Below are 57671 nucleotides of genomic sequence, written 5' to 3' on the forward strand. Positions count from 1 at the left end.
GCGAAGATGTGTCCAAGTACCTTCGATGACAGACAGACCATTCGAGGCTACGTTTGTTTGTTGGTTCATCTGCAAATATTAAACTGATAAATAGCATAAGAAAGCCCACTCGACGTCACTTTAAAACCACGTAATAATCACCTCATTGAAATAGTTTATTGATGGACTACTAAATGAGTTGTCGATGGTCGTCCCAGTGGTTTGATACTACAGCAGATAAGTGCAAGCTGAACTTAGTCTGTCTGCCTCAGGCGGGAGGCGATACGAGCTTATATAACCGATGGAAAGCACCGCTAGGTGATCAGGTAAATGTGATGCCTGCTAAATTTCCAGGGCGAGGAACCCGGTTAAAAGAACCAGCAATCAATGCGATGGAAAGGGTTGTATCGCAGCTAGCGCTAGAGATTGAGAAGTTCGGCGGTGCGCCTTTTGCAATTTTGGGGTCAAGTATGGGGGGGTGGATTGCTTACGAGTTGGCACTCCATCTTTTCAAGCAAAGCGGGCTGAAGCCAACGGCTCTTTTTATGCTGGCATCGGCGTCTCCTTTTGCTCCAAGAACTCTACCGTTTCTTGATGGGTGTACTCGCGAGGAGATGGTTGATGAGCTCATCTCGTTTAATCCCGAGTTTGCTCAGATTGCACAACATGACGATCTTGTAGACTTGCTTTTACCTGCGATTATAGGTGACTTTGAACTCTGTGAGACTTACAGGCCGCGAGTTCCCTGGCAAATCGCGTCACCAATCTTTGCCTACGCAGGAACTAAGGATCAGATTGTGGAACCACATAAAGTGAAGGGATGGACGAAGTTGAGCTCTGAAACCGTTGCCGTTGATGAAGTCGAAGGCGGGCATTTTTTCATTGAACATTCTCCAGCTAAAGTCCTTAATCAGATAAAAGACCATGCTGCAAACGTTGTTGGTCAGTTGCACCAGCCTTCATCCATAGAGCTCGCTTAAGATTTCATGCCTGTTTCATTTTCCGTCTTTGATGCTCAGCATTGGCTTTTGGCTGTGAAAGAGCAATGGCAACGTTGCTGTGAGCCAGGCAAAGTGATGCTTGTTTTGTTGCCATTGGAGTATCCATTTCCAATGGACCAAGCGTTAACCGCTGAAGAGAAAACAAGAGGCGCCCGGTTCAGGTTCTTGCGAGACCGGCGCGCGTTTGCCTTGGGTCGCTGGGTAGTTAGAATCATTCTGGGAGTGGATCAGCCGCCAATACCCTTTCTGCTGCAAGATGGTGGTAAGCCATACCTTTCAGGATGCCCGACATTCAATGTGAGTCATTCAGGCGGTTTGGTTGCAGTCGCTTTGGCTCGTAATGCACCATTAGGTGTCGATATTGAACTCATGCGGCGAGGCAGCCAAATGACTGATTTGATACCGGTTGTATGTCATCCGATGGAGCGTTTACACATTGAAGCGAGGTGTCTAAAGGATCGCTCAGCCATGTTTTATCGCTGTTGGACTCGGAAAGAAGCCATCTTAAAGGCAACAGGTGAGGGGCTGCGTGATGACCTCAGCTCACTTGACGTGAAGTTAGAGCAACAGCACCCCTGGATCACTTCAGAACCACTTCCTTTGAAACTGCTGGATATTGAGGTCGGATGGGAAGGTTACAGCTGTAGCCTCGCAGTGGACCCCGGTATCACTAGTTTAGACATCCACTCCCCCTTCCAATTACGCCAACTCGAGTGTTTTGACCAAACCAGCAGCAGCCAATACGTGATCTAACGTTTCTCCCATGAGTATTGAATAGTGATCTGTTTCTACAATCTGCCAGTTTTGTAAATCTGGCAGTAGTTTAACCCAGATCTCACGGGAGTTTGCTGTTGTATTTTGGGTTCCGTTCAACCCTTTGGCAGTTTCAGATGCCAAGAATACACTCGCCTGCCAAAAAGGCGTCGGACTCATTGTATGGTGTGCCATCGCTTCCAGATTGGCTTTCGTACAGCGAACAAGTGCTTCTTGATAGGCCTGTCGTTCATGACTGTTCTCAACAAGGGTTCTTTTATCTGGCCATTTCGCCTTCAGCTCCTTTAAGAAGATGATTTCGACTTCTTGCTCACTCATTTGCTTCAGGTTTTCGCCAGAGTTTGGTGCAGGCGGATCAATGAGCGTTAAGTTGCCGGGAGCTCTTTGTTGCTTCGAGAAGCAGAGTGCCATTTCTTGAGCAACCCATGAGCCGAATGACCAGCCGACTAAATGAATCCGCTTATTTGCAAACCTTTCCGCTATGGCTTCAGCGTAAACCGCAGCTCTTTCTTTTAAACTGATTTTTGGTAGATCGGGATTTGTGAGGGCAGGATCGGCAATCACGGTGATCCCAATGTTGTCCGGGAGTTTTCCTGCCAGTTCTCGGTATGCTTCAACATCACCTCCGATTGGATGTATGAGAACAACAACTTCATCACCCTCACCAGAATGCCATTGGTGCGGGGCAACTGCATCTGCCCAAGTGCTGTTTGGAGAAGAGGGGTTTGCCTTGTGCTGTTGTTCAACCAGATTCATAATCAGGTCTAAGGAAGTGTTCTTTGGGATTTGGGAGAGTAACACCTGAATGTCATAGTTTTCTAAGAGGCTAACGACGTCCAGAAGAGTAAGTGAATCCATACCTAAGTCATAGAGGCATTCATCAGGGACAAGCTGATCAAGTCCAAGCTGTTGCAGAAGAAGGGTTTCTATCTGATCGCGAATGAGTTTTAGTTTGTGTGTCTTGCTCGTTCGCGCATCAGATTTGATCTCGTTCCTGACCAGTGATCGATAGAAGTATCGAGCCTTTTCAACACCACAAGTGCTAACCAGCACTTGTGGTACAGTTGTATGAAATGCTCGAGAGAATGTGCGCAAGCCTTCTTTGTTGGATAGGCCAAGCGTCAGGTGTTTTTGATGTAGTTCATCTTGCGTATTGGAGTCGGTCGCCATCCCACTTTCGCTCCAGATATCCCAGTTGATGGTGGTTCTGATTGTGTCAGGGATCACCGGATTGCTGTAATGCGCAAAGCTATCCAATAAGGCGTTGGAGGAAGCGTAGTCCAGTTGGCCAGCTCCCCCTAAAACAGCTGACATTGACGAGCAGTAGATAGCCCTCGTTGGCTTGAATACTTCAATGAAACGCTCAACAAAAATGCTTCCCTCATACTTTGCTAGCATCTTGTTGTAGACTTCTATCGGGTCACGGAAAGAAATCAGATTTCCTTCTCCAACTCCGGAGGCATGTACAACGCCTGCAACGGACATGTCTAATCTGGCGACACTCTCAAACGTTACAGGCCACGTGGCTGGCTTTCCTATGTCAGCCTGTATCAGGTGTATTCTTGCGCCGAACTGCAGAAGTTCTTCTGGAATGCGCGGATTGCGGGAGATAATTGCGACATGAGCATGAGGATCAGCCAGCAGGCTCGTGCAAACTTGAGTTCCAATCGCACCGCTGCCACCCGTCACCACGAAGAGAGCTGGCGCATCCAGTTCAATCGGTTCGGTAGTTGGGCGATTTTGAGAAAGAGGTAAGATCCTGCATTCCCAAACAAAACCATTACGCAAGGCAAGGCGTTGTGCCTTCATTTCTTCAAGTGAGAGTACAAACGCAACCTCGGGCCAAATGAAACCTTGTTTTGTATCTTCTAAATCCAGCCAGAGTGTCTGGATGTCAAACTCCTGAGGGATCACAGAAAGCGGACCAGCGAGTAGCCCGTGTAGCGGCTGAGCGACTGTACCATTCACCGGTGCAGCCTCGTAAGAGAGCAGGCATATTCTGGAGATCGTAAGCCCATATCTAGAGTGAGCCTGAAGCACATAAGTCAGGCTATCCAGACAAACCTTTTTTGCTTCCTGAAGGCTATCCAACTCATTTTGCTCGCCTTTGCAAGACAATGGAAGTGCATGAAGCCAGTCCAACTCTCCAAGGTTCATAAATGACAGGTGGCTCAGAAGGTCTTCAACGGAGTCCGTAGAAAACGGATCTACCGACAACTTGTCTGAATGAGCACCAGAAATACGTCCGTCATAACAAACAGGCACAACACGATGGTAGACGGCATCAAGTGCGGCAAAGTCATCAGAGACGTTGTTCGGGTCATATAGGACAACCGCTGTTTTTAATCTCTGCCCTGTTTGACAACTTCCAACGCGGCAGACTGGTTGCCAAACCATCTGGCTTAGCCATTGTTCCTCTGGCAGGCGTTTTGGAAGGTTTTCACTCGCCTTACTCTTGGCTGCTGGAAGCTCTAACACGTTGTATTGTTGAAGATTAAAGCAATAACCCGGCAAATCCCAAGGCGGCGGAGTACCTGCACTTTGTGTCTCAATCTCTTTGCCTGCCAGCCAATCAGCAGCGGTTAGGCTGGCGGGATCGCAAACTCCTTTATTCTCATCACAGTAATGCGGGACGAATGATCCCAGAGCTTCAATTGTTTCTTCGACTTCATCACAATCGATAGCAAAACGCCATGGGTGTGCTCGCCTGCTTGATTGCAAATGTGAGAGAACCTGCTGAAATGAAGTTGGGTTATGTTCAAGATAATTCTTGATCTTTTCTGCCAAAGAAAAAAGCGCAGCCTTGGTATGTGCTGATAGAGCAAGGCATTTTGCAGCAGTGAATTGCTGAAGCCCATCTTCTGGAGCTTCTCCAATTACAACATGTGCGTTTGTGCCGCCAATTCCGAAACTGCTGACGCCTGCATAACGTGGACGTGTATCTTCCCATTTTTTGCTGTTGGTCGGGATATAGAACCCTTTTTGATCCAATCCAAGCTCTTGATTTGGCTGCTTAAATCCAAGGTTAGGGGGTACATAGCCGTGATAGATCGACAGTGCTGCGCGAATTAGTCCAAGGACGCCAGCCCCGGCACCTAAGTGGCCGATCTGGCTTTTGACAGATGAGAGTGCGCAGGATGCGTTGGGGAGATTGCCGTATGCAGATGAAAGGGCTTGTACTTCAATAGGATCACCCAGTTGTGTCCCTGTTCCGTGTGCTTCCACATATCCGACTTGATCACCCCTTACTCCTGCATTCGTAAGGGCTTGACGAATAACGCTTTCCTGCCCGGAAACTGAAGGTGAGGTATAACTCATTTTGGACCGACCATCGTTATTGATGGCTGATCCTTCGATAACAGCATAGATGCGATCACCGTCTGCTCGGGCGCGATCCAATGACTTCAACACCACCACCCCAACACCACTGGCGCCGATGGTGCCGCTGGCGTCTTTGCTGAACGGTGAGCAGTTGCCATCCTTGGAAAAGATGTGCTGGGACTGATACTTATAGCCCTCAGTCATATCGGGATCTACAAGCACGCCTCCTGCTAGCATGACATCACATTCGCCATTTCGGAGCATGCCTGCGGCTGTATGAATGCCAATCAGCGAGCTTCCACAGGCGGCTTGTAGTGTACTGGCAGGGCCTTTGAGGTCCAGCTGAAAGGCAACCTTGGTGGCGAGGAAGTCTTTCTCATGGTGTAAGGCCATTTGGAACTTATCGGGAAGGGTGGTTGGAGGAGGGGAGCGAAGGGCTGCGTGATAGTAGGTTGTTTCACCACAGCTTGCGATAACACCGATGTTTTGGTCGGTGTTCAGTGGAGGAATGCCAGCATTTTCAAGAGCATGTACACAGCTCATCAGGAAATGCCGCTGCTGCGGATCCATGAGCGCTGCTTCCCGCGGGCTGATACCGAAGTACGCAGGATCGAACGACATCATTTCGCTCATCTGGCTTCGCGCACCAACGAAATCAGGATTCTCCGGAGTGAAATGTTCAATTCCGCTTCGATTTTCACGAACCATTGACCAGAACCCGGCCAGGTCGTCTGCGCCTGGAACACGGAGTGCCATACCGATAATAGCGACTTTATCCGCGCTCTGAGTTTTCTTTGCTTTGCTAGTCCGAGGTTCTGATTCCGCTTTTCCTTCAAGATGTTCTGCCAGATCTGAAGGTGTCACATAACGAAACAGATCTGCGATACTGACTTTTTCTTCCATTGCTTTATTGAGATGCATTTGATAGCGCATCAATTGCAGGGAAGAGCATCCAGCCTCGAAAAATGTTTGATCCGCAGTGATGGAAGCACCAGTGACATGTTCAAAAGCAGCAATGAGTTCCTTAGTGCGTTGAATTGCGTTATTTGCGTTTATTTTGCGTTTTTTACGTTCAATCTTGCGCCAATTGCAGCCGACCAATGCTCTTTGATTTATCTTTCCACTTGGAGTGCGGGGCCATTCGTCGACCTGTCTGAATTCGTCAACCCGGATGTAGTCAGGAAGCTGCGTTGAAAGATAGTGATCAAGCTCATCTGCGTTGATGGTGTCTTCTCGCAGGCTGACATAGGCATGGAGTTTTTTATGCTGGTCATCAAAGTCAACAGACGCCTGTTCGATGGCACCGTGATTTATCAAAGAGGCTTCCAACTGGCCGAGTTCAACGCGGTGACCTGAGATCTTCACCTGCTGGTCGTGACGCCCCTCATAGTTTACCTGTCCAAATTCATCCAGAAAGCCCATGTCGCCAGTTTTGTAATAGAGTTTTGAACCGCCAGTGCCATGATCTGACTGGAGTATGACAAAGCGTTCTGCGTTCAGTTCTGCATTGTCCAGATAACAAAGGTGAACCAGATTGCCGCCTATGAGGAGTTGGCCGCGTTCACCGGATGGAACTGGATGGAAGCTGTCATCCACGATGAGAATATCGGTGTTGTGAACAGGAGCGCCAATCGGTGGGCGGGTCGGCCAGTTTGCTGCTGGTCCGTGCAAAGAGTGGGCGCAAACCACATGCGTTTCAGTTGGACCATAGTGGTTGTGCAAGGAGGCTTGGCGTAACTGCGTGAAAAACGCTCGGAGGGCTTTGGTGCAATACAACTGCTCGCCGGCCGTGATCACATTCTTCAAAGCACCGGGGAAGATGTTGAATGTTTGAGCAGCTTCGCAAAACAATTCCAGCGCTACAAAAGGCATAAAGATGCGTTGCAGATTATTGTCATGCATGTAGTTCAATAAGCACTGCATGTCCTGTCGCCAAAGAGGATCAATGACATGGAAGCACCCACCCGAACAGAGCGTTGAAAAGATCTCCTGAAACGAAACATCGAAGGCTAACTTGGAGAACTGCATGGTGTGTTCTCCGGCGGGCAACCCTCCCTGTTGCTGTTGCCAGTGCAACAAATTGCAAAGTGTCTGGTTGTAGACATCAACCCCTTTGGGTTGACCAGTGGAGCCGGAGGTAAACAGGGTATACAAGGGCCTTTCGCGACCTGAAAATTTCAGAGGATGCTGATGATCGCGTGAATTTCTGAGTTCTTGCAAATCTACCGGGAGCGCGCGTAAGTCCTGGCGTTCAAGTGCAGAAGGTAAGGATGCCTGCACTGCATGGAGGACCCCAACTGGTTGGGCTTGCGAAATCACATCCTCCAGCAGCTTTTGAGGATAGCTCAGGTCCAACGGAACAGCTGTTACGCCCAGTTTTGTCACTGCCAGAAGCGAGACTACGTAGTCTGGGGAGGCATCCATATAGAGTGCGACGCGCACAGCTCCTACAGGTTCTGTTGACCCAAAAATAGTGGACTGCATGTTAGCAGCCAAAGCATCGGATAACTCGTCCAACTCATGATAGGTGAGAGTTTTGCCGCGCCATGCGAGGGCAGGTGCATGTGGTGATAGTGAGACTTGTTTCTGAAACCAGCTTGCGACCGTTGTGTATGGCAATGACTGGCTTGTACCAGTTACATGCGAAATGCGTTGTTGTGTGTTGAGTTGGAAGACGTTCGCTGCAACCTCTTCAGTTTCCATATGATCCAAACCAGTGAACATGTTTTGTTCCAGCAGGGTGATAGCATCATTGTCGAAGTAACTGAGATCATACTCCCAGTAGAACTGGTAGGTACCAGCTTCATCAAGAACAGACAGGTAGAGCGGGCATTTGGGGGCGACATCTTCAGGGTAAGATAGCTGCGCGCATTCTCCATTGAGCTTTAGCGTTTCGTAACGGGTGTTTTCGGTCGCAAACATAAACTCAAACGGAATGCCCGAAACACGCTTCCTTTTCTGGAGATGATCAACCACATGTTCGAAGGCAATATCCTGACAGGCAAGGACTTGTTTTGAAGCCCTGGTGAGGGTGCTTGTATTTTGTTGAATGGAGGCAGTTGGGTCGATTTTAACCGGAACCAACGCTGTGTTGGCGAACATTCCAACTGTTGCTTCAAATTCTGTTGTAAGCCGGTTCGCTACAGGGCTTGCAATTGTGAAACTCGTTCTCCCCGTGTGCACATAAAGTGCATGGGCAAACAGCGCGTGAAAGACCTGATGAGGTGTTAGTGAAAGACGCTTTGCAATGGTCAACAAATTTGCTCTGGTGGCTGCATCAAGACGTGTCAAACGTGTTTGCCCTGCTGAAACACCTTGCATCCCTTGACCGTGTTTCAGCACGGGCTTCCAGCATTCCTCCATCTCCGGCGCGTCGTATAGCTTGAAGAGAGCATCCTTTTGCTTGTTGTAATGTTCCGTTTCCCATAGATGCGACTGCCATTTTGCAAAGTCTAATGTCGTTAGCCCAATTGGCTTTTGGTCCTGTCCTGTCTCGTCTGTTTCTGCCTGGAATGAACGGGAAAGATCTTCAAACAAGATGTTGAGTGACCAGCCATCCAGAATGATGTGGTGCGCATGAAACAGAAGGACACTGGTGCCATTTGGTTGGTGGACCAGATGAAGTTGAAACAGGCATGGGCGCTCAAGATCAAATGGTTGAGTGAGGAGTTTGGTTTGCAGCTGTGAAATTGCTTCTTCTTCTAAGGTTCCGTGGAAGTGAAGCGCCTCTGGATTGCTTTCAGCGACCTGCTGCTGCACCCCATCATCGGTGAGATGGAAGCTGGTGCGCAGTGCCGGGTGTTTTTTGACCAGCTCATATGTTGCGTGACCCAAATTTTCGGCACTCAGATGACCTGAAAACCGAAAAATGAACGGTGTATTGTAGGATATGTCAGCAGGGTTCTTTTGTTGCTGTAGCCATAACCGCATTTGCTCCGAGGTTGCCTGCTCTTTTGCCAAACCTGATGGAGCAGGTGCAGGCGGTAAACTGTTGGCTTGCTCATTGTGCTCGCTAACAATCTCAGAGAGTTCAGCAAATGTCAGGTTTAGAAGCTGTGACGGCGCAACGCGGCAACCAAATACTGTGTTGAGTTGGTTAGATAAGCTGATTGCTTTGAGTGAATCGCCACCTGCGGTAAGCAGCGTCTCTACACGGCTTAACTGCGCCACACTCAAAACCATCTCTGCAGTTTGCAGAATGCTGCTCAGAACGGCACTCTCCGAGGCATCACAGGAGGAAACACGACGGAATGGAGTAGTCTCCATTTCTTGAAGGGCTTTTTGGTCGATCTTCCCGTTTGCATTCAGAGGCAACGAGCCAAGACAAAAGACTTTATGAGGACGCATATAATCTGGCAGGTAAGCAGAAAAGTGGGCATCAAGCTCTTCATAATCAAGCTGCTCTTCACTCGCTAAGTAAGCATGCAACTCAAGCGGTTTGCCTTGTTCCTGAGCTGCTAAAACACAAGCCTGCTGTATCTTCGGATATTGCTGGATGCGCTGTTCGATTTCTTCAGGTTCTACGCGAAACCCGCGTACTTTGATCTGTCTGTCAACGCGGCCCACATACTCGACCAGACCTTGCTGATTGAGGCGGACCAGATCGCCAGTGCTATACCATTTTCCAGAGTTTGGAAGCTCTACAAACCTGCGCTGTGTTTCCTCTGTTCTATTCAGATAGCCATGAGCGACGCCTGCACCGCCAAGATAGAGTTCCCCAGTTTCACCAGTATTGGTGATCTCGCCGTTTGATGACCTTAGCTGGCAATCTGTACTGGCAATGGGGCTGCCAATGGGAATGATATCTGCATCAAAGTCCCGAGGAATTGCAAAGCACAAGGCAAAGGTTGCACACTCTGTCGGGCCATAGATATTGTATATCTGACAGGCGCTTTCAGGGTTTGCAGCATACCATTTCTCGACAGTTTTGGGGTTCAGCTGCTCGCCGCCAATGAGCAGATGCCCAAGCGATCCAAAGCAGTCAGTCCCGTGATTGACCATCGCATTGAACAGAGAGACTGTCATGAACATGGTTGAGATCGATTGCTGCTCCAACTGCCGGGCAAAGCCTGCAAAATCGGTGAGTTCGTCACTGGAGAACACGACACTACACCCACCAGTTAAAAGCGGCACCCAAACATCAAAGCTGAGTGCATCAAACGCAGGGTTGGAAATGTGCGCGTAGCGATCTCCGATATGCATTGGGACAAAGCGGGGTTGATGGGTAAGCCTCTCTATTGCTGAGAGAGGCACTTGAACGCCTTTGGGCGTACCCGTTGTTCCTGAAGTGTAAAACAAAAACGCAGTTTTCGCCAAAGGATGACGCGGAAGATCGCCGCTATTCTCATGCAGGCTTTGCATGAGCAACTGGTCAGCATGAAGGATCTGATGCGCTTGTCGGGAAAATGGCGTGGATGCACTCGCCTCTGGCACGATAAGAAAACGTGTTTGGCTATCAGTTAAGATTGCTGTTTGCCGGTCTGGCGGGCTGGCGGCATCTAATGGGACAACCGTTGCTCCCGCTTTCAGTATCGCGAGCATGACAACTACGAGCTCTTGAGAGCGAGGCAAACAGACGGCAACTACATCGCCGTTTTTTACGCCGTGGCCTCTCACTGCTGAGGCTACTTGTGAGGAGCGTTCGTTGAGCTCTTGGTAGCTGAGGATACGATCATGATCCTGCACCGCGGCCAGTTCAGGAAAATGGTCCGCATAAAAGCTGATACTGTCTAGTAACGAAGATTGGACGGGCCCCTGATCTCCAATTTCCAAATCATAAGAGGTCGAGGCTAAATATTCATGAGAAGTGTTGATAGTCATGTAAGCCTCTAAGCGTCTATCTGCATAGGAACAGCAGGAGAGGTGGTTTGCCGCTCAAATAATTGAAACTCATAGGAAATCACTTTTTTGACGCGCTGTATTTCTTCTGATTCCAGCAGTTCCCAGTGGTCCCCCCGAACCAGCCTCGTCATGAAGCCACCTGAGGCTCTTTCAATCCAAAACTGACGCAGTTGATGCAGGAAGTCTTTGTTGAGCGAGCCAAGTGCCTGAATGAACACAACTCGCGCGTCCAATGGCTGGCAGTCATAATCCGGCACACAGGCCCGATTGTGATTGTAAACCTGATGGTAGCGCTTTATTTGCTCGTCATCGATGCCCGGATACATCCCATTGAACTTCACCAGCTTGTCTCGAAATTCTGCAAGATCAACTGGTGCAAGGCTCTGGCGCTCATGCTCCTCAAACCCCTGAGTATCCAGAAGAATGACGCTGACATTGTGGTTACCACGGGCTTTCAGAAGTCGGGCCATCTCATAGGCAACGTAGCCCCCAAACGACAGGCCGGTGAGGACAATCTTTTCATGCGCGATGTGTTCGATACGTTCCAGATAGGCGCTGGCCATGGCCATTATGGAGGGGAGAGGTTCCTCTCCCGCGTTGAGGCCGGGCGATTGCAGGCCATAAATGCCCATGTCATCAGCCAGGATCTTTGCCAGAGACAGATAGCAAAAGGCTGTCCCACCAGCAGGATGAACGCACACGACATGCTCGCCGTTTTGGCTTTCGCGGAACGTAATGAGGTTGTCGCGGGAGTTCTCTTCCGCAGCTCCGTTTCGTATCCAACTGGCAAGCGCCTCTACTGTCGGATTTAAAATGAACGTTTTGGGCGGGACTTGAATTTTGAACGCCTCACCAACCCGATGGGCCACTTTGATCGCTGCGATGGAAGAACCGCCGACATGGAAGAAACTATCGCTGATCCCAATGGATGGATGGAGGAGCACTTCCTTCCAGATGTTATAGATCTGGAGCTCGATATGATCGCGTGGGCTTTCCTGATTGACCTTAAACACGGCCTCATGGGCCAGCACAGATGCCTTGAGGCTGGAATAATCAATCTTGCCGTTATTGGTGAGGGGGAGAGTTTCCAGAGGCAGCAGAATATGAGGAAGCATGTAGTCCGGAAGCGCTTCTGCCAGATGACGACGAAGGTCGCTTTCTACGAGGGGAGAACCGTCTGATGTGGTGTAGCAAAGTGCCAGTTGAGCAGTACCACCCACTTGCTGAACCACGAGTGCGGCACAGCTGCGGCATTCGGGATGCTGTCGGAGGACAGCTTCAATCTCTGACAGCTCGATGCGAAAGCCATTCAGCTTGATCTGGTTGTCTTTGCGGCCTGCAAAAACCAGCTGACCTTGTTCATCATAATAGGCAAGATCGCCGGTACGGTAGAGCTGTTCACTTGAGTTGAATGGGCTGGAAACGAACGCTGATGCTTGTTGCTGCGGGGCGTTAAGATAGCCAGAGGACAGGCCGGTACCGCTAATATAAAGCTCGCCAACCAGTCCGATCGGGACAATCGACATGCTCTCATCAAGCAGGTAAGTCCTTGCATTCGATATGGGTTTGCCGATGGGGGCTGAAGGTTTGTCCAGATCTTCCGGCTTCACACTATGCCAGGTGCTGTCTACGGTGCATTCAGTCGGGCCGTAAACATTGTGCAGTGTTGCCCACGGCAGCTTGCTGGAGAACTTGCGCATAAGTGCGCCGCTCAACTCACCGCCACCGCAAAACACATTGCGCAGTCGGGTGCATTGGGCAGTCTCCGGTTCGTCAAGAAACAGATCCAGCATTGCGGGAACGAACTGGATACTGGTGATACCATGAGATGCACAGCTCTTTGCCAGCTCTGCAGGAGAGGTGTGAGCATGAGGCGGAGCCAGTACCAGTGATGCACCAGAGCATAATGGCCAGAAGAATTCCCAGATCGCCGCATCAAATCCCATCGGTGTCTTCTGCAAAAGAGCGTCACCGGACTTGCCTGGAAATGCGCGATTGCTCCACTCTACGAGGTTCACCAAGCCCTTGTGTGTGAGATTGGTGCCTTTTGGAACGCCGGTGGTTCCTGACGTGTAGATGATATAGGCAAGATCCTCGGTGCTTATACCGTTAGCTGGCAAATTATCAGCGCCGAAGGATTGAGTGATTTTGGCTAGTTGCTCTGTATCCAGTGATAAGACTTTTACGTCACAATGGCCCTTGAGTCTGGTGACCGCTTCCGATGCCTCTGAGTGGGTGAGGATCAGTTTGGGCTGGCTGTCTTGCACCATAAACTCAAGACGCTTGATTGGCAGTCCGGGCTCCAACGGAATGAAGTGACCACCCGCCTTGAGCACGGCAAGCATGGCTATCACCAACTCGCTGGACCGTTCAAAAAGCAGGCCCACTGGACTTCCCTCAGTAACACCAAGTTCCTTCAGGTGGCGGGCAAGCTGATTTGCTTTGGTATTGAGGCTGGCGTAGCTCCACACGTCTTCGCCGCACACGAGTGCAGGTGCTTCGGGTGAATGCTCACATTGAGCCTCAAATGCTTTGTGAATGCACGTGGAACTTGACGCGTGCAGCGCTCCGTGAGGCCATACTTGTGTTAACAGATGTCTTTCTTCGGGGGGGATGAAATCAATCGCACCGAGATCCACTTCTGGTGCTTCGACGGCGTTTGAGAGGAAGCAGGTGAGGTGACTGGCCATTCGTGCAATGCGGGAATGCGTAAACAGATCTTTGTTGTACTCAAAGCCAAGGCTAAACGTGGAGCCTCGTTCAAACACTTCCAGCGTGATATCGAACTTTGCAGTTTGGCTATCTGTTGCCAGTGTTTCGATTTCAACACCATCCATTTGAGCCGATCCCCCCGGCAGGTTCTGATAAATCAGCATGACCTGAAACAGAGGCGAGTGAGCTGGTGAGCGTTCCGGATTTACAGCTTCGACCACTTTCTCAAAAGGCAAATCCTGATTGTCCAGCGCTTCCAGAATGGCCGTTTGCGACTGCGTTACCAGCTCAGCAAAGGTGCTTGTGGCCGTGACATGCGTTTTGAGTGCGAGCGTGTTGATGAAGTGCCCGATCAGAGGCTCCAGCTCTGCCAGATGGCGGTTGGCAAAAGAGGTGCCAATGCAGATGCCTTCCTGTTTGCTGTAGCGCCATAAGAGGGCGGCAAATCCGGCCAGATAGAGCGCAAATGGCGTGATTGAGCGTCTTTTGCAGAAAAGTCGCAAGCGTTCACTCAAGTTGTCATCAAGCGTGAGTTCAAAGTGAGCACCGTTATGTGTCTGTTCTGCCGGGCGAGGCAAATCCGTGGGTAGCTCAAGTAAGTCTGGCAGGTCTTCAAGCTTGTCAGTCCAGTACTGGATCTGTTGCTGCTCTCTGGACGAATTGCGCTCGGTGTTATGATGCGTCACATAATCGGCGTACTGCATGGACAAAGGGGGAAGGTCGGGCGAGGTGCCCTTTTGATAAGCGTTGTAATGAGCGGTAACTTCGTTGAAAAACAAACCGATTGACCAGCCATCAGCGGCAATGTGGTGCAGGTTTACGAGCCATACGTGTTCTTCATCTGCAAGCTTGATGTAACTTGAGCGCACGAGCGGGCCGCGCTCCAAATCAAACGGTTGGCTGGCCTCATGCTGGACACGTTCGTTGAGCGCCTCCGCCTGTTTTTCGTCATTCAGATAGCAAAGGTTCAAGAGGTCAAAGGGCAGGTCAGCAGGTTCTGGAAAAGTTTGTGTAGGCGTTCCGTTGCTTGTGCTGAACCTCGCTCGGAGCATGTTGTGACGCGCAACAACAGCATTTACAGCGTGGTGCAGAGGTTCCAACTCGAGTATCCCGGAAACTTTGAGCGCAACGGGGTTATTGTAAAACGGACTTTCTGGCTCCAATTGATGCAAGAACCACAAATGGCGTTGTGATGGTGAAAGAGGGACACCTTCAGCCTGCCTTTCTGATGCATGTTGTTGCAGCAGATGAATCAGCTCTGACTTTTCTGCTTTCAGAACGGCGGCAAGATCAGCTCCCAGAAACCCCTTTGGAGCTTTGAAACGCAGCTTTTCTCCATCAGTCTGGAGGCTCACATTGTGCTGGGCAAAATAATCGAGCAGTTGTTGAGCTTTCATATTTCAAACTCCTCCATTTCATCTTCATCCATTGAGGAGGCAAGCGCAGTCCCGAAGGTCTCTATGGTGTGTTGCCGGTTTTGCTCAGTGGTGGGTGTGCCGCCGATCATGGAATAGATGAGCTTATGAGTAGGCCCCAACCGGAACAGCTCCGTCAAAACCGTCTCATCTATGGAGCCGATGCCGCACAGGCCTAACCCTGCTTCATGGGCACGCATGGTCAACAGCTGTGCCATTGCACCTGTTTCGATCAACCAGAATTGCTCGCTCATTTCGCCATAAAGGGGCTCGATTGCCTGCCGCTCGGCGATGAAGAAAAGCGCGAAGGCAGCCTCTTCAAAAACTGGCCGGTTCACGAAATAATCATAGGCATCCGGGGTCAGTGCCTTGCCATCTGCTGTCGAAATCAGAGCGTGTTTTTCAGGATCGTAATAATAGGCCCCACCTTCCAGGCCCAACACACGACCGGGTTTGATGTAAATGTAGGTTTGCACCGGATAGAGCCCCCCGGCGCTTGCAAACAAGTGCTTTGGTGCCTCTTGGTTCTGATTACGCCGTAATGCAGAGAGGAGGGCCTCTAATCGGGTTTTGGGGACAGGATCCAAATTGAACTGACGCACCGACCGGTAGGCGTCAAATTCGTCGAACTCAGGAGAGCTGGAGTTTTCCAACTGATGCACGCCATGTTGCTGATCAAACTTGCGCAACCCAACATTACGGTCTTTGAAAGACTGTCGCTGCAGCGGGTCTTCAAGGGTGGCAATTGCGGAATTTGTTGCGTCAGGTTGCGCTTCTTCCGCCACCTGACCAAACTGCTCCCGATACATGGCAAGGAGCGTTGCAAGGCTTGGGCTGCCCATAAACTTTGCAAGTGGTGGGCGGAACGAGAGCGTGCTCGACAACGCGTTTGAAATGCGCGTGATATCGATAGAGGTCGCTCCCAGCTGCAGTAAATTATCCTCGGGTGTGACGTGATCCAGTTTCAAGATCTGAGAGATAATCTCGTGGATTTTCTCTTCCTGTTCCCCTTGCGGTTCGAAGCTTAGCTCAGCTTGTATCTCACTGCGTGGTTCCGGCAGTTGCTTCCGATCAATTTTGCCGTTTGCAGAAATCGGGAGGCGCTCAATCTCAAGGAGAGCAGAGGGAACCATGTAATGGGGCAGGTGGGCGCGTAGATGATCCAGAAGAGCGTCAATCTCGACACCGTGCTCTTCCAGAACCACATAGCCAACGAGTTGCTTATCGCCTTGTGCCTCGCCAAACATCTTAAAGACTGAGGCTTTTACGTCTTTATGGGCATTGAGCACCGTTTCGATTTCACCAAGCTCAATGCGGAAACCCTGCACCTTGACCTGAGTATCCACGCGCCCAAGAAACTCTATGTTTCCATCTGGCATATAGCGCCCCAAATCGCCGGTACGGTACAAGCGTTCGCCGGTTTTGGGGTGGGTGATGAAATGATGGTTGGTTTGTTCTTCGTCCTGCCAATAGCCTATCGCAAGACCAATGCCACCGATGTACAGTTCACCAGTGACCCAGCAAGGGCGAGGGGCCAGCGCTTCATCCAGAACATAAAATTGTTGGTTGTCCAACGCTTTACCGTAGGGGATGCTCTTCCAATGTGGCACGATATTCTGAACAGGGAAGCAGATGGACCAAATGGAGGCTTCAGTTGCTCCACCCAGAGACAAGACATGCGCGTTCGGGGCGAGCGCACGCACCCGCTCAGGCAGTGAAAGTGGGATCCAGTCACCAGACAACATCACTTGACGTAAATGCGAGCCGAGACTTTTGCGATCGCTTTGAGCATAATCTGTCAGTACACCAAGCAAAGCTGGTGCAGAATTCCAGATCGTGACCTTGTGACGAATGAGGCACTCCAGCCAATGGGCAGGGTCTTTTGCCTCAGCCTCATTGGGCAGGACAACAGAGCCACCCGCAGCCAGTAATCCAAAAACATCATAGACTGAGAGATCAAAGCCCAATGCAGAGATGGCAAAGACACGATCTTCTGGCTGCACGTTTAGGCGGCGGTTGATGTCGAGGAGCGTATTAACTGCTCCGCGATGATCGATTATGACGCCCTTGGGTTCCCCGGTGGAACCTGAAGTAAAGATCACGTAGGCAAGGTCATCTGGTTGCGTATCAACAACCTGCAGCTTCTCATCGCTTAAGGCATCCAGTTCCCCGCCAACATCAACCGTTTGAGCAAGCGCAGGAAGCCCCTTGTGTGTGTCACTCTGGCTTGTCTTGACGCATACGAGCCTGCACTCAGTCCGTTGCAATATGCCTTTAATGCGATTGGCCGGCAGATCCGGGTCGATTGGAAGATATGCGCCCCCTGCATATAGAATGGCGAGGGCAGCTACACTCTGTTCCCAACCGGTCCGCATCTGAATGGCAACCAGATCACCTTTGGCCAGGCCCTTCTGTTGAAGGAGAGTGGCAAGATTACGGGCACGCTGGCGGACTTTGCTGTAGGACAAAACCAGATCACCGCAGATCACGGCAGGAGCAGCTGGTGTTTTGAGCGCTTGTTCTTCAAACAGCTCATGCATCAATGGCCAATGTTGTGACAGTGCGCGCTCAGCGTTCCAGACAGGAAAGTGCTGGGGGACTTGCTGCTGCCAGTGATCAGAGGTGACCAACTCTTCAAGCAGAGCACAATAGGCATCAAACATGTCCTGCATCATGCCCTCTGGAAACAGCTCGTCTATGCTGTCCCAGTTGAAATTTAGCTCGCCATCAATCTCCATGATGGTGTGATCCAGCCACACCTGTGGTGTTTGGGTGATGGTATGTACATTTTGAGCGTCCAATGCGGAGGAAAGTGTAATTTCCTCCTGATCCGGGATCATCTCCACCAGGGTGCTGTTGAAGACGATGGGCATTCCCGTTTGCTGCTCACCACGCAGGCGCGTGAGTTCTCGCAGAACCCGCACACCACTGACTTCGCTATGATCCATATCCTTCCAGAGTTGGCGCTGGACTGCTTTTGCATTGTCAGAAAAGCTCTTTGATGGGTCCGAGCCAACTTCCAGCAAAACAATAGACGTGAAGTCGCCGATGAGGCGGTTGATATGGGGGTGGAGCGGTTGGCGATTGAACACAGGTAAGCTGAGTGTGAACCGGGACGACTGGCTCCATTTAGCCAGCACCTGCGCAAATGCTGTCAGCAGACAGCCGGAGGGGGTGACACCATGCTTTCGCGCATTTGCTTTGATCGTTGACCATTTGGCCTCTTCCAAAACAAGTTGTCTGCGTGTGAACCGGGGATTGCTGATGGCCTCTGGCTGTTTTGCAAGTGGCAGTTCCGGTGCTGCAGCGAGAGCCGACAAGCGGTCTTGCCAGTACTTCAGAGAAATCGCATAGCGGGAGTCATCCCGCATCGCCAGTTCCTGCACCACATAGTCGCGGAACGTGATTTCAATCCTCGGAAGTTCTGCCTGCGGGTCCTCATAGAAGGTCGCCAGTTCGCGTGAAAAAATCTGGCTGCTGGCTGCATCTACGATTAACGCATCCATGGAAATGTGTAGCCGAGTTATCTCATTCTCAAGCTGTACGGCTCGGAACTCGAAAAGCGGCCATGTTCCCGCATCCAGAACCTGATGCGACATGGCCTCCCGGTTTCTTGAGATGATGCGCTCCACGACACGTTCACTGCGACCACGGGCGTCGTCAGTCTGGATGATGTATTCAGGAACATCCTCCAATATGCGCTGGGTTCCATCGCTGGCAAAAACAGCTCGCAGCATATCGTGCCGAAGGATCAGCCTGTTCAAAGCAGTGTTGAATCTCTCAAGATCAAGGTGAGGGATCTCAATTTCCTCATAAGCATGAGCGCTGACGCCGCCCAGCCCCAAACTGTCATCCCTGCCAACCCAGTAAGCCTGCTGGATGTCCGTGAGTGGAAATGGTTCATACCGGTTTGCTTCATCTGCATGGATTTGCAGCGCTGAGTGTTCTGCCTTGCCGGTGTTGGTATTGGCCGAGGCAGCCAGATCAACAAGTGTCGGGTTTTCAATAAGATCACTGAGTGACAGGCCGAGTGACAGTTCTTTGTTTATTGCATGGATCAGGCGGGTCGCCAGCAAAGAATGCCCGCCAAGATCAAAGAAGTTGTCGGTGCGGCCAACCTGTTCCACCTTGAGCACCACCTGCCAAATCTGAGCAATATCTGCTTCAAGCCCCGGCAGTGGTGCTTCATAGTCTGTACTCCCTGTGCGGACAGGAGATGGTAAAGCTCTTCGATCCAGCTTGCCGTTCCGGGTGATGGGCAACTCTTCCAGAGGCATCCAGTCCGTTGGGATCATGTAGTCCGGCAAGTGAGCTTTCAGCTCTGCCCGCAATGTGTCAGCGGGTCTTGTGCCGACGAAGTAACAGACGAGCCGGGCATGCTCGGGGTCTGCTTGCTTGTCCAAAATCACGGCGGCTTCCAGAATGCCATCCATCTGTAAGATGCAGTTCGTGATCTCCATCGGCTCAATCCGGAACCCACGGAATTTCACCTGATCATCTGCACGGCCATGGAAGGCAAGGCTGCCATCTGGCAGGTAGGCCGCCAAATCACCGGTACGATAAAAGCGTTGCGCGCCTTGAGAGGCGAACGAGTGCGTAACAAATCGTTCTGCGGTTAGTTCTTCCTGACCAAAGTAACCCAAAGCCAGATTGTCTCCGCACACATACAGCTCTCCAATCGTTCCAGGAGGCACAGGTCGCATGCCTTCATCCAGAAGAAACACACTGGTGTTATCCATGGGCTTGCCGATGGGCGGGGAGGCTGGCCAATCCTCCATGCGCGCACAATCCAGAACGTGCTGGGTCACCACATGGGTTTCAGTGGGGCCGTATTGGTTGTAAAAATAGCGCCCTCCCAGTGCTTTAAGGAGTTGCCGCAGGCTGTCATTGACCAGCAGTGCCTCGCCAGCGGTGATCACTTCACAAGCAGGGCCATCCGGCAGCTGTTCAGCCTCAAAAAGACCTGCCATCTGTTGCAGTACCGCAAAGGGCAAGTGGGCGCGCTCAATGCCGTTGGACTTGATGAAGCCTGCGAGGTTACCGATGTCTTTGCGCTGGTTATCACTCAGCAGCATAAGGCTTGCGCCCTGACACAACGTGCAGAAAATCTCTTGAAAGGCCACATCAAAGTTGAGGGAGGCAAATTGGAGAATGCGCGACGGGGCTCTTTCTGACGGAACCTGTTTAAGTTGCCAGTTGGCCAGATTGCGCAGGGTGCGGTGGGTCTGGACCACGCCTTTTGGTTTGCCTGTAGACCCGGAGGTGTAAAGGACATAGGCCGGGTCAAAAGAGGCAGGGGTAAGGCCCGCATTCTCCGCCGAAGTATGCTGGCTCTTTTGTGCAAGCTCTGCAAGAGTGACTGTTGCACTCGCAAATTCGACTGGCAGTTTGGGCTTTAACGCATCTGTAGTTATGACGAGATCAGGCTGAACATCCTGCAAGATGGCCTGATGGCGGGCCTCAGGGTAAGCTGGATCCAGTGGCACAACGGTAGCACCTGCCTTGAAGATACCCAGCAGTGCGATGATCATTTCGGGTGACCGGTCAACACAAAGTGCAATGTTTGCCCTTGAACCAATGCCTTCCTGCACAAGTGCATTAGCAAACCGATTAGCGCATGTGTTCAACTCGTCGTAGCTGAGTTCTGTCTGGCCGAAGATCAGCGCTGTGGCTGTTGGTGTGTAAGTGGCGTGTTCTTCAATGCGTCTGCTGATGCATTCAAACTCAGGGTAGGGCACAGAGGGCTGTTGCCATGCGTGCAGCGCCAGCGTTTGTTCCTCTTCGCTCAACAGGCTTACGGCACTAAGCTTCGTCGTTGCGTTTGCCACCATTTGGGTGAGAACATGCTCGAAGTACTTTGCTATGCAAGTGACGGTCTCTGGCTCAAACAGGTCGCTCGCAAACTCGATGGCGCCTTTCAGCTGGCCGTCTCTTTCCTGAAGCGACAACAGCAGATCAAACTTGGCACCGCCATGGTGGTGAGGAAGAACATCAACAGAAAGATCGGGAAGCTCAAATCGGTCATTGTTCTCTCCCTCCCAGGCAAACATCACCTGAAATAAGGGGGAGTGCGCAAGACTTCGCGGCGGGTTGATATGCTCAATCACCTGTTCGAAGGGAAGGTCCTGATTTTGTTGGGCTTCTAAAACAGTGGTCTGCACCTGAGACAGGTACTCTTTCAAGGTAAGGCTTTCATTGGCCTCCATCCGCAAGGCCAGTGTGTTGGCGAAAAAACCAATCATGTTGTCGAGTTGTGAATGATCTCTGTTGGCGACCGGACTGCCCACAACGATATCTTTTTGTCCTGAAAGCTTGGCCAGAGTCAGCGCCCACGTCCCAAGAAGACTGGTAAATAACGTGATCCGATTGGATGCAGCAAGCTCCTTCACCTTCTGAGTTAAGGATGGCTCCAGATTCAATGGGACTGCGGTGCCTTTGAAGGATTGACGCTTTGGTCTTGGATGATCGGTTGGCAGCTCCAGCAGCACAGGGGCATCTTTGAGCCTGGACTTCCAATAGTGCTTTTGCTGGTCCCATGAGCCATTTTTCAACTCAATGCTCTGCCACTGCGCGAAGTCTGCATATTGGATCTGCAAATCGGGGAGCTTGGTATCCTGATGTTGGGACAGAGCAGAATAAAGCACACTCAGTTCCCTGCTGAAGATACCCATGGACCAAGCATCTGAAATGCTGTGGTGCATAACAATCACCAGCACATGATGGTTCTCGTCACAGTGCAAAAGATCCGCACGAAACAGCGGACCCGCCTCCAAGTCAAAGGGGACAGAGATCAAACGGGCGGCATGATCCTGTAACGTCTCATTCGCAGGCACTTGCGTAATCGCCCCCATCCGCCAAACATTTGCTGGCTGAATGTCCTGATAGGCGGTCCCGTTCTTCTGACTGAAACACGTCCGCAAAGCCTCGTGCCGTGCAACGATTTTCTCAACTGCTTGAGACAGCGCTGGGGCGTCCAACCTGCCCCTTAGCTCCAGAACCAATGGCATGTGGTAGGCTTCGCTCTGGCCCTCCATTTCTGCCAGATACCATAAGCGTTGTTGAGAAGAGGAAAGCGGCAGGTCCTGTGTTCTGTCTGCGGGCTCAATTTGTCTTTTTGCGGTGCGTGTCTGGCTGTCTATCGCCTCGGCGAGAGAGGCCAGCGTTGGGGCAGTGAAAACAATTGTTGCCGGGACTTCGACGGCAGTTGCTTCACGGATACGTTGAGCTAACCGTACTGCAAGCAGAGAATGACCGCCCAGAGCAAAAAAGTTATCGTTGCGCCCAATACTGGCGACACCGAGTACATCGCACCAGATCTGGCTTAGTTCCGTTTCTCTGCCTGCTCGTGGAGGCTCAAACTCTGTTTGTGAGAGCGTGGATAGATCAAAGTCCGGGAGGGCTTTCAGATCGACTTTGCCATTGGATGTGAGTGGTATCTTGTAGATGACGGTGATCCCGGCAGGAACCATGAAGTGTGGGAGTTTGTGGCTCAAGCCTGCTTTCAGTGCCTGAGGAACTTCAGGCCCCTCATCATCCGCAAGGACGACATAGGCGAGAAGCTGTTCGCCGCTGGTGTGAGGCCTTACAACACAAATGGCTGATGTGACGCGTTTATCAGCTTCAAGAGCAGCTTCAACCTCACCAAGCTCGACGCGAAAACCGCGGAGTTTTGCCTGCCGGTCATTCCGCCCTAAAAACTCGATTGTCCCATCACGTAGCTGACGGCCTAAATCTCCTGTTTTGAAGATCTTCAGGCCATCACCAATTGATACATCGGTAAACTTTTGTTTCGTGAGTTCAGGTGCGTTCCAATAGCCGCGTGCCAAACCCGATCCGGCAATACAGATTTCGCCAACAAACCCTTCAGGAACAGGTTTGCTGGAAGTGTCCAAAAGCAAGACCTGATAATTCTTGAGTGCAGTGCCGAGGCTCAATGTAGTGTTCGGAGAAATCTCCTCTGATAAGCTGAGCGCGAGGCAATCAATGGCGGTTTCGGTCAAGCCGTAAGCATGAATGATGTGCGTTGCAGGCCCGAAGGCCTTTCGTGCTTCGCAAGCACCTTTGGGCGACCAACGGTCAGAACCGCACACGACAGTTTTGAGGTTGGTTGACTGTTTTCCGATCGTCTGCACGTGTGTTGTAAGATTGTCCAAAACTGCTGGAACAAAATCACCGAATGTTATCTGATGCTGCTCAATTTTTGCGAGAAGGGCGGTACTGTCTACCAGCTCGTCCTGATCCACCAGGACAAGCCTGCCTCCAAAAGTGAGGGCGCGGACAAGGTCTGCGGTGAAAACATCAAACGAAAGACTCGCCATCTGCAAAACACATGGTGGTTCTTTGAAGTCGTAAAGGCTGCTCCACGCGTCCCTGACAGTCCAGATCGCACGATGATCGACCATGACGCCTTTGGGTTGTCCTGTCGAACCGGACGTGTAGATGATATAGGCCAGTTGGTCAGGCGCGACTTGAACATCTAAATCGCGTTCATCCTGAGAAGCCCATTCATCTCTTCTCCTCTCAATATTAATAGTCTGGGCAGGCAGCTTGGTGAGTTGATCCAACTGCTCCTGACCACGCATATCGGCCAGAATGACTGTGGGCTGGCAATCTTGTACAAGTGTGTTGATCCGCTCAGGGGGATAGTTCGCATCAATTGGAATGTAGGCAGCTCCAGTTTTTAGAACAGCAAGCAAGGCGATAACCGCGTCTGCGGATTTACGCATGCACACAGCAATCCGGTCCTGATTTGCAACGCCGTTAGAGCGCAGGTCTCTGGCGAGCTTGTTGGCCTGACCGTTCAGTTGAGAATAAGTGAGTTCGATCTCATTGCTGATCAATGCAACTCGATCGCCATGGGCCGCAGCGGCCTCTTCAAACGGCAGATGGATGGCGCTTGCTGCCGGTACATCCATAGATGCAAGACGGGAAGCTTCTAATGTTGCTGTATGTGTGGTTGCATCCATAAGGGGCAGTTCGGCGACTGCCTGTTCCGGGTCTGCGCAAATGGCCTTTACAGCCTGCATTACATAACTTGCAAGCCGAACTAAGGTTTGGCGGTCAAACAGAGCTGTCGCGTATTCCAAACCGCCGGAGATGTTTGAGCCATCGTCTACCAGCTCAAGTGTGATATCGAACTGGGAGGCGGTGCGAGGCAGCTGTACAGTCTCAAATTCCAAACCAGCGAATTGAGTTGTTCCACCCTCTGTGTTTTGCCATGCGAACATGACCTGGAAAAGTGGTGTGTAGGATAAGGACCGTTGAGGACTGAGCGCTTCCACCACCTGCTCGAAAGGGAGAGACTGATTGTCCTGACTGTCGAGGAAAATGCCTCGCATCTGGGCAAGTAGCTGACTTACTGTGGGGTTTTCGCTCAAATCAAAGCGCAAAGCCTGTGTGTTCACGAACAGGCCCACCATCTCTTCCAGCTCTTTGCGGACACGGTTGGCAGATGGGGTGCCAATGACAAGATCCTCTTGTCCAGACAAACGGGAGAGCACGATTGCGTAAGCGCTCATGAGTAACAAATAAGGGGTGGAGCCCGTGCTGCGCGCCAATTGGCGCACCTTTTCACTCAACTCAGGGCCTAACTCCAACGGCAGAAGTTTACCCGCAAAATTTTGCTGAGCAGGTCGCCGCCGGTCCGTTGGCAACAGCAAACGCTCGGGTGCACCGGCAAGCGTTTCTTTCCAATAAGTCTTCTGCTCATCAAATTTTTTGAGCTGCTCCGGCTGTTTCTGCCATACGGCATAATCGGCGTATGTAAGATCGGGCGTTTCCCGCTCGATTGGTGTTCCTGCCTCTACCAGATGAGAGTAGTTTTCACCCAACTCTTTGAGGAGGAGGCCGTTGGACCACCCATCGGAAATGATGTGATGCAATGACAGCAGCAACACGTGATGCGTCTCGTTGATCCGGATAAGACAACAGCGAGCCAACGGTCCTTGCAGCAGATCGAACGACCGTGTGCTCTCCTCTTCTGCCAAACGGCAGATCTCTGTTTCTGGGTCGCTATCGACCTCAATTTTGAGCAGGTGAAGGGGAAAGCCACAGGTACGGGGTGAGAAGCTTTGAGACAGCTCCCCGTTATCATCTGTAATGACTGTACGCAGGCCTTCATGACGGTCTATCAGCTGGTCAAGCGCGCTTTGCAGGTATGTCACGTTTAACTCGCCACGAAGGCGCAAGCCAAGGGTCAGATGATAGGCTGAATTGATGCCTTCCATGCGAGAGAGGAACCAGAGCCTCTCCTGCGCAAAGGAAAGAGGCAGGGGGGCTTGATCACGCGGAGCTGCCTTGAGCGCGCTGCGTTGGCGCATCTTCAAAAGCTGCTCTGGTGTGAGAGAGCGACGTTTGCGCTTGTTTAATTCGTCCTGCATGAGTCCTCCCAATGACGCTGACAATCTGCTTCTGCGTCAGGAATATTCTTCGGCTGCTTCCAGCTCTTCAAAAATGTAATCGAGTGTCTGCTCAATGGTGGGGCGCTCGAAAAAGATGCGCAGCGGCACTTCCATTCCCAACACATCATGCATTCGGGCAATAATGCGTGTGGCACGAAGAGAATGCCCGCCAATGTCGAAGAAGTTGTCGCGTATGCCGACACGCTCCAGCTGCAGCACCTCGGCCCAGATACGTGCAAGCTCCTCTTCCATTGGGGTTTCAGGAGGCACGTAACTGGTGATCGGCTGAACACTGCCGCTATCGGGCTCTGGAAGCTGGCTACGGTCTATTTTGCCGTTAGACGTCAAAGGCAAGGTATCCAGCTGCACATAGAGCCCCGGCACCATATACTCCGGCAATTGGCTGGCAAGGATGGTACGCAATGCAGCAGGATCTAGCGAGCCAGCGCCTTTATCTGGGCATACATAGGCTACCAGCTGCGCGTCTTTGGCCTGATCCTGATGGGCCACGACGATAGCATTGGACACGCCCTCACTCAGACGCAAGGCATGTTCGATCTCGCCGGGCTCAATCCGATAGCCACGCACTTTGATCTGGAAGTCATCTCGCCCTAAATACTCAATGGTGCCATCTTTCAGATAGCGCCCAACATCACCAGTCTTATAAAGGCGCTCTCCAGCTTTGAACGGGCTATCAATAAAACGTTCTGCTGTGAGTTCAGGGCGGTTCAGATATCCGGCTGCAACACCTGGGCCAGCAACATAAAGCTCCCCCGCCACTCCGGGAGCGGCCAGTGCCAGATGTTGATCCAAAACATACATCGTCATGCCTGCGATGGGCCGGCCTATAGGAACAACTGGCGGATAATCTGCGTGATGTTCAACCTCTTGCGCTGTGCAATATATGCTTGCCTCAGTAGGTCCATAAAGGTTCTGCAGCCGTACGGGCCCCAATACTTCGAAACAGCGCTTTGCCAGATAGGAAGAAAAGGCCTCACCACCGCACAGCACAGACCGCAAGCTCGAGCAAGTGTCAGCCCCTTCACACGACAGGAAGAAGCCCAACAAAGAAGGGACAAACTGACAGACTGTGACCTGATACTCACCTATGAGTTCAACCAGATACGAACCTTCCAGTAAGCGGGAGCGGTCTGCCACAATTATGCTTGCACCACAGGTAAGGCTGGCGAATATCTCAACCACTGAGATGTCAAAGGTGAGAGAGGTGGACAAGAGAACTCTGTCTTGCTGGGTGATTTGACCTTGCTGCTGGAACCATGCAACGAGATTAGCGGGACCTTTGTGCGGTACCATCACGCCCTTAGGTTTGCCCGTGGTGCCAGAGGTGTAGATCACATAAGCTGCGTTTTCGCGGGAAACCGATACATTCAAGTTGTCTTCGCCAAGCACCTGCCAGCATGGATCAGGCTGATCCAGATTGATCAGCTTCTCAGTAACACCCATCTCTACCATTTGAGGCAGGGTGACATCATCACACAGAACAAGAGCCGGAGCGCTGTCTTCAATCAGGTAAGTGATGCGCTCAATGGGGTAGGTTGCATCAACTGGGACATAGGCTGCGCCGGTTTTCAGGATGGCGAGGAGCGCGATGACGGCATCAGCGGATTTTTGCATGCACACCGCAACACGGTCTTGATATCCAACGCCTTTGGAAACCAGGTATCTGGCAAGCTTGTTGGCTTGACTGTTCACCTGAGCATAAGTGAGTTGGAGTTCATCAGTGATCAAGGCAACCTGACCACCGTGCGCTGCAGCAGCGGCTTCAAAGCCGCCATGGAGTGTGTTTGAACTCTCTGAAAACTCTGCCCCTTCTGCAAATTCAAGGAGCCTGGTCTCCAGATCCCGATCTAAACCAACAAGTTGATGTGTTGGCGTCGTTTCAGCTTCTGGATAGATTTTTGTGAGGTGTTGCAGGCCCTCCTGCGTCATCCTCAAAAGCGCAGATGCATTGCAGCCATGTGGGGCCTGTGTCTGGACTTTGAATGTCCCCCCGAAGTCATCAATTGTCAGGTTGAACGGGTAACTGGTGCCATAATGGCCGGCGAGGTACGTGGCGCCTGGTAAGTCGCGATGAGAGGTGCCTTGAGACCCATCCGACAGAAGCTCGGCATGGCGAAAGTTGATCAGTGAAGTGATGAGTGGTGTAGCACGGTCCACTCCACTGGCTTCAATCGCATCGGTTAACGAGGAGAACTCGTGGTGCATCAGATCGACAAGTGTCTGGTGGACAGCACGAAGGGCGCTCACCCAATCCCGGTCAGCAAGCTGGATGCGCAAGGGAAGGGTGTTGATGAAGGGCCCCAATATCCGCTCAGCGTTTTCGAGCCCCTGCAATCGACCAAGGAGAACTGTGGCAAAGCAAATATCTTCCTGCCCAGAACACCTTGCCATGACCAGAGCCCAGACGAAGTGAAATACTGAAGCCGTACTCACCCCTAATCGGCTGGCAAGTTCTCTGATGTCCGCAGTCAGCGTGACATCAGTATCGGCGCTATCAGTATCCAGATCTGCGCCATGAACATGCTCACCTGTAAGACCGAAGGGTGCCGTGGCGCTTTCAAACCCAGTGAACAGGTCACGAAAGAAGTTGTGTGTGTCCTCCTTGCGGCTCTGCCCCTGTTGGAACGCAACATATTTTCCAAACTGAGCAGGGGAAGGCAACGTCTCACCTTGCCCCATCATGAATGCTTTGACCTCAGCATTCAGCTGCTTGAGCGATGTGTTGTCGTCGATAATGTGGTGGAACAGTTTGAGAGCCAGCCAGCGTTTGTTGTCAGCATCATAGCAATAATGAACGCGAAGAAGGGAAGGCTCGCGAAGATCAACTTTTGTTACTCGTGGATCAAACAAGGCCTGAAGCTTTGCAACGACATCTCCAGTACCTTTGAGGCTATCAGTCTCCAACTCACAGTTTTTCAGCTTAACATTTTTCAGAACAACCTGAAGTGGCTTTTCCAGCCCTTCGGACACAAACACTGTGCGCAAAATGTCGTGGCGATCCATGGCCTTCTGCAGGGCAGCCAGATAGCTTTGCAATGCTTCAGCTGTCTCAAATGCCATCAGGCCCCAGAGCAGATATGGATCCCCTTGTTCTGAAAGCCGATGATGGAAGTAAATACCTTCCTGTAATGGTGTCAGAGGGTAAATGTCTTTTACATTTTGGATGCCACCGGGCACCGACCCTGCAATATGCTCGATCTGCATTTGCGAAAGGCCGGAGATAGACATTGGGCTTTGTTTGGTGCCAGTTTTTCCAGCAGTTGCGCTCTGTTGAACGCTGGATTGAATGTGTTGCGCAAGATCCTTGAGCACTGGCCTGCGTAGCAAATCCACCGCTGCGAGATGGAAGCCTTTGACATGCATGGAGGCCTGCACTCTTGCAGCTAAGAGTGAGTGACCACCCAGTTCAAAAAAGTTGTCAAAGCGGCCAACCTGTTTGACCTTTAAGATATCCGCCCAAACCTGAGCTAATAGCGTTTCGCGGTCCCCCTCTGGACTTACGAAGGTTTTGCTTTTGGTCTGTGTAACGTTGTATCTTTCAAGCGCTATGTGGTCCAGTTTACCGTTTTGGGTCAGCGGTAGCGCCTCTAACTCTACGAATACTGAGGGCACCATGTAGTTTGGCAGAAGATTAGCTGCAAAAGAATGTAGCGCGCTGGAATCCAAGCCTGTTCTTTGTGCCACGGGCACATAGTAGGCGACCAACAGGGCATCGCTTGTGGCCACATTTCTGCAGGTGACAACAACGTGCTGAAGCTCATCGTGGGTGGCGAGAGCGGCTTCGACTTCGCCCAGTTCGATGCGGTATCCGCGCACTTTCACCTGACTGTCGTTGCGGCCCAGATACAACAAGGTGCCGTCAGTTGCATACCTAGCCAGATCCCCTGTTCTATACAGGCGATCACCGGGTAGAAACGGGTTCTCAATGAACCGCTCCGCGTTTAAGGCTGGACGGTTAAGGTAGCCTCGTGCAACGCCAGCTCCACCGACATATAACTCTCCGGCTGCACCGAAGGGTACAGGCATGAGGTTGTCATCCAGTACATGAAGGCTCAGATCATCCAACTGGCGACCAATTGGACTGCCTTCTGAATAGTGATGAATGTTCTCAGCCGTGAGCTCTTTGTAGGAAACATGTACGGTGGTTTCCGTGATCCCGTACATGTTCACCATCTGACAGCCCGCATTACCAGGATTGTCAAACCAGTTTTTGAGCATCGATGTTGAAAGGGCTTCACCACCAAACACCACTGAGCGCAATGCATGTGGCATGACAGCTTCGGCCTGTGCCGTCATGAAAGCACGAAAGGCGGAAGGTGTTTGACTGAGAATTGTTACCCCTTGGTTGCAGCACAAAGCATAGAACCGAGCGGGATCGCGGCGCACATCCTCTGGCACAATTGCAACAGAGCCGCCCGTAGAAAGGGCTCCCCATATCTCCCAAATCGAAAAGTCAAATGCGTAGGAATGGAAGAAGGACCAGACATCAGAGGATGTGAAGTTAAACAGAGGCTGGCAGGTGTCAATCAATCGGGCAATGTGCTGATGTTCAATTTGAACGCCTTTGGGTTGCCCAGTAGATCCTGAGGTGTAGATGACATAGGCAAGATCCTCAGCGCAGACAGGCTCCAGCGTAGGACCCATCGGCACTGAATAGTCTGTGGTTTCTGCAAGATCTTCAAAAACATGGAAATTTTGATTGTCTGGCAAACTTGCAAGAGATTGGTGCGTTGCACGGCAGCATAAGATCAAATCTGGCGCACTATCTTGAAGAATAAAGGCCTTCCGCGCTTCTGGCAGTGCGGGATCGATTGGAAGATATGCTCCACCAGCTTTCCAGATTGCCAGCAGTGCCACGATCAAATCGGCGTTTCGTTCCATACAAACGCCGACCAGCTTCTCCTTACCTACACCATGAACACGTAGCTTCATGGCCAAGCATGACGCTTGCTTTTCTAATTCATCGTAGGAAAGGGATGTTTCATCCTGAAGGATCGCGGTGTGCTGAGGCTGGGATTTTGCGAGCTGTTCCAGTCTATGGACGACCGCGCTTGGCGCACTGGTCTTGGTCGGTTGGGTAGGCGCGCTGAGCGAGAGCAGATGATTTCGTTCTTCTTCGCAAACTGCGCTGAAACTGGTGACTGACAGGTCCGGCTCAGATAAACACTGCTCCAACAATGCGAAGAAATTCGCCTGCATGCGTTCTATGGTTTGAGGCTGAAAGAGATCAGTCGCATAGTTCCACAAAAGAGTCAGCGCCGGGATATCAGTATTGTCAGAGGAACGGGGGAGAATGACCACCTCAATATCAAATTTGGCAGAGTTGTTGCTGTAGGCTTCGTACAGCGAGACGTTCAGATCATCTCGCGCAAGCTCTGGTACCTTTGAGTTGTGGTAGCTAAAACCAACTTGGAAAATGGGGTTTCTGGAAAGGTCACGTTCAGGCTGCAACTCTCGGACAACTCGTTCAAACGGCACTTCTTCATTGTCATAAGCGTTGGAGAGTGTGCTTCGCAGTTGATGTAGATATTCTGAAAAACTTGGGTTGTTAGACAGATCGGAGCGAATAACGACACTGTTCACAAACATGCCCAGCATATGTTCTGAAAAGCTGGTTTTCCGGTTTGCGACGGCGCTGCCTGTGAGCTGGTCTTTTTGGCCTGTGTAGCGGGAGAGTAGAAGATGGAAGACACCGAGAAGCACTGTATAATCTGTGTGGCCACTGGCCTTGCAGTAGGCTTCCAGTTCTTGAAGTGGCGACCCTGTTAATTCCAAACGAGACTGTTTGCCTTTGAACGACATCGTTTCTGGGCGTGAGGCATCTGTTGGGAGAGCGAGAGTAAAGTTGGCGCTTGAGAGCTGTTCTTTCCAATAGGCCAGCTGTTTTTCATAGGTTCTCTCTGCGTCCTCACTCTGCTGCCATCCCACGTAATGCCGGTACTGGGCGGGGACAGGCGCGAGATTGGGCAGTGCTCCATCTGCGAAAGACTCATAAGCCTCCAGAAACTCTGAAAGAAAGATATTCGCGCTCCAACCGTCATGAACAAGGTGATGTTCAATGTGCAAGAGAGCGGAGGAGCCATCATCAAGCTTGAACAATACCCAGCGAGCCAATGGCAAGCAGCTGGTGTCAAAGGGTTTTGAGACCTCGCGATCAACAACCTTCCAGAGCTCTGGGCTATCCATTGAGGTGTTCAGGTCCACCAGATCCAATTGGGCAGGCACAGGTTGATGAACTTTCTGATAGGTCGTACCAGAAGCATCTTCGTGAAACGTGGTGCGAAAAATCTCATGACGCTCGACAATCAGGTCCAATGCTGACTGCAACGCGGATGCATCTACTTTGCCCTGCATCCGGATCAGGCATTGAGCGTTGTATGCAAGAGAGCCCGGCGTTAGTTTTTCCAGTAACCACACTCCGTTTTGTTGATGAGAAACGGGGAAGATGGTTCTTTCCAGATCATAATCAGTCAAAGACCTCTCGGATCTATCTGGTTCTTCTGAAGTTTGGATTTTTGCCGCGAGTTCGCTGAGTGTCTTTCCGGTAAATACGTCTTCTAGTGAGAGGACTGGACCAAACCGTTCACGGCACCGCGTGAGAAACTGAACAGCATCAAGGGAAGAGCCTCCCAGAGTTTGAAGTGTGTCATTACAAAAGACCGTTTCGACGTGGAGCAGATCTTTCCAAAAACCCGCGAGGATCTGTTGCGTTTCTGTGCTCGGAAGCTCATTTGACTGCGCGCCGCGGGCATATCTGTCAGGAGCTGGAAGTGCTTTTCGATCTATCTTGCCATTTACATTTAGAGGGAACTCATCGAGGTGAATAAACGCGCTCGGTACCATATAGTTTGGCAAGAAGGCGGAGAGGTTGGTTTTAAACTCGTCCACGCCAGGGACAAGAGCACCATCTCGCAAAGTGAAGTAAGCGAGTATTTCCGGGTCTTTTGAGTAGGCTGTTGTCGCGGTAACATGAGCGTGCTCTATGCATTCAAGCTTAGAAAAACACTTCTCAACTTCCTGCAATTCAACACGATAGCCACGCACCTTGACCTGCTCATCCAGACGACCGAGGAACTCCAGCGTTCCATCTGCAAGTCGTCGCGCGCGGTCTCCTGTGTTATAGAGCCGACCAGTTGCAATGCCGGGGACGGAACGGAATACTTTCGCAGTAAGATCTGGCTGGTTCTTGTATCCACGGGCTAACCCGATACCGCCCAACCACAGGGTGCCGACCCCACCATCTTTCACTTGTTTCAGATCATCATCGAGAACATGGACATCAACGTTTGAGATCGGCTTGCCTATCGGAACTGTATCCGAACTACCAGTCTCACCGCTGCTCTTGTAAAGTGTTGCGCATACAGTGTTTTCAGTCGGACCGTATGCATTTATCAGGTTAACGTGCCCGGACCAGCGTTCCACGAGTGACCACGGCATTGCCTCGCCCGCGACCACCACTGTCTTTAAGCTCGAGTAATCCAACGGGTCCATGCGACTGGCAAGAGAAGGAGGCACTGTTAGATGAGAAATACTTCTGTCTTTAACAATGTGCTTCAATGCATCTCCGGCTAACAGCGTGCCGTCGGGTGCAAAATGAAGCTGAGCTCCACAGCACAAACTCACCAGAAGTTCAGATATTGAAGCATCAAAACCTAAAGATGCGAATTGAAGGACGCGAGAGCTCTCATCCAAACCAAAACAGCGCGCTTGCTCCAAGGCTAGATTTAGCAGACCACGATGCTCAATCATGACACCCTTGGGCTGTCCCGTAGAGCCTGAAGTGTAGATGATGTAAGCAAGCTGATCTGGTTTAACCGATTGGCTTGTGCTGCTAGTGAAGGGAGTTGGATCCAGCTTAGAATAATTAATGATCTGCAATGAGTTCGGTATCTCGGCAGATAACTCCTTCACAAGAGACGCTGTTTCGTCAGTGCACACAACGACACTGGCCTTGCTGTCCTTAAGCATGAACTCAAGCCGTTTGCGTGGGAGAGTATTGTCCAGCGGGACATAAACTCCTCCAGCTTTATGAATGGCAAGCAACGCTATTATGGCTTCTGGAGTGCGAGGCATACACACTGCAACAGTAACTTCGGGCCCAACCGCGTTGGATTGCAGAACGCTTGCAAGTTGGGCTGTTGCGCCAAGCATTTCGCGGTAACTGATAGTCTTTCCATCCCCCACTAAGGCTGGATTTGAAGCATTTTTCGTCGCAACTTGTTCTATGTGCGACACGACATTGGCTAGGTCACCTGGGTTCATCGTAACCTGGTTGCGAGGAATGGTTTCTTCCATGAAACAACTATCATTGATTGTGTAATTGAATAAAAATTTATATTACTGAGAGTTATTTGTACTTACTCTCAGTCCACACGTCCGTTTAGGTCGGATTCAGGGAAGTAAAGGTGAATTTTATTCATTGAGGCCTCGGGTATTAAATTTTTAATTGCTCAAACTTTCTTTCTAATATATCACAAAGTCAAGTTATAATTCGAATCTGAAGGCATCTTGTTAGCGTGCTGGGGAAACAAATGAACCACTCATATTTGAGGGAGAGCATCTCATTATTGTTATGATCGACAAGCTAGGGGGCCGGTCGAGTAATAATTGTGAAGTTTTCTATTACAACTAATTCGCTGCGCAATTTCCGCGCCGAACGTCTTCATTAACGAGCAGGTTTTATGTTCATGCCCGTACCAAGTCACCGGCAATCATTTCTGCGTCAGTTCTGGGTACTTCCGAGACCAGCAAAAACTATCCTGGTTGGCACCTTTTGCGCACGCTTTGCATCGTTCATGATCTGGCCTTTCTTCGCGGTACTCATGGCACGAAACTTCGGAACCTCTATTGCCGAACTTGGGGTAGTTTTTTCGCTGTCAGCGTTTGCTGCGCTTATTGCTTCGCCTGTAAGTGGGATTATAGCGGACAAGTTGAATCGTCGCGCGATCATGCTGATCAGTGCTTTGAGCATCTTAGGGCTCTATAGCGTTCTGGCGTTTGGAAGGGATGAGCAGATCTATTTTGCGGTCATCGTGGGCATGTCCGTTGCCAATGGTGCACTTGAGCCGCTTTTACGATCTGCATTGGGGGACTGCGCAGCGAAGGATGAAGACCGACCACTGCTGTTTCACATACGCTACTATCTGGTCAATATCGCAGGTGCGTTAGGGCCTTTGTGCGGCCTATGGTTTGCAAACCAAAACTCAAACTTCGCTTTTCTCGCAGGTGCGGTTGCGTACGCTGTTCTCGCGCTCTGCATAATGAAAAGTGTCGCGCCAAGCATTGTTGTCTCAGACAGGGAGGAAATGCCGATTTCGACACTGTTAAAAACAGCAGTAGTGGATCGTCTTTTTCTGACATTGTTTATCTCAAATTTCTTCCTGGTCATCTTGTACGCACAAATAGATGAGCCCCTCACATTTTTCCTGATGTCTCTCGAAACGCCTGATATCAATGGGATTATTGCCTCGATCAACGTTACAAACACGAGCGTCGTTTTGATCGTCCATCTGTTCTTGATGAAGTGGCTGGTTGAGCTTGAAGAACACAAGGCCATTCTGGCTGCTTTCTTTTTCCTGATGCTTGGTCTGCTGGTGATCGCTTCCAATCGCTCCGAAGTAAGGGAGTTGTGGCTTGTTGCGATAGCACTTGCGACATTGGCGGAAATTATCGCCATGCCTTTGTTTGCCACAGTGGTGGATCGCACCGCTCCTGTGCGTCTTAGGAACAGCTATATGGGCCTTTATATGCTTTCCAATGCGGGCGCTGCTGCGGTGCCATTTGCTGCAGCAATGGTGATTGAACGTATCGGTGGAGGGCCATTGTTCCTCACATCCGCGATAATGTGCGTACCGGTAGCTTACCTGGGTTTCCGGCTGCTCAGTGCAACCAGACAAAGAGAAAAAATTGCGGAGCAGGCCAGCTGAACTGCTGACCCATCTCACGTGAGGAGTGGTGTGAAATGAACCCGTACAGTTCGCTGGCTTCCAACAAATTCTGGCGCCCATCGGTCGCAGAGCGAGACTATTTCTCGATCTCGCAGGTCTGGACCCCGAAGTTTCAAATACAGAAAGATGCGGCCATAATAACTGCCGGGTCTTGTTTCTCTCAGAACATGGGCAAAGAACTGCAGCGGCGAGGGATGAACTGGCACAATGCTGAACCCGCGCCTGACAGTTTAAGCGCTCGGGAAGCCTTTGATCACAACTATGGCGTTTTTTCATTCAGAACAGGAAACATCTATACCGCACGTTTGTTGTTGCAATGGCTCCAATGGGCTTTTGATGAAGTCCCCCAGTCTAAAGAGACTTGGAATAATGGAGAGCGGTACTTCGATCCATTCCGGCCCAATATTTCCCCAAATGGCTTTGAAAGCCCTCAAGCCATGTGGGCATCACGTGAAGACACCCTTGTGACTATTCGCAAAGCGATAAGTTCTGCTGATCTGTTCGTGTTCACTATGGGTTTGACAGAGGCCTGGCTCAATACGGCAACAGATGTTGTCTATCCTATGTGCCCTGGCACAGTGAAAGGCCGGTTTGATGAAAGATTGCATAAAGCGCATAATTTTGCCTTTGCAGAAATACTCTCTGATTTTCAAAAATGTATCGATCTTATAGGAAGACACAATCCCAACCTGCGTCTGGTGTTTACCGTTTCACCGGTTCCGGTCACGGCGACATTCACGACGCATCATGTGCTAACAGCTTCCACCTATACCAAGTCTGTTCTGAGAGCTGTGGCAGGGCAGTTGGAAGTCTCCAATGAGAACGTCGAGTACTTTCCCTCTTACGAACTGGTTGCTTCTCCTCCCATGAATGGAGTGTTTTACAACCCCAACAAGCGCACGATCACACCAACCGGCGTCCGATTTGTAATGGGTCATTTCTTTAATGGCATTTCTTCTGCTGATCAGATGCAGCAAGGCCATTCAGACGTCAGCACGCAATCACTCCTTCCAACTGAGGATATCATCTGTGAAGAAGAACTACTCGACTATTACAAATGACATTCAGTTCTTGTTGTTAGGAGACTCCCACGCTGGCGCAATTGGGCGTGCGGCCAAGGAAGCTGGAGTCCCGTTCGTTGGTGGTCCGATGGGAGCAGGGCGCGAGTTCACAGCTCCTTTTGTTGACTGGATTAATGAAGATCCGGCATTTCGAAGTGGCTATGCCAATGAAATGTATCGGTCTTTTCTGGAGGAACTCGACGCAAATTCGCTGCAGGATGTAAAGGTTCCACTGCTCTGCACTTTCGGCTTTGCGCTGCATTTTTACGCAACCACTGAAAACTGGGAGATATACAGGGAGGTTGACGGAACGCTGCCATCAGCCTTTCTGGAAGGCCCTCTGTTTCATGGCCTTATCTGTGCCATGGCACAGGGCGCTTTGGATTTCTACCGCACCGTTCTCAAAATGGGAGTTGAGGTGATTGCCGTTCTTCCTCCCCAGAAAGTACCTGAGACTTCAGAGCCAAGTGTTTTCCAGGCAGCGCAAAACGTGATGATTGCAGAAGCAGAACGCTTGGGCCTTCCGGTTCTGGACGTTCGCGATGGTACTACGGGTTTCGATAAATTACAGAACGAAGACTTCTCGCAGGAAAATGACCCAATTCACGGGAATACTGCATTTGGTCAGGCTATTTTGAATGCGTTTTCCAGTCAGAGGATATCAGCTCATGTTGGTGCGTGATTTGGAGCAAATACACATTGAGGCTGATCTGGCGAGTTGTATCGTGTCTTTGTTGACCGATGGTACGGTTCAGAGACTCCATGCGTATATGGGGCGAACAGTCCTGGTGCTTGGAGTTGAAGCAGCACAGATGCGTGGGGAAAGCACCCGTGAGCTGGAATGCCTCAAAGATATGCATTGCAAAGCGGCGATAGGGGATATGCCAGTATCCGAGTGTTGGCTCAACGCGTTAGAAGATGCTTACTTAGTCCTGTTTCGCCTTGCGTTCGTTGCGGAGAAAACCTACCGCGTTTCACACTCCAGTGCGCTTGAGTTTGCCGCGGGCAATAAAGATATGATCGAGAGCGAGTTTGGCTCTGCGGAAGCTTATGCTGATTATTATGGCACTTTAAACAGCGAAGCCAATACCAAAGCGTTTGCTCAGGCAAATGCGCAAGTTCATTCCAACATAAACGCCAAACTGTTTACTGATGGCTCGCTGCAGGGGGCAGATACGACTGCTCTCCTCAGCCTGTTTAAAGCTTCGGCCTATGCCTTTGCGTGTGCTCATGCATTTGGTGAATTGGAGAGGCGTTACTGTGAAGCTTTGCTACGCCTCGTTAGAGGCCTCCAAACTATTACTTAACTATTTTCCAGGGAGAGAACTTCATGCATGAACATGCTCTGACAGCTATTGAAAGTATTGCGGCAGCGCCTCGAGAAACCTACCGGCATATTCAGCTGGACCGCCTTACACCGGTCATTGGCGCTGAAGTTTGTGGAGTAAATTTATCTGAAGGCGTAAGCAAAGAGCAGTTTGCTGAGATCCACCGTGCCTTTCTTGAAAACCACGTCCTGGTGTTCCGCAATCAAAAACTCACCAAAGACCAACAGAAGGAATTTGCTCGGCAGTTTGGTACACTGCGTGCTCTTCCACTGAGTGATATTGATGGTGATGATCCAGAGATTGTCTTAATCCGTGCCGGTAAGAAATCTCGATTTGTAGCAGGAGAGGTTTGGCATACAGATGGCACAGCTGATCCAGCCCCTTCGCATAGCTCGATGTTGTACATGCATGAGACACCTGAACTTGGATGCGGTGGGGATACCTTGTTCGCGAACATGCATCTGGCCTATGAGATGTTGTCGCCTGTGATGAAAGAGTTCTTACTTGGGCTCACTGCAGTTCACGATGGAGCCGTGCCTTGGAAGGGCTTTACGCCACCAGAAGGGCTACCTAAAACTGAGCACCCAATAGTTGCGAAGCACCCTGAGACAGGCAAGCCAATGCTTTTTGTAAACTCGGGTTTTACAACGCATATCCCAAATTTATCCGAGGAGGAGAGTGATGCCATTTTGAACATGCTCTTTCAACTCGTTGAACGCGAACAGGCATTGAATTGCCGTATACGCTGGGAGCCGGGCACATTGGTATTTTGGGACAATCGCTGCACGCAGCATCGCGCAGTGTGGGATTACTTTCCATACTCCCGCTTTGGCGAGCGCGTGACCGTTTTAGGCACTCAACCAGCTGCCGCAGAACCTCATCGGATCATGAAGGAAATGGAGTTGGCAGACTGAGTACCTCGCAACATGGCTTCATTCGTTTGAAGGATAGGGGCTCTGGCTCCTACCAGCAATAAATTTTACTTTAATACCGGCAAGTATTTTGAAAAATGTAGGTTCAAGCCCATGTGCATCAGCATTGCTCAAACTGAGAGAAGCATGGTGCTACAGGCCGGAGACCTCGACCTTTCATAGGCTGTAAAGGGTACAGGAGAGGGAGAGATCGAGTGACGCAAAATCAGACTAGTGTTCTTAATAGCCTGATTTCGATTGTGGTCTTAGTTGGCATTTGTTTCAATACATAGTTGAGAGCCCGACAGAAAGCACCTGTTATGCTGGCAGTTAGCCCTACATCCATAAATTTGGATCCCCAGTCACTTATCGGAAACTAGTCGGCTATGTTGTTAGTCAGAGCACGGGCATGACGTATCAGGCGCCCAACTTCCGGCCAATCATGAGTTGCCATTAACTTAGGATCCACCATCCATGAACCACCGCAACAGATGACGGAAGATAGTGCGAGGTAATCGTTGACGTTCGCGGGATGAATGCCACCAGTCGGCATAAAGCGAAGGTCTTTGTAAGGAGCAGAGACTGACTTGAGCATATTGATACCGCCTGCTGCTTCTGCGGGAAAAAACTTCAGCGTTTTCAGCCCAAGATCAAGTGCCTGTTCCATCTCACCTGGCGTCATAGCGCCAGGAATGACATCCAAATCGTTATTAAGGCAGTAACTTATGGTTTGAGGATTGAAACCTGGAGAAACAATCATCGAAGCGCCCGCATTAGATGCAGAGCGAGCTTGCTGACTGTTCAGGACTGTGCCCGCAATCAAAAGAAGCTCTGGGAATTCTTTTGCAAAGACTTCGAGGGATGCGAGAGCGGGTTTCGTTCGCAAAGTTACTTCAGCGACGGGTAGGTCATTGACAATCAGTTGCTCAGCCAGAGGTTTGACTTGCTCAAGTGATGAGATTTGAATGACTGGAACGACTTTATAGGCTTCCAGTACACGGACTTTACTGTTCATTTCGATTCCATAGTTTTTTTGGGGGGCCAAGTTCAGGAGAAAAACTCCCCCTGAACTTGCTGGCATTTGTCCCTATTAAGGCTGCAAGTAAGATTTCTTGCCGACCTTCAAACGCCAGATTTTGAAATTAGAGGTTTCAGGGTTCTCAAAGTTCATATTCCCATCCACCCAAGTGTGCAGATTGTTGGATGTGATATAAAGATCGCCATTCGGTCCCCATGCCAATGTATCTGGCCAAACCATGGTTTTGTCATAGGCGAGACGAGTGACGTCACCGGTTTCAGCATCACGATGCATGAGCCCGTTGAGTGTGAGGCCTGTCATGTAAAGGTTTCCATCCCGGTCGGCAGTCATGCCATCAGTGTTGGAAGGTAGAGTAGTCACAACACGAACACTTGCTTGCAGCACATCTTCGGAACGGCTGAAATCACGCAGCAAAGCGGTCTCGATAGCATACAGCGTGTTACCGGTCAGATTAGTCCAGTAAAGGGTCTTTTTATCACCAGACAGAGCGATACCGTCAGCACCTGTTAGCATAGGATTTTTGGAGAGTACTGGTTCACCATTGATGTTGAAGAAGAAGTTCTTCTCGTTATTGGTGAACTTGGTACCAGCAAGAACCCGGCGCGCTGTATTTGTGTTACTGTCATAGACAATCAAGCCGCCATCCAAGGGCTGACAGAAGATTCCTGAATCGGTGATGTAAGCAAAGCCGCTATCGTTATCGATGGCAAGATCATTCAGGAAAGAGCATTTACGATTACTGTCTTTTTCACTGAACTCATAACGTTGAACTTCTTCGTTTTTATCAATGTCCCAAAGAACAAGCTTTTCGTCACCAGCTTTACTGGGCTGACCTGCAACATGTCCCTGGTCCAGGACCCACATGATGTTGTTGCGATCAATCTCAAAGCCTAGAACAGCTTTCAATCCCTTGGCATTATCCATGCTGTTCATTTCCTCAGAAGGATATGGAACAAGCACTTTTCCTTCCGGGGTATCTTTCAATTTAGAAAGCGTTGCTGGGATCTCTGGGCCACCCCAGCGAGCAGTTGACACATACAAATTGCTTTGCCTGTCGACTTTTACGCCCTGCATCAGAGATTTGCCGAAAAGCTTACTGTTCTCCCAGGTGGTTCTTACTTGTGTATCCCGCACTTCGTAAGGAAGTGAGTTCCATTCAGTAACGATTTCCAGTTTTGGACCAGCCAATGCTGTAGATGCAACAAGTGAAAGTACAGCTGCACCAAGCAGCTTTGAGACGATCTTCATGGGTTCTCCCTTTCCTTAGAAGTCCGCTTTATGAAATGTTTTCTTGAAAAGCTGCGACTTGTGCCGCAGTAGGAATTGGCACAACTGCGCCGTATCCTGTTGTGGTCAGCGCTGCAGCGCAGTTGGCATAAACCAGCGCCTCTTGTGGGGTTTTTCCAGCAACAATCTGACTGAAAAATGCACCGGAAAAACAGTCTCCAGCACCGGTCGCGTCAACAGTCTCAACCTTGTGGCCTTTTGCTGTGAAGCGTTCACCGGTAGTTGCGACCATTGCACCTTCTGGCCCCATCTTGAGCACAACGGTTTTTGCACCAAGATTCAGGTAGAAGTCCGCAATTTCGTTTGCATCATTGAGCCCCGTCAGCAGCCGCGCTTCATCAAGGCTCGGCATGCAAAAGTCGACGTGGCGAGCCGTTTCATGAATAACCGCCCGTGCGCGATCCAAAGTCCATAGTTTGAGGCGTAAGTTGGTGTCAAAAGAAACCAACGTATTGTGTTTTTTCGCCAGTTCAATGGCCGCAAACACTGCATCGCAAGAGCCATTGCTGATGGCATGTGTGATCGCTGATGTGTGCAAGAGTTTAGCGTCGGCGATCAGGTCCTCGGGCAGATCAGTTGGTGATACAAGAGAGGCTGCCGAACCTTCACGATAAAAGGTGAAGTGATGGCCGCGCTCATCGTGTGAGATGAAGTAGATACCAGTTGGCGCGGTTGGGTGGCGTTGGATCCAGTCAGTAAAGACCCCTTCCGCATTCCAGAGATCAACAAACTGATCACCGAACACATCTGAACCAAGATGAGCAAACATCGCGACTTTGGCACCCTGGCGCGCTGCGCTAACCGCAAAGTTGGACGTGTCGCCACCATAACCGCTGAGATAGGAAACCGGTTTGTCCTGACCCGGAAGCTGACTAAACTCCAGAAGAGGTTCACCAAAAGAAACAATATCGATGGACATAGGGTACTCCAAAATGCGGTGGCTCCTGATAAGCCACCGCTATGATCTAAGAAAATTAGATGCGGCCGTACTTGGCCAGTCCATCGCGTAGAGAGCCGGAGTCGATGATCAACTTGGCTTGCTCAAGTTCACGTTCATCAATGGACTTGGAGAGTTCTAGGACAGCTTCAACTTTGTCTTTTGGAACGCATACAACACCATCAACATCACCAATGATCAGATCACCTGGGTTGATGGTTACGCCGCCAATCTCGACAGGTTTGTTGGCATCAATAGTTTTGAAGCGACCAAGCGTGGTACCTGGAGTTACAGTTTTCGAGTAGACAGGGAAGTCATAGTCACGGCGAATTTCTGCAATATCGCGCAACCCACCATTCAGAACAGCGCCTTCATGCTTGTTTGCAACGGCACCTGCGGTCATCAAACCACCCCAGACTGCAACTGTTTCCAGAGCTTCGCAGCCGGTGATTACAATAACGGACCCTTCCTCGGACTCATCAATTGCATCAAGGGCGTGCTGAGGAGGGAGTTTCTCTTGTGTTACATCTTCGAGGATGGTTACAGCCGGACCGACAATTTTCTTCTCGTTGATACGATTTTTAATGCTGAATGGCAGGAACATCGTTTCGCCAATGAGTTGATCACATGCATCCGCGATGGATGCGGTGGAGAAAATGGCACGGTAGCCTTCGATAATATCTTTGCTGTACATGGAACTAGCCTTCAGTTTGGAGGAACTTACGAGTTGACCCAGTTCTTGGGTTGCTCTCCGTCGAACACACGCAGCACTTCAACAGCTGCTTTATGTTGGAGCTCGACGACGGATTCTTCAGTGAACCAAGCGGTGTGATCTGTGCAGATGGTGTTTGGCAGGGTGAGCAGAGGATGGTCCTTGCGCACGGGCTCTTGCTCGAAAACGTCAATGGCCGCAGCGAAAATCTTCTTGTTCTTCAAGGCATCGTGAAGAGCATCTTCATCAACCAACCCACCGCGGCCTGTGTTTACAAGCACCGCATTTGGCTTCATTTTGCCCAAAATCTCAGCATCAATCATGTGTCTGGTTTTGGCGTTCAGGGGAGCATGGAGTGAGATGAAGTCTGCTTCTGCGCAAAGCGTCTGGAGGCTGACGAGATCTACGCCCGCTTCCAGAGCCGCTTCGACAGATAATGCAGGATCGGCTACCAGAGTACGTGAGAAACCAAGGCCTTCAGTCTTTTGCGCAAAACATCGAGCTATACGACCAAACCCCACGATGCCGAGTGTTTTCCCAGCCATGCGGACCATTGGTTCAGCTTGGCCAACCCCCCATCTTCCGGAACGTACATCTTGATCGCGGCTCGGAATTCTACGTGTAGCGGAAAGCATGAGTGAGACGGCATGCTCAGCAACGTCTTCGGACCCGTAATCGGGTACGTTAGCGACGTAGATCCCTTTGTCCTTTGCTGCTTTCAGGTCAATGTTATCTACACCAACTCCATAACGAACAATGATCTGACAGCGCTTCATGAGTGAAATTAACTCAGCATCAATCTGTGCTTCGCGTACCAAGACAGCATCTGCATCTATGATTTCAGTCTCGATTTTAGATCGGTCAGTTCCAATCGGTAGTGCGACAATCTTCGCGTTGTATTGCTGAAGTACCGTCTCTTCTTCTTCATAGCTCAGGTAACCTGGCTCAATGACCACGATCTTTTTCATTATCTGCCCCAAAAGTGACATGTTAGTTATGAGATATAAGAAAGATCGAGATTAAAAAATTGGCAAGTGAAAAATATAACACACAGGCAAATTTGTGATTTACGCCGCGTATTCGTTGTGGATAATGTCATGATACGTAAATTTACGCTTGAATATCTGAGATTTCAGAAAAATATAGATAACATAACTGAAATGTTAATTGGGAGTGTTGTTATGTTTTTGAAGAAGACAGCAATGTTTGTTGCTTTAGCGTGTTCCGTCTCTTTCGCTGGGATGGCTAATGCAGAAACGACAATTCAAGTGGGGCATGGAGCGGCTGACACCTACCACATGCATAAAGCATGGGTTAAATTCAAAGAAATCATCGAAACTGAATCTGACGGTGAAGTACGGGTAGACATTTTCCCAAATGGTCAAATCGGGGGGGACCGAGAACTGACCGAGTCAGTGCAGTCTGGTGTCATTGATATGACTGCACCTGTTGTTGAAGTGATGGCTGGTTGGGATCCGGCTTTCTCTATTCCAGGTCTCCCTTATACCTTTGCCAATCGAGCAGACGCGCTTGATGCTCTTTACGGCGAGTTTGGCGATATGCTGCTTAACCGCGTTGAAGATTACGGCATCAAGGGGCTGGGCTGGATGGAAAATGGCATCCGCAACATTACAAGCAATGTCGGTCCAATAGAAAAACCTGCAGATCTTGAGGGGGTAAAACTGCGTACTATGCAGGTTGAAGCCCATATGGATGCCTTTGCTGCCATGGGTGCAAATCCAACGCCAATGTCATTCAATGAGGTTTATTCCGCTCTGCAGCAAGGTGTTGTTGATGCGCAGGAAAACCCTCTTGGGCATATCTATTCTTCACGCTTTTATGAGGTTCAGAAGTTCCTGACACTGTCCGGCCACGTGTACTCAACACATATGGTTCTGGCCAACATGGATTTTTACAACAACCTCTCTGAAAAGAACCGGAAACTTGTCAATTCTGCTTTGAAACGTGCAATCGACTACCAACAGGATGTGATCGCCTCCGAAGAGCTGGACCAACTAAAAGCGATTGAAGCTGCTGGTGTAAATGTGACTCGTTTGAATGATGCAGAAATTGGCGCGTTCCAGAAAGTGACTGCTCCAATTCGCGACAAATACTTCGAATTGGTCGATACCAAACTCATTCAAGCTCTCAAAAAATAAACATAAACAGCTAGCCCGGCAGGTCCTACCTGCCGGGTGATAAGGGGTGGGCTATGTCATCACTAAGGTTTATCGAGAAGAATGCAGAGGCTTATCTAATAAACTTCCTGTTGTTTAATATTGTGCTCTGGGTCTTTGTACAGGTCATTATGCGCTACATCTTCTCAAGCTCGTTGCCGTGGAGCGAAGAGTTTGTCAGGTGGTGCTTCATTTGGTTTATCTGGGTGGGGGTGAGCTACGGTTTCAAAACACGCCGTCATATTTGTGTAACTGCGCTTATCAATGGTCTGCCACCAAAAGCTAAAGCAATAATTGGCATCATCACAAATCTGCTAGTCCTGTGGTGCATGATTAAGCTGTTTCTATACGGCTGGAAGCAAGTCTCAAGCCCCATCATCACTAGGCAATCATCCATCGTGCTCTACTGGCCACTTTCCGATGTACGGGTTGGTATGCAATGGCTTTACGCATCCTTGCCAATTGGCGCTTTGTTGAGCTCTCTACGCCTCGTTCAGAACGTGATTGTGGATCTGATTGCACTTAAAGGCCCTTCCGAGGCCACCGTTCCACTTCATTCCAATATAGGGGGCAACTGACAATGGTTTCCTTTACCCTCTTCGGCACCTTCATTTTGCTGGTTTTCCTTGGCGCACCAGTTGCAATTTGCCTCGGCTTCGCATCTCTTGTGGTCCTCGAATATCTGCCGCATACGCCGAACATTACGCTGCTGGCAAAAAGTGCAGTCATGGGTGGCAACTCTTTTCCCCTGGTTGCCATTCCACTGTTTGTTTTGGCAGGTGAAGTCATGCAACGCGGTGGATTGTCCGCGCGCATCGTAGGCGCCGCCTATACTTTGGTTGGGCATTTTAAAGCAGGTCTGGCCTATGTGAATGTCTTAGCGAGCATGTTTTTTGCTGCTATCTCAGGCTCTTCACCGGCAACCGTTGCTGCAATCGGCTCTAACATGATTCCGGAGATGGAGCGCCTCGGGTACCGTCGATCCTTCTCCGCAGCAATTACTGCGGCCGCCGGTATCACCGGCGTCATGATCCCCCCAAGTATTCCGCTGATCATTTATGGTGTCACGGCAAACCAATCGATCGGGAAACTCTTCCTTGCAGGTATTGTTCCGGGAATTCTTTTTGGTTTGGGTTACATGCTGGTGGCACGATGTATCATCTCCAAAAATTTCACTCCCAAAACGCATGAAGGTTCGCAGCTCGACCGGGCAACAAAGGATGTGAACATCAAGCGATCCGGATGGCGCCAGCATTCCCTGTGGGCTCTGATTATCCCGGTAATCATCCTAGGTGGAATATATGGAGGGGTCTTTACGCCGACTGAAGCAGCCGGCGTTGCTGTGGTCTATGCTCTGTTTGTTAGTCTGATTGTTTATCGGGATTTGAAATTCCGTGAGCTTGGCTCTGTCTTCCTGAACTCAGGTCTGACATCTGCAACGGTTTTGGTCATGGTGGTTATGGCCGCATCCTTCGGGCGTTTGCTCACGCTGGAACGTATCCCAGTGGAAGTCGCAGACATGATTATTCAGCTCTCTGATAATCCGATCATTGTTCTGCTACTCATCAACATCATGCTTTTGATCGTTGGCATGTTCATGGAAACAATTGCGTCGATCATCATTTTTACGCCGATCCTACTGCCGATTGTTCAGCATTTAGGCGTAGATCCGGTCCATTTTGGTGTGATCATGACAGTAAATCTTGCAATTGGGTTCTGTACGCCGCCTTTGGGTGCAAACCTATTCGTTGCAACTGGCGTGGCAGAGGTCTCCCTTGAAAGCCTTGTTAAGGCGATCTTACCATTCCTCTTATCGATGTTTGTGATGTTGATGGTAGTGACCTACTTGCCGCAGGTGACGATGTTCTTGCCTTCCTTGCTCAATTAAGGACGGATGACAGGAAACTTTGCCAAAATAACAAATTGTATTATAAGGCAAATTGAGTGATGGAAGGTGATACGTATTTTCCTTCACTCTTTTTTTGATCCATTTTCTGAGATTCCGATGGCACAAGATTTGCTCAAAGATGTTGTTTACAAACGCATTCGTGAAATGATCATCAATGGCACGTTGCCAATGGGGAGCAAGCTATCTGAAACTGTTCTGGCCAAGCGACTGGAAGCAACAAAAGCTCCGATACGTGATGCCGTAAAACGGCTTCAAAGCGAAGGTCTCGTTCAGATCAAACCTCAAAGTGGCACCTTCGTTTTCAGTCTTTCTCAGACTGAGTTCAATGAACTGCTCGAGTTTCGATACTATATTGAATCTCAGGCTATGCAGCTTTCCTTCGAAAAGAACTGCAAAGCGTTGTGCCAGAGCATTCGGTACATACTGGATAAGATGAGTGTGTGCATGGAACGCAACGGCACGCTTGAATACCTGGGACTGGACAATGAGTTTCACCAGGTACTGATTGATTTTTGCGATAACGCTTACTTCGTTGAAGCCTACGCACTGATTTCTACGCGGATGGCAACCGCTAGAAATTATCTGGGTAGCAACGAGCAGCATATGTTACGTTCCTATGAACAGCACGTGAGTATCCTCCAGGCCCTGCAAAGCAACAACATTCAAGAAGCAAAAAACCTCCTTCGCAGCCACATCCTCCCAGAAAAGGGCGCCTACTGGGGTGATATCTTGCTACGCTTTAAAAACTAAATTCCCCATTCCATTACCGCACATAAATGGAACTAAGTGGCTTGTAAGGCTCCTGTTTTTTCCAAGTAACACAGCAAGTAATCAATGAAGCGCTGCGCCAATGGATTTTCTTCCTGTGCGGACAAGTAACTTAAGACGCTAGTTACTGGTAGCCCTGGTAGGGCGCTCTCAATCACAGGAATGTCCTCCAGCAATGCAGAGGCCGGTAGAATGGAAACTCCAAGCCCTGCTTTTATGGCGGACTGTACAGCCTGAATGGAGTTCGCAGTGATTGAGATCTTCCAATCTGAGGCCATGGCTTCCATGGCAGAGATTGCTATAGCGCGATAGCTGCATGGTTCCTGCATCAAGATCAGTTCCAGAGGTTTATCAGCCGCAGGCAGCTGCCCGCACCAGACCAGCGGCTCCTGCCATAACTGCTTGCCGCCAGAGGCCTCTGGTCCGGCGAATACCACATCCAGCTCCCCAGCATCTAAAAGACACAACAAGTCAGCCCCGCCGCCGAGGATCAAGTTGAGATCACAAGTGGGGTGTGCTCGTTTGAAGCGGGCCAGATGAATATGTAGGTGCTGCGGTACCAGATACTCTGCAAACCCGACGCGCAGCATGCTTTGCTCCTTGGGCGCAGAAACGCTCAACACAGCCTCATCGGCCAACTCCAAAATCTTTCGAGCATAGCCGATAAAAATCTCACCCTCGCTGGTTTGGGAAAGAGAACGGCTCGTACGCTCAAATAGTTTCACATCCAACCGCTCTTCCAGCTTGGCAATTTGCAGGCTGATCGCCGATTGCGTCCGCCCCACTTTTTCTGCTGCAGCGGAAAAACTACCCTCCTCAATGACAGCAATCAAAGAGCGAAGCACAGTCAGGTCCGTATCAAGTCGGAAGGGAGATCTATTGGCGTTGCTCATAGGACCTATTTATTTTTCTAGTTTTACTAATCGATCATGTTTAGCCATATGTCTCATAGAACGCCAATAATCAATAAGGAAATTTTATTCATGCTAAAATCTTTGCTGGCAGCCTCTGCTCTGTCTTTCCTCTCATTATCTGCTGTAGCTGGCGAGCCGCTTCAGTTGGAAGAAGTGGCAAAATTCTCTGAAACCCGCCCGGGTAACATCACCGTAACGCCAAACGGACGCATGATTGTCAGCATGCAGCCGTTGGATGGGCCGGCGTTGAGGGTGGTTGAAGTTCTGAAAGATGGCAGCAAGGCCCCGTTCCCAACTCAAGATTGGGCAGATGGTCCGGAAGTAGGCGAACTCGGCTTGTCTGCTGTGATTGGTGTCGACACAGACTCCAATGGCGTGGTCTGGATGCTGGACATGGGAAGCGATACTTCTGCACCTCGTCTGCTGGGCTGGAACTCTGAGACCAACACGCTTCACGCAGACTTGCAGATTGACAAATCTGCTCTGAGAGCAAACTCCTTCCCTCAGGACTTTGCGATCGATGAAAAACGTGGTCAGATCTATATCGCGGATATGACCCTCGGCAATCTGGCGGGGCCATCCAAGCCAGCCATCGTTATCGTGGACCTGAAGACCGGCGAAGCCCGCCGCCTGCTGGAAGCGGCAGAGCAGTTTATCTCCCCAGGCCGCGATGTGGTGATTGACGGTGGTCTGATGGCAGCCAAAAGAGAAAATGGCTCCCTCAACAATCTACGCTTCGGCCTCAACCCAATTGCCATCTCTGATGACAGCAAATGGGTCTACTTCGGCACAGTGAATGGCGAGCAGATCTTCCGCATCCCGGCTGCAAAACTTGCAGATCCCTCTGTAAATTCCGCCGATCTGAATACTTTCATTGAAGAATACGGTCCCAAAAAGCCAAGCGATGGTATGACTTTCAATCCTAATGGTGGTCTCTTCGTTTCTGACATCGAGAACTCAGCCATTGGCCTGACCACCGCTGGAGAGTACGAAGTGCTCATTCAAGACGAACGGCTTTCCTGGCCGGATGGCTTTGATGTTGCTCAAGACGGATATGTCTATGTTACGCAAAACCAGCTTCATAAGCACCCGGCTTTCAATCAAGGCGTCAATGGTGCAAAGGCTCCATACTACGTGATGCGTTTTCCGGTTCCGGGCAAATAAGTTTCAAAGAAACGGATGTGACTGACGGGTTCAAACAGCTCGTCAATTGCACATTTAAGATCAATTACAAGAAATTGAGAGGCTCCCATGCTTTTGAACACACCAATCTGCGACTTTGGTTGGAAAGCGCCAGAATTTACGCTCAAAGATGCTGATGGTACCAGCTTCACCATGTCTGATCAGATTGGTGAAAGCGGTTTGCTCATCGCCTTTATTTGCAATCATTGCCCTTATGTGCAGGCCATTGCAGATCGCTTGGCAGAAGACATGAAACAGCTCAAAGCCGAAGGCTTCGGCGTTCTTGCTGTCATGTCCAATGATTATCGCTCAGTGCCTGCTGATGGACCGAGCTTCATGAAAAAGTTTGCCAAGGAATTTGGCTTTAAGTTTCCGTATTTGCTGGATGAAACACAAGAAGTTGGCAGAGCATATAACGCAGTTTGTACGCCAGATTTCTTCGGCTTTAACAACAAGGGTGAGCTGCAATACCGTGGCCGCTTGGATGATGCTGGCTTCGACGACCCAACCAACCGCACACCAGAACTTCTCAATGCCATGCGTCAGGTTGCCAAAACCAGCTGCGGACCAGAGGATCAAATCCCGAGCATGGGCTGCTCAATTAAGTGGAAGTAGGTCTGTTTACGCGAAAGCTAGTCAAAATGGGGCAATTAAGAAGCCGGACGCAGTAGCCACTAGCAGAGGACCAACTATGGGAATTCGAGCAGATCCTCCAAGGGTTGGTGCTGTTTGCATAAAAGATATTCTGAGAACCTTATTGGATCGCTCGAGCACAGATTGATGCATCCGCCCGAGTAGGTTGCAAAGAGCCCAAAGCAATAGATGCTGCAACGAGTATGAATGACGGCTGTTGCGCGCTTGACGCTGAAACTAATCGCGTCATAGCTTGGAGGGCGGCTGATCATAGTTTCTCGGCATGTTCTAAGTTAGGAATAGCAAAGCTCGCTACTCAAGATCGATACATCCAGCTAGGAACAAGGGCTGGTTTCAAGTGCAACCACAAGCGACAAAGTATAACTCCCAAAACCGTGAGCGTGTTCTGCGCTATTTCTCCCAATCTCATTTGCGGTAATTTAATGCATGCAAGAATTATGGACTGATTTACTTAATGGGGAACATTACGCGGTTCTGTCTGCGTGTATTGCCTATGCTTTGCTCATGGGGATCGTTAGCATCACCGCATGTTTTCGCATACGCCGCTGGCCTCATACGATTGGAAAACTCACGGAAGATGGGGTTTCAAGCATTGGAAGCTCTGATGAGAGAATGCACACGGCACGCGTGAGGTATGAATATTCTGTCAACGACATATCCTATACCGGCAAGCGGTTAAGTCCGTTCATTATTAGGGCCACTGGAACCAGAATGGTTGAGTGGCAGAAGGGTGGTATTCAAAAGCATGAAGGCGACTGTGTTACTGTATTCTACAACCCTGCTCTGCCCCACAAATCCTACCTGATAGTACCCACATGGACCGGAATTGCAGGGGTATTTCTGCTCGTCGCGATTCCGGTGTTTCTAATTTGGTTCTCTACTTAACGTCGACGCACATTAAGTCGGGCGACGACATTTTGAGTCGCACAATTTAATTGCAGTAAGAAGAGCTATCAGAGGCTCTGTGCAATAGGAAAGAGGCACATTGTGGAGTTATATTTCTATAACCAATCCTATATCCTTTATTTGACGCACAAGCCGCTCTCACAGAGGTTCCCAAAAAATGACTTCAACAGAACCCCAATCATACGGCTCAACGTTTTGGCAGAGGTCCTTGGCACTCTTCGCTGGGATTTTTGGGGCGCTGACTCTGATTTCCGGTGGGAGCGTCTTATTTGGGCCAGTGGAGGTTCAAGTGGCTGCGGGCGACTACATGCCAGTCGTGCTCTGGTTCAATTTTCTAGCAGGCTTTCTCTACATCGGTGCTGCAATTGGGATCTGGCTACAGCGTAACTGGGCACTTGGTCTGTCTGCGTTTATCGCAGTGGCAACGGGCCTGATTGCTTTGGGGTTCGGATTTCTGGTTTTTCAAGGAGTGGCATATGAGATGCGAACTGTAGGGGCCTTGGCCGTACGGATAGGTGTTTGGACAGTGATCACCCTGACGTTAATGCGCAGTCGACATCAAATGTGAGACTCTGATAACTAGCTCAGGACTTTGACGTGCGTGCGAACCAGACCAAGCAATGAGGAAAGCAAATCAGATGTTTTGTAGCTGATAACCAAGTCAAACAGGGCCAGAAGCCGCCATTAGAGCGTTTCCATCAAGAGTTGAGACACGCTAACCCGAAGTCCTTCCACTTTTCTCGAACCAGTCCAAGCTCACCGAAGTTGAAGGGGCAACCTCAAATTAGGCAGCCGGCATACGGCACAACTTTTCATCCCCAAACCCTTTAACCATACGATCACGTTTGGACGAGGTGTTCCATACGATACACTTCCCCGCATCCAGTCCTCTTAAATGACAGTCAACAGTAAATGGTGGGGCATGCTCAGCAATGCGGCGCAGTTCGCTCCACCTGGGTGATCTAGAGGAGAGATGAGATGCCAATAGATGGAGCTTCAGGTTTTAGCCCTTCGCACTTTATCGGAGGCGGTTTTGACGGAGATGCCTTCGAACCAACTTACGATAGCCTGCCAAGTTCAGTAAACGGGGACGGCGTAACTGCTGAAGGCCCTGAAAAGGTTGCACAAGTGTTTCGTCAAGAGCGCGCACCAGTATTCCGCCTCGCAAACTCAACGCCGAACTACAACGACATCAAATCGCAAAACTTCGGTGATCACGAAGGCTTCAGCTACTACAATCTACCGGGCGTCAACTCATTCATTAACTTTGGTCGCGAAGAAGGGCAGTTTAAAGGCGAGAACCACGGCGATAAGGTTCATATTTCTGTAAAAAAAGAGCACCTCGAACAAGCATTTGATGCAATCTCCGGCCTGCTTTTGTCTCCAGACTCTCCAATCGACAAGTGGAAAGTGACCAATCTAGACTCTACTAAGGGTAGCGTAGATACTAGTAACCTGGCGCGACGTGTTTCTGATGGTGCCCAATTCACTCTCTACATCCGTGCTGAAGAAGAAGGCGAGCCTTACACCACTGAGCAGCTGGTAAAAACACATCAATTCTTTGAAGAGATTGAAGGAGCTTTGCTGACCAACTGGGTAGATGAAGGCGTAAAGCCAGATTCAGACGTCTCCGCTCACCACTGGGGCTACATTAGCTACCGCAACGAGCTAAACAGCGACCGTGCTGGCGGCGAGCAACAAGCAGCATTCCTAAAACAGGAACCCGTCTTCCGAGCTCTCACCGAATAAGACGCGAAAATCATTTTTAAAATCCAACCACAAAGCTGCCAGCGCGGCAGCTGAAAAGACGGTCAAGAATATCCGACAACTTTGCCCGCTCTAAGAGTGGGCTAGAAGACGATATTCATGGGTTTCTGGCAGAGGTTGAGGTAACATCAAGGTGACGATGTCGTAGAGCTTTGTGGGGTGAACTCTTCTCAACTCAATAAATGCACAGCTACCGAACGAAGAACACATATAAACCTTCATTACTCTTTCACATCTATTGAACAAAGGACTTGGAGAATGGCGGCATAGCAACTTTAATCAAATTGTCGGGTAACTGTGACGAACTCCACGCTCTCAAACTTCAACAGCAAGAGCAGTTCCAAAGTCCTACCCTTGCTGTTGGCGATGCGTTATGATCAAGCGGTTGCAGCCCGCCTATCCAGACTGAATGTCAGAATGCTCACACTGACATACAAGACCGACGAAACTACGCATCCAACCAAAGGCCCTACCACCCATCCAGTAGCACCCCAGATCAACAGGTAGCCCGAAATGCAGAAGCCTCCAACCATAGCAGCCAGTGCCCCGTATGCGTTTCCGCGCCAGAACGCTGAAATGAAGACCGGCCCAACCAAAGCAGCAAGCAGAGTGCCTGTACCAAGAATACCTAACCATGACAGGAAGAACGGTGGCGCGTAGATCATCATCAACAAGCCGACCAATCCAAACACCACAACTGCCGTTCGGTTGATGAACAAAACTGTCTTGGGGTTTTCATGACCCGGGAACAGCGCTCGACGTAGATCGTGAGATGCGGCAGAGGCGACCGTGTGCAGCAACGAGTTTGCCGTGGACTGCATGGCAAACAGGATGCAGAGCGTAATGAAGCCGCCTAGAACTGGGTGCAGGAACGTCTCCAAATAGACCGGCATGGCCTGATCGGCCTCGGCGAGATCCGGCATCTTGAGCCGCATGTAGAGACCGACGATGGGGATCAGCGACAGGATGCACGCAAAAGGCGCCACATAGAGCGCAACAGTCGAGAACTTCACGTCGGCTCGAAACGCCAGAAAGCGCACTGCCATGTAGGGCAGGACAGCGGAGAACATGAACGCGTAGGGCAAAACCAGATAGACTGCACCTTTGGCCTGGCCGTAAGGGTCAGAAGACACAGGGTTCACGAGATTAGGGTCGATCTTATTCAGCTGAGTGACCATCTGCATCAGGGGAATGTCGCTGAACATCTGAACACACACGATAACCGCGGCAATCAACATGCCTATCAGCATCAGCGTGTCAGTCCAAGCGACCGCCGTCAGACCACCTAGAACAGTATACAGGATGATGATTGAGATCATCACCGTAGCGCCCCAGACCTGCGGTAGATCAAGCCACCCTGACGCAAGTATGCCAACCGCCTTGATTTGACTAGTCAGGAATACGAGTAACAAGACAATTGTGACGATTGCCGCAACGCCTTGAACCAGACGAGCTAGTCCACCGGTGCTATGCAGGTTGGCTGCATATTCCGGGATCGTATTACTGCCCATGGACGCTGCGCGCTGCGACAGGAACTTAGCAAAGAAAAGTACAGCGATCACCATTGCAGGTGCAAACATAAAGTTGCCTAGAATTTCGATGGCACCGAACTCGTAAGCTACACCGGGTGAGCCCATGAAGCCCCAACCGGAGTAGCCCGTCGCCACGATCGTCGCGGCACCCACAAAAGGGCCAAGCGACCGGCCAGCGACTAGAAAACCGCTTTCGTCATCGTTATTGAAATGCACAACTTTGCTCGATTTCCAACCCAGCCAGATTAATGCGATAAAAGACGTCGCCATGATCAGCCAGTTGATCCACGGAATACTTTCCATGATCTCCTCCTCCAGATTTGGTAAGTGATGCACCGCCTTCTGTTGCGGAACGGGTCTTTGGGGTCAGTCGTTTTTGCGAACGCGATCTAACAGCCAGGCAACAAGCGCGGCGGCGATGGTGGCCATACTCAGGATGACAAACCAATCAAGTACCCATGAATTCAGAAACATATGCTCCTCCCAGATTAAAATGTCTCTAGATGCGGAAACGCCCCGACCATGCACAGGTCGGGGCGTTTCATATAGATCAAGCCGCTTTGAGAACTGATTTGACGATCAAATGCTCGGGTCCGTAAGGGAAGTTGGTGATGTTGCGATTGCCTTCGTCCTCGATCACGATGATGTCATGTTCGCGGTAGCCACCCGCGCCGGGCATGTTCTCGGGAATAGTGATCATCGGTTCCATAGACACTACCATGCCTTTTTCTAGAATCTTCTCGCAATCTTCGCGCAGCTCCAGACCTGCCTCGCGACCATAGTAGTGACTAAGCACCCCGAAGGAATGGCCGTAACCGAAGCTACGGTATTGTAGTAGATCGGCCTCGGCGTAGATCTCGTTCAGTTCTTTGGCAATGTCGGAGCACTTCGCACCTGGCACCAGCAGCTCCTTGCCGCGATCATGGACCTTGCAGTTCAGTTCCCACATCTTGATGTGCTCATCGCTCGCATGCTCGGCAAACAGCGTACGCTCAAGCGCTACGTAGTAGCCTGCGACCATCGGGAAGCAATTGAGGGATAGGATATCACCACGCTGGATCTTGCGGCTGGTGACTGGGTTGTGCGCCCCATCGGTGTTCACGCCGGACTGGAACCAGGTCCAGGTATCTAAAAGTTCGCCATGAGGCCAGACCTTGGCAATCTCGCGAACCATAGTTGCCGTTGAGTGCAGCGCTACTTCATGCTCAGGCACACCAACTGCAATTGCTTCCACACAGGCCACACCGCCGATGTCTGCAATGCGTGTCATCTTTTCAGTATGCGCAATTTCTTCGACAGACTTGATCATGCGCAGGCGCATGGACGCTGCTGAGATATCGACAAGTTCGATGTTCTGAAACTCGGCCTTAAGCAGGTTTAGCGTGTCGATGGTGATGTGATCGAACTCAATTCCCAGACGCTTAACACCACCTATCAGGGGGCGAATGGCATGAAAATAATTGTCTTTCTGCCAGTCGGTATAAGTGATGTTTTTGCCGCCAAAGGTGCGGCGCCAGGGCTGACCGCCATCGATACCTGCACTGATGGACGTTGCGATGTTGTGGTCAACGAGAAACCCGTAACGGCGCCCAAACTGGCAATAGATGAAATCGGAGTAGTAATTCACACAATGATAACTGGTGAAGAGAGCCGCATCGATGTTTTCCTTCGCCATATGTGCACGGATGGCGTCTAGGCGACGCTGCATTTCGACGTCTGAGAAAGTGCCGGGAGCCTTGTCGCCGTTACCGACGTAGTTCTGTAGACGTTCGCGTTCCATGAGGGGACTCCTGAATTTAATGTCGCCAAAAGCGGCTAAAAACTAAACACATGAACTGGAAGTTGCACGATTTCGTCAAACGATGTTATTTCAGGATAGGTTTAGTTTTTCTAATGAAGAAGGAATATCATGACCTTGCCTCCGTTGAACGCCCTTCGTGCCTTTGAAGCAGTTGCACGACTAGGCTCTTTCAAAGCCGCAGCCGACGCCCTTTTTGTCACGCAATCTGCGATTAGCCATCAAGTGAAGAACTTTGAAACCTGGTTGGAGGCACCGCTGTTTCATCGTGAGGGTAACCGTGCAATCTTGTTGCAGCGTGGCGTTGAACTGGCAAATTCTCTGTCTCTGTCACTGACTGAGATCGATGCCGCATGTCACCGCGCCCGTTCGGACAATGGCCGCAACGAACTGGTCATTGCCGCAATCCCATCCGTTGCCATGTGCTGGCTCATACCCCGGCTTGCCAAATTCAAAGAAGCCCATCCGAGCATTGAGACGCGTATTATCTATGCAATCCATGGTTACGAGATCGACTATTCAGACGTACATATCGCTTTCTCCTTTTTGTCGAACGAACCGCAGGGTGCGGATGTTGACGCGTCATTCTTCCTGAGTGGTGACAGCCTTCCGGTGTGCTGCCCAGCCCTATTGGAACAACACGGAAAGTCTTTGGATCACATCTCGGATTTGTGCAGTCTTGGTTTATTGCATGACGGTGATACATGGGGGTGGCAACGCTGGTTTGATCTCAACGGGAACGAAGACCTCGGCCCTTTACAGGGGACAACTTACGAAGATTTCAACCTACTCAGGGCTGCCGTATTATCGGCACAAGGCGTCGCTCTTTGCCCGCTTGCGATGGTACAGCCGGATCTGGAGATAGGAGCTCTAGTTCAGCTCTCAGACCGCCGAATGACCTACGGGTCAGATTACTATCTCATCAGATCCAAACGTGTCCCGTCATCAATGCAAGCACATATCGACATTTTCTCTGACTGGGCATTATCCGAACGGAAAGTTGGTTTGAGACATTAGCGCAGGCTGAATAAGTGGCGCTGTTGCAAAAATCAGCGGGCTCTACAAAGAGATAGCTTTCAACATTGCTTTTGTGACTTCAAGCATCCAAGTAAAAACTCTCTCGCGAAACGCAGGCGGTCCATACATTGTGACCCATCTAAACGAGATTTCATCATTCCTAACTGAGAGTAATTCGTTTTGATGTGATCCTGAGATGTGATGTTAAAATTAGGGCACATCAAAGGAGGTGACGGATGCCCAATTTTTACCTAGATATGCCCACAGGTCTGAACGACAGCATAACAGGGGCTATTTCCAGTGATGGTAGCCCAGAGCTCAACAAGCATTATACATTACCTGCTAGAACAGGGGTTGCTGT

29 protein-coding genes (1 of these 29 running past the window's edge) are annotated in these 57671 nt (G+C 50.4%); 17 read left to right on the forward strand and 12 right to left on the reverse strand.

The window, feature by feature from the left end; translation table 11 throughout:
• Positions 1-173: 173 nt before the first annotated feature.
• Both PsW74_RS19465 and PsW74_RS28460 read left to right on the forward strand, forming a co-directional pair.
• Complete coding sequence (locus tag PsW74_RS19465; protein ID WP_082830635.1) at positions 174-959, forward strand: alpha/beta fold hydrolase; 786 nt, start codon at positions 174-176, stop codon at positions 957-959.
• 6 nt (positions 960-965) lie between these two features.
• Entirely contained in the window at positions 966-1733 is a 768-nt protein-coding gene (locus PsW74_RS28460; RefSeq protein ID WP_082830636.1) for a 4'-phosphopantetheinyl transferase superfamily protein, read from the forward strand.
• On the opposite strand, the gene PsW74_RS19470 is transcribed toward PsW74_RS28460, so the two are convergent.
• The 4 genes from PsW74_RS19470 to PsW74_RS19485 are packed head-to-tail and all read right to left on the reverse strand — an operon-like array spanning position 1680 to position 33759.
• Positions 1680-10895: a non-ribosomal peptide synthetase gene (locus PsW74_RS19470; protein WP_063288099.1), complete on the reverse strand. Its 9216-nt coding sequence runs from the start codon at positions 10893-10895 to the stop codon at positions 1680-1682. The two genes, PsW74_RS28460 and PsW74_RS19470, sit on opposite strands and share 54 nt — an antisense overlap.
• A gap of 8 nt (positions 10896-10903) precedes the next feature.
• Positions 10904-15025, reverse strand: a complete 4122-nt coding sequence (locus tag PsW74_RS19475; RefSeq protein ID WP_063288100.1) for a non-ribosomal peptide synthetase — start codon at positions 15023-15025, stop codon at positions 10904-10906.
• Complete coding sequence (locus PsW74_RS19480; protein ID WP_063288101.1) at positions 15022-25422, reverse strand: non-ribosomal peptide synthetase; 10401 nt, start codon at positions 25420-25422, stop codon at positions 15022-15024. The genes PsW74_RS19475 and PsW74_RS19480 overlap by 4 nt, the downstream gene beginning before the upstream one ends.
• A gap of 36 nt (positions 25423-25458) precedes the next feature.
• On the reverse strand, positions 25459-33759 hold the full coding sequence (locus tag PsW74_RS19485; RefSeq protein WP_063288102.1) for a non-ribosomal peptide synthetase: 8301 nt from the start codon (positions 33757-33759) through the stop codon (positions 25459-25461).
• A gap of 392 nt (positions 33760-34151) precedes the next feature.
• On the opposite strand from PsW74_RS19485, the gene PsW74_RS19490 reads away from it, so the two are divergent.
• Genes PsW74_RS19490 through PsW74_RS19510 form a run of 5 tightly spaced genes read left to right on the forward strand, consistent with a single transcriptional unit; the run spans position 34152 to position 38714 of the window.
• The gene (locus tag PsW74_RS19490; protein WP_193757800.1) at positions 34152-35390 is read left to right on the forward strand and encodes an MFS transporter; all 1239 of its coding nucleotides are present in this window, start codon (positions 34152-34154) and stop codon (positions 35388-35390) included.
• Positions 35391-35425: 35 nt separating this feature from the next.
• The gene (locus PsW74_RS19495) at positions 35426-36472 is read left to right on the forward strand and encodes a GSCFA domain-containing protein (protein ID WP_063288104.1); all 1047 of its coding nucleotides are present in this window, start codon (positions 35426-35428) and stop codon (positions 36470-36472) included.
• Positions 36441-37154: a hypothetical protein gene (locus tag PsW74_RS19500; protein ID WP_063288105.1), complete on the forward strand. Its 714-nt coding sequence runs from the start codon at positions 36441-36443 to the stop codon at positions 37152-37154. The genes PsW74_RS19495 and PsW74_RS19500 overlap by 32 nt, the downstream gene beginning before the upstream one ends.
• The gene (locus PsW74_RS19505) at positions 37141-37779 is read left to right on the forward strand and encodes a hypothetical protein (protein WP_063288106.1); all 639 of its coding nucleotides are present in this window, start codon (positions 37141-37143) and stop codon (positions 37777-37779) included. The genes PsW74_RS19500 and PsW74_RS19505 overlap by 14 nt, the downstream gene beginning before the upstream one ends.
• Positions 37780-37802: 23 nt before the next feature.
• Positions 37803-38714, forward strand: a complete 912-nt coding sequence (locus PsW74_RS19510; RefSeq protein ID WP_063288107.1) for a TauD/TfdA family dioxygenase — start codon at positions 37803-37805, stop codon at positions 38712-38714.
• A 373-nt stretch (positions 38715-39087) separates the two neighbouring features.
• On the opposite strand, the gene PsW74_RS19515 is transcribed toward PsW74_RS19510, so the two are convergent.
• The 5 genes from PsW74_RS19515 to PsW74_RS19535 all read right to left on the reverse strand — a co-directional run bounded on the left by PsW74_RS19515 (position 39088) and on the right by PsW74_RS19535 (position 43654).
• Positions 39088-39726 (reverse strand): bifunctional 4-hydroxy-2-oxoglutarate aldolase/2-dehydro-3-deoxy-phosphogluconate aldolase, encoded by a 639-nt coding sequence (locus tag PsW74_RS19515; protein WP_063288122.1) that lies wholly within the window; start codon positions 39724-39726, stop codon positions 39088-39090.
• Positions 39727-39801: 75 nt separating this feature from the next.
• Positions 39802-40998 (reverse strand): L-dopachrome tautomerase-related protein, encoded by a 1197-nt coding sequence (locus PsW74_RS19520; RefSeq protein ID WP_063288108.1) that lies wholly within the window; start codon positions 40996-40998, stop codon positions 39802-39804.
• Between the two features lie 28 nt (positions 40999-41026).
• Positions 41027-41956 carry a sugar kinase gene (locus tag PsW74_RS19525; RefSeq protein ID WP_063288109.1) on the reverse strand — a complete coding sequence of 310 codons (930 nt, stop codon included), beginning with the start codon at positions 41954-41956 and terminating at the stop codon, positions 41027-41029.
• 55 nt (positions 41957-42011) lie between these two features.
• Positions 42012-42668 carry an RraA family protein gene (locus PsW74_RS19530; RefSeq protein WP_063288110.1) on the reverse strand — a complete coding sequence of 219 codons (657 nt, stop codon included), beginning with the start codon at positions 42666-42668 and terminating at the stop codon, positions 42012-42014.
• A gap of 26 nt (positions 42669-42694) precedes the next feature.
• Entirely contained in the window at positions 42695-43654 is a 960-nt protein-coding gene (locus tag PsW74_RS19535; protein ID WP_063288111.1) for a C-terminal binding protein, read from the reverse strand.
• 66 nt (positions 43655-43720) lie between these two features.
• Between PsW74_RS19535 and PsW74_RS19540 the strand changes: the two genes are divergently transcribed.
• The 4 genes from PsW74_RS19540 (at position 43721) to PsW74_RS19555 (ending at position 47522) form a co-directional block, all read left to right on the forward strand.
• Positions 43721-44845 carry a TRAP transporter substrate-binding protein gene (locus PsW74_RS19540; RefSeq protein ID WP_208988075.1) on the forward strand — a complete coding sequence of 375 codons (1125 nt, stop codon included), beginning with the start codon at positions 43721-43723 and terminating at the stop codon, positions 44843-44845.
• A 53-nt stretch (positions 44846-44898) separates the two neighbouring features.
• The gene (locus PsW74_RS19545; RefSeq protein WP_082830637.1) at positions 44899-45441 is read left to right on the forward strand and encodes a TRAP transporter small permease; all 543 of its coding nucleotides are present in this window, start codon (positions 44899-44901) and stop codon (positions 45439-45441) included.
• A 2-nt stretch (positions 45442-45443) separates the two neighbouring features.
• The gene (locus PsW74_RS19550; RefSeq protein WP_063288112.1) at positions 45444-46751 is read left to right on the forward strand and encodes a TRAP transporter large permease; all 1308 of its coding nucleotides are present in this window, start codon (positions 45444-45446) and stop codon (positions 46749-46751) included.
• Positions 46752-46868: 117 nt separating this feature from the next.
• Complete coding sequence (locus PsW74_RS19555) at positions 46869-47522, forward strand: GntR family transcriptional regulator (RefSeq protein WP_063288113.1); 654 nt, start codon at positions 46869-46871, stop codon at positions 47520-47522.
• A gap of 32 nt (positions 47523-47554) precedes the next feature.
• On the opposite strand, the gene PsW74_RS19560 is transcribed toward PsW74_RS19555, so the two are convergent.
• Positions 47555-48433: a LysR substrate-binding domain-containing protein gene (locus tag PsW74_RS19560; protein ID WP_063305860.1), complete on the reverse strand. Its 879-nt coding sequence runs from the start codon at positions 48431-48433 to the stop codon at positions 47555-47557.
• Between the two features lie 90 nt (positions 48434-48523).
• On the opposite strand from PsW74_RS19560, the gene PsW74_RS19565 reads away from it, so the two are divergent.
• From PsW74_RS19565 to PsW74_RS19585, 4 genes are all read left to right on the forward strand, one after another.
• The gene (locus PsW74_RS19565; RefSeq protein ID WP_063289761.1) at positions 48524-49618 is read left to right on the forward strand and encodes an L-dopachrome tautomerase-related protein; all 1095 of its coding nucleotides are present in this window, start codon (positions 48524-48526) and stop codon (positions 49616-49618) included.
• A gap of 87 nt (positions 49619-49705) precedes the next feature.
• Positions 49706-50251: a thioredoxin family protein gene (locus PsW74_RS19570; RefSeq protein ID WP_063289762.1), complete on the forward strand. Its 546-nt coding sequence runs from the start codon at positions 49706-49708 to the stop codon at positions 50249-50251.
• 1234 nt (positions 50252-51485) lie between these two features.
• Positions 51486-51764, forward strand: coding sequence for a hypothetical protein (locus PsW74_RS19580; protein WP_208981889.1), 279 nt, complete (start codon positions 51486-51488; stop codon positions 51762-51764).
• 410 nt (positions 51765-52174) lie between these two features.
• Entirely contained in the window at positions 52175-52945 is a 771-nt protein-coding gene (locus tag PsW74_RS19585) for a hypothetical protein (RefSeq protein WP_063289875.1), read from the forward strand.
• A 395-nt stretch (positions 52946-53340) separates the two neighbouring features.
• On the opposite strand, the gene PsW74_RS19590 is transcribed toward PsW74_RS19585, so the two are convergent.
• On the reverse strand, positions 53341-54798 hold the full coding sequence (locus PsW74_RS19590; protein ID WP_063289876.1) for a sodium:solute symporter family protein: 1458 nt from the start codon (positions 54796-54798) through the stop codon (positions 53341-53343).
• A 247-nt stretch (positions 54799-55045) separates the two neighbouring features.
• Positions 55046-56275 carry an aminopeptidase P family protein gene (locus PsW74_RS19595; RefSeq protein WP_063289877.1) on the reverse strand — a complete coding sequence of 410 codons (1230 nt, stop codon included), beginning with the start codon at positions 56273-56275 and terminating at the stop codon, positions 55046-55048.
• Positions 56276-56404: 129 nt separating this feature from the next.
• On the opposite strand from PsW74_RS19595, the gene PsW74_RS19600 reads away from it, so the two are divergent.
• Positions 56405-57310 (forward strand): LysR family transcriptional regulator, encoded by a 906-nt coding sequence (locus PsW74_RS19600; RefSeq protein WP_063289878.1) that lies wholly within the window; start codon positions 56405-56407, stop codon positions 57308-57310.
• Positions 57311-57546: 236 nt separating this feature from the next.
• Positions 57547-57671 carry the 5' end (the start) of an urea carboxylase-associated family protein gene (locus PsW74_RS19605; RefSeq protein WP_082830638.1) on the forward strand. It continues 568 nt past the right edge of the window, so 125 of the gene's 693 nt are visible here — the first part of the coding sequence; it begins with the start codon at positions 57547-57549; its stop codon lies off the right edge, out of view.

This window comes from Pseudovibrio sp. W74, from assembly GCF_001623085.1.
In the GTDB taxonomy this organism is placed as follows: domain Bacteria; phylum Pseudomonadota; class Alphaproteobacteria; order Rhizobiales; family Stappiaceae; genus Pseudovibrio.

Excerpts from the sequence above, each read along its gene's own strand:
- PsW74_RS19545 (WP_082830637.1), top strand. The coding sequence starts at position 44,899 with ATGTCATCACTAAGGTTTATCGAGAAGAATGCAGAGGCTTATCTAATA.
- PsW74_RS19565 (WP_063289761.1), top strand. The coding sequence starts at position 48,524 with ATGCTAAAATCTTTGCTGGCAGCCTCTGCTCTGTCTTTCCTCTCATTA.
- PsW74_RS19470 (WP_063288099.1), bottom strand. The coding sequence starts at position 10,895 with ATGACTATCAACACTTCTCATGAATATTTAGCCTCGACCTCTTATGAT.
- PsW74_RS28460 (WP_082830636.1), top strand. The coding sequence starts at position 966 with ATGCCTGTTTCATTTTCCGTCTTTGATGCTCAGCATTGGCTTTTGGCT.
- PsW74_RS19485 (WP_063288102.1), bottom strand. The coding sequence starts at position 33,759 with ATGGAAGAAACCATTCCTCGCAACCAGGTTACGATGAACCCAGGTGAC.
- PsW74_RS19475 (WP_063288100.1), bottom strand. The coding sequence starts at position 15,025 with ATGAAAGCTCAACAACTGCTCGATTATTTTGCCCAGCACAATGTGAGC.
- PsW74_RS19465 (WP_082830635.1), top strand. The coding sequence starts at position 174 with ATGAGTTGTCGATGGTCGTCCCAGTGGTTTGATACTACAGCAGATAAG.
- PsW74_RS19585 (WP_063289875.1), top strand. The coding sequence starts at position 52,175 with ATGCCAATAGATGGAGCTTCAGGTTTTAGCCCTTCGCACTTTATCGGA.
- PsW74_RS19490 (WP_193757800.1), top strand. The coding sequence starts at position 34,152 with ATGCCCGTACCAAGTCACCGGCAATCATTTCTGCGTCAGTTCTGGGTA.
- PsW74_RS19570 (WP_063289762.1), top strand. The coding sequence starts at position 49,706 with ATGCTTTTGAACACACCAATCTGCGACTTTGGTTGGAAAGCGCCAGAA.
- PsW74_RS19535 (WP_063288111.1), bottom strand. The coding sequence starts at position 43,654 with ATGAAAAAGATCGTGGTCATTGAGCCAGGTTACCTGAGCTATGAAGAA.
- PsW74_RS19525 (WP_063288109.1), bottom strand. The coding sequence starts at position 41,956 with ATGTCCATCGATATTGTTTCTTTTGGTGAACCTCTTCTGGAGTTTAGT.
- PsW74_RS19480 (WP_063288101.1), bottom strand. The coding sequence starts at position 25,422 with ATGCAGGACGAATTAAACAAGCGCAAACGTCGCTCTCTCACACCAGAG.
- PsW74_RS19520 (WP_063288108.1), bottom strand. The coding sequence starts at position 40,998 with ATGAAGATCGTCTCAAAGCTGCTTGGTGCAGCTGTACTTTCACTTGTT.
- PsW74_RS19515 (WP_063288122.1), bottom strand. The coding sequence starts at position 39,726 with ATGAACAGTAAAGTCCGTGTACTGGAAGCCTATAAAGTCGTTCCAGTC.
- PsW74_RS19530 (WP_063288110.1), bottom strand. The coding sequence starts at position 42,668 with ATGTACAGCAAAGATATTATCGAAGGCTACCGTGCCATTTTCTCCACC.
- PsW74_RS19510 (WP_063288107.1), top strand. The coding sequence starts at position 37,803 with ATGCATGAACATGCTCTGACAGCTATTGAAAGTATTGCGGCAGCGCCT.
- PsW74_RS19590 (WP_063289876.1), bottom strand. The coding sequence starts at position 54,798 with ATGGAAAGTATTCCGTGGATCAACTGGCTGATCATGGCGACGTCTTTT.
- PsW74_RS19555 (WP_063288113.1), top strand. The coding sequence starts at position 46,869 with ATGGCACAAGATTTGCTCAAAGATGTTGTTTACAAACGCATTCGTGAA.
- PsW74_RS19505 (WP_063288106.1), top strand. The coding sequence starts at position 37,141 with ATGTTGGTGCGTGATTTGGAGCAAATACACATTGAGGCTGATCTGGCG.
- PsW74_RS19560 (WP_063305860.1), bottom strand. The coding sequence starts at position 48,433 with ATGAGCAACGCCAATAGATCTCCCTTCCGACTTGATACGGACCTGACT.
- PsW74_RS19495 (WP_063288104.1), top strand. The coding sequence starts at position 35,426 with ATGAACCCGTACAGTTCGCTGGCTTCCAACAAATTCTGGCGCCCATCG.
- PsW74_RS19595 (WP_063289877.1), bottom strand. The coding sequence starts at position 56,275 with ATGGAACGCGAACGTCTACAGAACTACGTCGGTAACGGCGACAAGGCT.
- PsW74_RS19600 (WP_063289878.1), top strand. The coding sequence starts at position 56,405 with ATGACCTTGCCTCCGTTGAACGCCCTTCGTGCCTTTGAAGCAGTTGCA.
- PsW74_RS19550 (WP_063288112.1), top strand. The coding sequence starts at position 45,444 with ATGGTTTCCTTTACCCTCTTCGGCACCTTCATTTTGCTGGTTTTCCTT.